At 62.1% G+C, this 48,338-nt stretch carries 45 protein-coding genes and 2 pseudogenes; 31 read left to right on the top strand and 16 right to left on the bottom strand.

Annotated elements, in window-relative coordinates; all coding sequences use genetic code 11:
* Positions 1-125 precede the first annotated feature (125 nt).
* The 6 genes from folD to DH10_RS21495 all read right to left on the bottom strand — a co-directional run bounded on the left by folD (position 126) and on the right by DH10_RS21495 (position 8,560).
* Entirely contained in the window at positions 126-1,025 is a 900-nt protein-coding gene (folD, locus tag DH10_RS21520) for a bifunctional methylenetetrahydrofolate dehydrogenase/methenyltetrahydrofolate cyclohydrolase FolD (protein WP_192254393.1), read from the bottom strand.
* Positions 1,026-1,326: 301 nt separating this feature from the next.
* Complete coding sequence (locus DH10_RS21515; RefSeq protein WP_192254395.1) at positions 1,327-3,036, bottom strand: trimethylamine N-oxide permease; 1,710 nt, start codon at positions 3,034-3,036, stop codon at positions 1,327-1,329.
* Between the two features lie 127 nt (positions 3,037-3,163).
* The gene (locus DH10_RS21510; protein WP_192254397.1) at positions 3,164-3,586 is read right to left on the bottom strand and encodes a group II truncated hemoglobin; all 423 of its coding nucleotides are present in this window, start codon (positions 3,584-3,586) and stop codon (positions 3,164-3,166) included.
* Positions 3,587-3,591: 5 nt separating this feature from the next.
* Complete coding sequence (locus DH10_RS21505; protein ID WP_192254399.1) at positions 3,592-5,964, bottom strand: trimethylamine N-oxide demethylase; 2,373 nt, start codon at positions 5,962-5,964, stop codon at positions 3,592-3,594.
* 42 nt (positions 5,965-6,006) lie between these two features.
* Positions 6,007-7,074, bottom strand: coding sequence for a GlxA family transcriptional regulator (locus DH10_RS21500; RefSeq protein WP_192254401.1), 1,068 nt, complete (start codon positions 7,072-7,074; stop codon positions 6,007-6,009).
* Between the two features lie 142 nt (positions 7,075-7,216).
* Positions 7,217-8,560 (bottom strand): NAD(P)-binding domain-containing protein, encoded by a 1,344-nt coding sequence (locus DH10_RS21495; protein WP_192254676.1) that lies wholly within the window; start codon positions 8,558-8,560, stop codon positions 7,217-7,219.
* Positions 8,561-8,723: 163 nt separating this feature from the next.
* Here DH10_RS21495 and DH10_RS21490 point away from each other — a divergent pair, with 163 nt between their 5' ends.
* Positions 8,724-10,019, top strand: a complete 1,296-nt coding sequence (locus DH10_RS21490) for an ABC transporter substrate-binding protein (RefSeq protein WP_192254403.1) — start codon at positions 8,724-8,726, stop codon at positions 10,017-10,019.
* A gap of 7 nt (positions 10,020-10,026) precedes the next feature.
* Here DH10_RS21490 and DH10_RS21485 read toward each other — a convergent pair whose 3' ends face one another.
* Complete coding sequence (locus tag DH10_RS21485; RefSeq protein ID WP_210327834.1) at positions 10,027-10,893, bottom strand: FadR/GntR family transcriptional regulator; 867 nt, start codon at positions 10,891-10,893, stop codon at positions 10,027-10,029.
* Positions 10,894-11,052: 159 nt separating this feature from the next.
* Here DH10_RS21485 and DH10_RS21480 point away from each other — a divergent pair, with 159 nt between their 5' ends.
* The 6 genes and pseudogenes from DH10_RS21480 (at position 11,053) to DH10_RS21455 (ending at position 16,282) form a co-directional block, all read left to right on the top strand.
* Positions 11,053-12,186: an aminomethyl transferase family protein gene (locus tag DH10_RS21480; RefSeq protein WP_192254680.1), complete on the top strand. Its 1,134-nt coding sequence runs from the start codon at positions 11,053-11,055 to the stop codon at positions 12,184-12,186.
* Positions 12,187-12,242: 56 nt separating this feature from the next.
* Positions 12,243-12,842, top strand: a complete 600-nt coding sequence (locus DH10_RS21475) for a dimethylamine monooxygenase subunit DmmA family protein (protein ID WP_192254405.1) — start codon at positions 12,243-12,245, stop codon at positions 12,840-12,842.
* Positions 12,839-13,804: a PDR/VanB family oxidoreductase gene (locus tag DH10_RS21470; protein WP_192254407.1), complete on the top strand. Its 966-nt coding sequence runs from the start codon at positions 12,839-12,841 to the stop codon at positions 13,802-13,804. The genes DH10_RS21475 and DH10_RS21470 overlap by 4 nt, the downstream gene beginning before the upstream one ends.
* Positions 13,805-13,820: 16 nt before the next feature.
* Positions 13,821-14,861 carry a heme-dependent oxidative N-demethylase family protein gene (locus DH10_RS21465; protein WP_192254409.1) on the top strand — a complete coding sequence of 347 codons (1,041 nt, stop codon included), beginning with the start codon at positions 13,821-13,823 and terminating at the stop codon, positions 14,859-14,861.
* Between the two features lie 291 nt (positions 14,862-15,152).
* Positions 15,153-15,350 (top strand): annotated as a pseudogene (locus tag DH10_RS21460) (NAD(P)-dependent oxidoreductase); the annotation flags it as partial.
* Positions 15,351-15,646: 296 nt separating this feature from the next.
* Positions 15,647-16,282: a response regulator transcription factor gene (locus tag DH10_RS21455; protein WP_192254411.1), complete on the top strand. Its 636-nt coding sequence runs from the start codon at positions 15,647-15,649 to the stop codon at positions 16,280-16,282.
* 176 nt (positions 16,283-16,458) lie between these two features.
* Here the strand turns inward: DH10_RS21455 and DH10_RS21450 are convergent, their stop codons facing one another.
* Positions 16,459-16,803 carry a BRA0787 family protein gene (locus tag DH10_RS21450; protein WP_192254413.1) on the bottom strand — a complete coding sequence of 115 codons (345 nt, stop codon included), beginning with the start codon at positions 16,801-16,803 and terminating at the stop codon, positions 16,459-16,461.
* Positions 16,804-17,270: 467 nt separating this feature from the next.
* Between DH10_RS21450 and DH10_RS21445 the strand changes: the two genes are divergently transcribed.
* The 8 genes from DH10_RS21445 (at position 17,271) to DH10_RS21410 (ending at position 25,223) form a co-directional block, all read left to right on the top strand.
* Positions 17,271-19,871: a phosphoenolpyruvate carboxylase gene (locus DH10_RS21445; RefSeq protein WP_246506389.1), complete on the top strand. Its 2,601-nt coding sequence runs from the start codon at positions 17,271-17,273 to the stop codon at positions 19,869-19,871.
* A 44-nt stretch (positions 19,872-19,915) separates the two neighbouring features.
* Positions 19,916-21,220, top strand: coding sequence for a serine hydroxymethyltransferase (glyA, locus tag DH10_RS21440; protein ID WP_192385297.1), 1,305 nt, complete (start codon positions 19,916-19,918; stop codon positions 21,218-21,220).
* Between the two features lie 659 nt (positions 21,221-21,879).
* The gene (locus DH10_RS21435) at positions 21,880-22,197 is read left to right on the top strand and encodes a hypothetical protein (protein ID WP_192254417.1); all 318 of its coding nucleotides are present in this window, start codon (positions 21,880-21,882) and stop codon (positions 22,195-22,197) included.
* Positions 22,198-22,208: 11 nt separating this feature from the next.
* Positions 22,209-22,592 carry a hypothetical protein gene (locus DH10_RS21430; RefSeq protein WP_192254419.1) on the top strand — a complete coding sequence of 128 codons (384 nt, stop codon included), beginning with the start codon at positions 22,209-22,211 and terminating at the stop codon, positions 22,590-22,592.
* A 10-nt stretch (positions 22,593-22,602) separates the two neighbouring features.
* Positions 22,603-22,770, top strand: coding sequence for a hypothetical protein (locus tag DH10_RS21425; RefSeq protein ID WP_168247624.1), 168 nt, complete (start codon positions 22,603-22,605; stop codon positions 22,768-22,770).
* Between the two features lie 10 nt (positions 22,771-22,780).
* Positions 22,781-24,178, top strand: coding sequence for an APC family permease (locus tag DH10_RS21420; protein WP_192385296.1), 1,398 nt, complete (start codon positions 22,781-22,783; stop codon positions 24,176-24,178).
* Positions 24,179-24,231: 53 nt separating this feature from the next.
* On the top strand, positions 24,232-24,930 hold the full coding sequence (locus tag DH10_RS21415; protein ID WP_192254423.1) for a hypothetical protein: 699 nt from the start codon (positions 24,232-24,234) through the stop codon (positions 24,928-24,930).
* Between the two features lie 8 nt (positions 24,931-24,938).
* Positions 24,939-25,223: a hypothetical protein gene (locus tag DH10_RS21410; protein ID WP_192254425.1), complete on the top strand. Its 285-nt coding sequence runs from the start codon at positions 24,939-24,941 to the stop codon at positions 25,221-25,223.
* A 346-nt stretch (positions 25,224-25,569) separates the two neighbouring features.
* Here the strand turns inward: DH10_RS21410 and DH10_RS21405 are convergent.
* Positions 25,570-26,067 (bottom strand): annotated as a pseudogene (locus DH10_RS21405) (NADPH-dependent F420 reductase); the annotation flags it as partial.
* Positions 26,068-26,085: 18 nt separating this feature from the next.
* On the opposite strand from DH10_RS21405, the gene DH10_RS21400 reads away from it, so the two are divergent.
* From DH10_RS21400 to DH10_RS21385, 4 genes are all read left to right on the top strand, one after another.
* A complete protein-coding gene (locus DH10_RS21400) occupies positions 26,086-26,250 on the top strand; it encodes a hypothetical protein (protein ID WP_246506390.1) in 165 nt (54 codons plus the stop codon).
* A gap of 225 nt (positions 26,251-26,475) precedes the next feature.
* The gene (locus DH10_RS21395; RefSeq protein WP_192254427.1) at positions 26,476-26,994 is read left to right on the top strand and encodes an MmgE/PrpD family protein; all 519 of its coding nucleotides are present in this window, start codon (positions 26,476-26,478) and stop codon (positions 26,992-26,994) included.
* The gene (locus DH10_RS21390; RefSeq protein ID WP_192254429.1) at positions 26,991-27,908 is read left to right on the top strand and encodes a dihydrodipicolinate synthase family protein; all 918 of its coding nucleotides are present in this window, start codon (positions 26,991-26,993) and stop codon (positions 27,906-27,908) included. The genes DH10_RS21395 and DH10_RS21390 overlap by 4 nt, the downstream gene beginning before the upstream one ends.
* Position 27,909: 1 nt before the next feature.
* The gene (locus DH10_RS21385) at positions 27,910-28,278 is read left to right on the top strand and encodes a hypothetical protein (RefSeq protein ID WP_192254431.1); all 369 of its coding nucleotides are present in this window, start codon (positions 27,910-27,912) and stop codon (positions 28,276-28,278) included.
* A gap of 44 nt (positions 28,279-28,322) precedes the next feature.
* On the opposite strand, the gene DH10_RS21380 is transcribed toward DH10_RS21385, so the two are convergent.
* On the bottom strand, positions 28,323-28,928 hold the full coding sequence (locus DH10_RS21380; protein ID WP_192254433.1) for an alpha-ketoglutarate-dependent dioxygenase AlkB: 606 nt from the start codon (positions 28,926-28,928) through the stop codon (positions 28,323-28,325).
* A 94-nt stretch (positions 28,929-29,022) separates the two neighbouring features.
* Here DH10_RS21380 and DH10_RS37960 point away from each other — a divergent pair, with 94 nt between their 5' ends.
* A complete protein-coding gene (locus DH10_RS37960) occupies positions 29,023-29,256 on the top strand; it encodes a KTSC domain-containing protein (RefSeq protein ID WP_343221596.1) in 234 nt (77 codons plus the stop codon).
* Between the two features lie 9 nt (positions 29,257-29,265).
* Here the strand turns inward: DH10_RS37960 and DH10_RS21370 are convergent, their stop codons facing one another.
* Together DH10_RS21370 and DH10_RS21365 are read right to left on the bottom strand one after the other, a co-directional pair.
* Entirely contained in the window at positions 29,266-29,625 is a 360-nt protein-coding gene (locus DH10_RS21370; protein WP_246506391.1) for a hypothetical protein, read from the bottom strand.
* Between the two features lie 90 nt (positions 29,626-29,715).
* Positions 29,716-30,774 (bottom strand): ATP-dependent DNA ligase, encoded by a 1,059-nt coding sequence (locus tag DH10_RS21365; protein WP_192254435.1) that lies wholly within the window; start codon positions 30,772-30,774, stop codon positions 29,716-29,718.
* A gap of 143 nt (positions 30,775-30,917) precedes the next feature.
* On the opposite strand from DH10_RS21365, the gene DH10_RS21360 reads away from it, so the two are divergent.
* Complete coding sequence (locus DH10_RS21360; protein ID WP_192254437.1) at positions 30,918-31,526, top strand: cysteine hydrolase family protein; 609 nt, start codon at positions 30,918-30,920, stop codon at positions 31,524-31,526.
* Positions 31,527-31,778: 252 nt separating this feature from the next.
* On the opposite strand, the gene DH10_RS21355 is transcribed toward DH10_RS21360, so the two are convergent.
* Complete coding sequence (locus DH10_RS21355) at positions 31,779-32,222, bottom strand: PPC domain-containing DNA-binding protein (RefSeq protein WP_192254439.1); 444 nt, start codon at positions 32,220-32,222, stop codon at positions 31,779-31,781.
* A 697-nt stretch (positions 32,223-32,919) separates the two neighbouring features.
* Here DH10_RS21355 and DH10_RS21350 point away from each other — a divergent pair.
* From DH10_RS21350 to DH10_RS21340, 3 genes are all read left to right on the top strand, one after another.
* Entirely contained in the window at positions 32,920-33,903 is a 984-nt protein-coding gene (locus DH10_RS21350) for an ABC transporter substrate-binding protein (RefSeq protein WP_192254441.1), read from the top strand.
* Between the two features lie 94 nt (positions 33,904-33,997).
* Complete coding sequence (locus DH10_RS21345; protein WP_192254443.1) at positions 33,998-34,801, top strand: ABC transporter permease; 804 nt, start codon at positions 33,998-34,000, stop codon at positions 34,799-34,801.
* Between the two features lie 122 nt (positions 34,802-34,923).
* Positions 34,924-35,682: an ABC transporter ATP-binding protein gene (locus DH10_RS21340; RefSeq protein ID WP_210325251.1), complete on the top strand. Its 759-nt coding sequence runs from the start codon at positions 34,924-34,926 to the stop codon at positions 35,680-35,682.
* A gap of 72 nt (positions 35,683-35,754) precedes the next feature.
* On the opposite strand, the gene DH10_RS21335 is transcribed toward DH10_RS21340, so the two are convergent.
* On the bottom strand, positions 35,755-37,374 hold the full coding sequence (locus DH10_RS21335; protein WP_192254684.1) for a GMC family oxidoreductase: 1,620 nt from the start codon (positions 37,372-37,374) through the stop codon (positions 35,755-35,757).
* 390 nt (positions 37,375-37,764) lie between these two features.
* Between DH10_RS21335 and DH10_RS21330 the strand changes: the two genes are divergently transcribed.
* Genes DH10_RS21330 through DH10_RS21310 form a run of 5 tightly spaced genes read left to right on the top strand, consistent with a single transcriptional unit; the run spans position 37,765 to position 42,676 of the window.
* Positions 37,765-39,039 carry a flavin-containing monooxygenase gene (locus DH10_RS21330; protein WP_192254447.1) on the top strand — a complete coding sequence of 425 codons (1,275 nt, stop codon included), beginning with the start codon at positions 37,765-37,767 and terminating at the stop codon, positions 39,037-39,039.
* Between the two features lie 44 nt (positions 39,040-39,083).
* Positions 39,084-39,500, top strand: coding sequence for a RidA family protein (locus DH10_RS21325; RefSeq protein ID WP_192254449.1), 417 nt, complete (start codon positions 39,084-39,086; stop codon positions 39,498-39,500).
* 5 nt (positions 39,501-39,505) lie between these two features.
* Entirely contained in the window at positions 39,506-40,180 is a 675-nt protein-coding gene (locus DH10_RS21320) for a DUF1028 domain-containing protein (protein ID WP_192254451.1), read from the top strand.
* 21 nt (positions 40,181-40,201) lie between these two features.
* Positions 40,202-41,692, top strand: coding sequence for an aldehyde dehydrogenase (locus DH10_RS21315; protein ID WP_192254453.1), 1,491 nt, complete (start codon positions 40,202-40,204; stop codon positions 41,690-41,692).
* 48 nt (positions 41,693-41,740) lie between these two features.
* Complete coding sequence (locus DH10_RS21310; RefSeq protein WP_192254455.1) at positions 41,741-42,676, top strand: LysR family transcriptional regulator; 936 nt, start codon at positions 41,741-41,743, stop codon at positions 42,674-42,676.
* A gap of 6 nt (positions 42,677-42,682) precedes the next feature.
* Here DH10_RS21310 and argE read toward each other — a convergent pair whose 3' ends face one another.
* Positions 42,683-43,840, bottom strand: a complete 1,158-nt coding sequence (argE, locus tag DH10_RS21305) for an acetylornithine deacetylase (RefSeq protein ID WP_192385295.1) — start codon at positions 43,838-43,840, stop codon at positions 42,683-42,685.
* Positions 43,841-44,147: 307 nt separating this feature from the next.
* Here argE and DH10_RS21300 point away from each other — a divergent pair, with 307 nt between their 5' ends.
* A complete protein-coding gene (locus DH10_RS21300; RefSeq protein WP_192254458.1) occupies positions 44,148-46,217 on the top strand; it encodes an oxidoreductase in 2,070 nt (689 codons plus the stop codon).
* Between the two features lie 107 nt (positions 46,218-46,324).
* Entirely contained in the window at positions 46,325-47,161 is an 837-nt protein-coding gene (gene fghA / locus DH10_RS21295; RefSeq protein WP_192254460.1) for an S-formylglutathione hydrolase, read from the top strand.
* Positions 47,162-47,195: 34 nt separating this feature from the next.
* Here the strand turns inward: fghA and DH10_RS21290 are convergent.
* A partial coding sequence (locus DH10_RS21290) for an aromatic amino acid lyase (RefSeq protein ID WP_192385294.1) occupies positions 47,196-48,338 on the bottom strand: 1,143 nt, incomplete at its 5' end.

The following is a 48,338-nucleotide window of genomic DNA, read 5'->3' as shown; positions in this document are numbered from 1 at the left end:
CGATCTTGGCGCCGATCTCCTGGATCGGTTTCTTCTTGGCTGCTCGAGCTATTTCAATATCGGTCTTGAATTCGGCCATGGGTATTGCCTCGAAGATTGGGTTGTCGGGAATGTATGCTGCGGTGCTAGAACTGAGGCCTCGGCAGGTTGCTGGCGAGATAGGCTGAGGTCAGCGTGTTGGCCATCAACAACGCGATCGTCATCGGGCCTACGCCGCCGGGTACGGGTGTTATCGCGCCGGCGTGGTCCGCCGCCTCTGCGTAGGCGACGTCGCCTACCAGGCGGTTCTTGCCATTGCCCTTCTCCGGCGCGGCGATGCGGTTGATGCCCACGTCGATCACAGTGGTGCCTGGCTTCACCCACTCACCCCTGATCATTTCCGGCCGGCCCACCGCCGCCACGAGGATGTCAGCGCCACGACAAAGCTCGGGCAGATTCTTCGTCCGGCTATGGGCAACGGTGACGGTGGCGTTCGCGGCAAGCAGAAGGTTGGCCATCGGCTTGCCAACGATGTTAGAGCGGCCGACGACGACTGCATTGAGACCGGAAAGATCCTTGCCATGCACGCGCTCGATCAGCAGCATCGAGCCGGCAGGCGTGCAGGGTACGAAAGCCGTTTCGAGCTCACCGGTGCCAAGCTTGCCGACATTGACAAAGTGGAAGCCGTCGACGTCCTTCTCCGGCGCAATCGCCTGGATGACCTTGCCCGCATCGATGTGATTTGGAAGTGGCAACTGCACCAGAATGCCATGGATCGTACGATCACGATTCAAGATATCGATAAGATCGATAAGGTAGGCTTCGCTGGTATCGGCGGGCAACGTATGTTGCAGCGAATTGAAACCGCATTCCTTCGCCGTACGCGACTTCGCGGCCACATAAACCTGGCTTGCCGGATCCTCCCCGACGATGATGACCGCAAGACCAGGCGTTACATTCTTGGAAGCAGCCAGGTCGCTGCTCGCGCTTGTGACCTTTGCGATCACATCGGCGGCAACCGCCTTGCCGTCGATCACTTCAGCCATTGCCTTTCTCCGCTCCTGAGAAGAATACGGCGTCGCTTTGCCGTCGAACTTCGAAAATCAAGTTGCAAAACCTTGCAATTATTTGGACTAAAAGTCAACTACCAGGAAAAAAAAATTCATATAAAGAAAAAGATTTGACCTCGTCTGGCTCAATCAGTTGGCGGGCAGCTACGCCAGGCCTTTCACGGATCCAAAAAGAAGCCACCGCCCGGCCTTGCAGGCGGTGACCAAGCAACCGCGGTTCAACGCGGCCGGGAGGAGGGAACGTTTCCCGGTTCAAAGATGGTCAGGCTGTCGCCGATCACAGTACGAAGATCCGGTTGGCGATCAGCACCACGATCACGCCAGCCACCAGCGTCGCGTAGGGCAAGAGTCCGGCCTTCTTGGCTCTGAGATCGGTGGATTTCATGCCGAGATCGTCCAGCATGTGATCGGGGAACTTGCCGCCGTCTTGAATGTAGTGCCGGAAGCAGAATACCGGGAGGATCAGTGCCGCGGTTATCAGGCCGGCCCACAGCGCCATCGGATTCCAAACCTTGGCACCGGCACCCATGAAGATGGCGTTGACATAGGCGAATATCGCCCCGATCCCCAGCAGCCAGGTCGGCGCCTTCCAGGGCCGCTCGATATGGCCGTTGTCGATCCGGTGGATCCAGCCGGCGTTGAGGTTGAGGAAGTTGAAGATGATATAGCCGCAGTTCGACACCGCGAGGATGAAGAAGAAGCTGGTCGCGTCGGCCGAGGCGATGGCCAGCACGATCAGGTTGAAGCAAAGGTCGGTCCACATCGCCCGGGTAGGCGCGCCGTGCTCGTTGACGTGGCTCAGATAGCGCGGCAGCCAGCCATCGACGGAGCCCTGGTAGAGCGTGCGTGAGGAGCCGGCCATTGCCGTCATGATGCAGAGCACCAGCGCCAGGATCATCAGCATCACCAGCAGGCTGTGGATCAGATTGCCGCCGCCGACCATGCCGGCCAACGCGTCGGCGACGCCCGAGCCATCCACGATTGGTGTTGCCAGCATGCCGTTGAGGCCAAGCACGCCCTGGAAGGTGAAGGGCACCAGAATGAACAAAAGCATGCAGAGCAGGCCAGAATAGAAGATCGCCTTGAAGGTGTCGGTGCCGGGGTTCTTAAACTCCGACGTGTAGCAGACGGCGGTCTCGAAGCCATAAGTCGACCATGCCGCGATGAACATGCCGCCGAGCGCCAGCGTCCATCCGGCGATGTTCCATGAGCCTGGGTCGGGCGCGTAGGCGGTGGCCAGCGGGACCAGAGGCGAGAAATTCGCCCAGTCGATCTGGCCGGTGAAGATCGGCACGACGCCGACGATCAGCATCGGGATGATGACGAGCAGGCCGATATACTTCTGCACGCTGGCGGTGCCCAGGATGCCGCGATGCTGGATGGCGAAGATGATCAGCATCAGCAACGCGCCGATGAAGAAGGTCGCGTTCAGTGAGAAACTGACAGGCCCAAGCGTGTGGCTGAAGAGCGACCAGTTGCGGATAGCAGGCGTTGCGGCGGCCGTCACCGCTGCGATAGCGTCGGCCGCACTCGTGCCGGCGTGCGTCCCGATGTAGGCGACCACCTGCGGAGAAGTCTCTGTGAAGACCGGAATCGGCGCCAGCGCATTGAGGATGTAGGCGGCGGCGATGGAACAGCCGAGCGACAGAACCGGCGACCAGGCGAACCAGTTGCACCACACCGACAATGGCGCGATGAACTTCGAATAACGCAGCCAGGCGGTTGCGCCATAGACCGAAGCGCCGCCAGATTTGTTGGGAAAAAGACCGGCGATTTCAGCGTATGTGAACGACTGCAGGAAACCCATGATCATGGACACGGTCCAGATCAGGAAGGCCAGCTTGCCAGTCGTTCCAGCAATGCCGCCGATCGAGAACAGAACGAGGGCGGGGACGCCGCTTGCCACCCAGAAGGCGCCTCGCCAGTCAATGCTTCTATGCAACTGCCCCGCGGTTCCCTCCGCGTAAGTGTCCGATAAAGCGCTCATGGCTTTTTCATCCCATTGTTTGAGGTTGAGTGTTCCTGCGATCCGGCTTCCCTTTGCCGGTTATTTTGTTTCCTACCAGGCTTGTTTTTTTCACTTCAATAAAGATTGTTAACGATCCTCGATGTCGTCAAGCGCTTCCTACCCCTTTCCCAAGATCGTTGACCAGCGTCAGTGCGACACGGCGGAATGCCTGGCGCATCTTGTCTACCTGCGGGCCTGAAAGCCGCATTTCGGCGATGGCACGATCCATGAGAGCCAGCCAGTCCTCGGCGTCGCCCGCCGAGATCGGCACATGCGCGTGCATGAGACGGACGTCCATGTGCCCGTGCTTTTCCAGATAGTGACGACGCCCGCCGAGAAAGCCGCACAGAAAGTTGAACTGTTCCTCGCGGGCATGGTCGACGCCGTGTCCGCGAAAATGCAGTCGCAGCAACGGCTCTCCGCGAGGATCGGCCTCGATCAGGTCGTAGAAGCAGTCGACCAGACCGCGCAAAACCGTTTCGCCGCCGATCTGCGCAAGAAGAGTTTCCTTGGCTACTATTGGTTCCATATGCGTCAGGACTGCGGACGGGTTTTCTTGGGATCATAGTGCGATAGCGGGACGATCGTGGCCGGCAGCCGCTTCTGGTGGCCGTCGAGCTTGCCGATCTCGACCTGCGTGCCGACATCGGCATGGGCCACGTCGATGCGCGCCAACGCAATATTCTTGCCGAGGATCGGCGAACGCGTTGACGATGTGACCTCGCCGATCTGCGCGCGCCCGAGATGGATGCAGTCGCCATGGCCGACCGCGACGGCTCCTTCGATGTCAAGCCCGACCATCTTGCGCGATGGATGCTCCTTGCGCCGGATCAGCGCGTCGCGCCCGATGAAATCGTCGGCCTTGGACTTGAGCGGCACGGTGAAGCCGATGCCCGCCTCGAACGGATCGGTCTGATCAGAGAAGTCATAGCCGGCGAAGATCAATCCGGCCTCGATACGAACCATGTCGAGGGCGGCCAGGCCCATGGGCGTCAATCCGTGTGCCGGCCCCTCGGCCCAGATCGCGTCGAAGACCTCGCCCGCGTGCTTGGGGTGGCACCAGACCTCGTAGCCCAACTCGCCCGTGTAGCCGGTACGCGACAGCACGACAGGTAGGCCCTGGTCATCACCGATGCGGCCAACGGTGAAACGGAACCAGCCGAGTTCGGCGATCGATGGCTGATGCGGCGGCGTCCAGATTACCTTCTTCAGTAGCTCGCGGCTCTCCGGCCCTTGCACGGCAATGTTGTGCAATTGGTCGGTGGAACTGCGGACCAAGACGTTGAGGCCGAGCTTTTCCGCCTGTTCGCGCAGCCATATGCCCGAATACTCGTCGCCGCCGACCCACCGGAAATTGTCCTGACCGAGACGGAACAACGTGCCGTCGTCAATCATTCCGCCATGCTCGTAGCACATGGCGGTATAAACGATCTGGCCGACCGCCAGCTTCTTCACGTCGCGCGTCAGCGTGTACTGGAGCAGCGCTTCCGAGTCCGGTCCCGTCACCTCGAACTTGCGCAGGGCGGAAAGGTCCATCAGCACCGACTTCTGCCGGCAAGCCCAGTACTCGTCGATCGGCCCGGCTTCTGCGTAGCTGTTGGCCAGCCAGTAGCCGCGATACTCCACGAAGTTGCGGGTCAGCTTGGACAGGCGGTCGTGAAACCCAGTTTCCTTGGTCATCTTTGGCTCCGAATCGGGAGTGGCGCGGATCGCCACGGCGCGTTGGAATTTCTCGGCTCCTGAATAGGTGCGCACATGGATGTCGGTCGGATTCCAGCCATTGGCCGCCGTCGTGTCGTCAGGGCAGGCGGAGTTGACGCAGACGAGGTCGGTCAGCGCCCGCAAGAGCACGTAGTCGCCCGGCCGCGACCACGGCTCGTCGGCATACATGACGCCATGCGCGTCGACCCCGGTATTGAAGAAGAAGTTGGCCGCCATCCAGCCGCCGCGCGGACCGACGCCGTATGAGCCGAGCGCCTTGTTGAAGTTTTCCGTGCAGTTGATGTGGCCGGGATAGCCGATGTCGTCATAATATTTCGCATAGCACGCCAGCGAGAAGGCGTCGTGGCGACCGCAAGTGTCCTGCACGACCTCGACCAGCGGCAAGAAGTCCTGATCATAGTACTTCGAATGCAGGCCGGGCAACGGATAGGCATGCCCCATCGCGCTGCGCGTGGCGGTGACGTCGAGCGCATGCTCCTTTCCATTGTCCAATTTGCGCGCCGAGAAGCACTGGAAATCGGTGCATTGGCGTCCGTCGACATCGATGATCTGAATGTAGTCCCCGGCTTTGACGAAATAGGCCTCTGCCGTCGACGAGTGCACGCGAAGATCGAGAACCGGATCGGCAAGCGGATCTGGCAAATCCCGGGAGGTCTCACGCAAGCGCACCGTCGCGCGCCGCACAAGGACGGTCAGCGGCGTCGCAGTCTTCTGGTCGTCCGGCGCCATGTCGGTTCCTGGCGCGGCGATGACGAGCCAGCCGCCGCGCTGGACGGTCAGCTCGACTTTGGTCTTCGGTGGCGTTGTCCCGTCGAAGAAGCGCACCCCGCCCGCCGCGGCGAGGTCGATACCACGGATCTCCAGCGCCTTGCGCAGCCGTTGCAGGCTGCCGTCCTGACTGGTCAGCAGCGCCTTCAAACCCGCAGCATCCGAGTTCGGACCATGGCCGACGATGCGGGCGTCAATGCTGCCCGACGCGTCGGCCACGACGACCTCGCAGCTTTGGCCGCCCTCATCATTCGTTACGGTGATGCTGTCGCCTGCCGCAATGTCGATCAACATCGCTCCGGCGCCGCCAACGATGTAGCGCTCGGTGCCGGCCGGCAAGGTCAATCCTGCGGGGCGGACGATGCGGCTCGCCTGCGGCGGTCCACCGCGGACGGGAGGGTAGATCGTGTTCAGCATCGTTACCTCCTCGCTGAGGCTGGGGCTCAGCTGCTTCGGCGGCTACGCCGTCATCGACAACCTGTGTTGGGGTACCTCGGTGCAGTTCAGTCCCAGCAGCGCCGGGTCCATCAGGTCGGCGTGCCCGTGCGCACGGGCGGCCAATCGGGTCTGATGCGGAGCGCATCCGTAGGCTTCGCGATAGACTTTGGAGAAGTGCGATGGCGAGATGAAACCGCAAGCCACCGCAACTTCCACGACCGGCAAGTTTGTGCTCACAAGAAGCAGCTGGGCACGCTCCAGACGCAGTTCCATGTAGTATCGGTTCGGTGAGCGCCCCAACTCTCTGTCGAAAAGCCTTTCGATCTGCCGGCGCGATATTCCGCTTAACGCCACAAGATCGTCGACCGGCATAGGATCATCCAAGCTTGCCTCCATCAGGCCGATGACCTTCATCACTGCCTTGTGGTTGAGCTTGACACGAGAATGGAGGGGCAGGCGCTGTCGCTCCCCGGCTGAACGCATACGGTATGCAATGGCTTTTTCGCAGACGCGGTTGACGATGACTGAACCATGGTCACGTTCAACCAAGTTCAGGAACATGTCGAAAGGTGCATCCCCGCCCGAGCAGGTATGCAGATCTCCATCATGTTCAAAGGCCGTCTGGGTAGACTCTATCCCCGGAAACTGCTCGCAAAATAGCGGAAGCTGCTCCCAGTGAACGGCGCACCGGCGCCCGTCGGCCAACCCAGCCCGCGCGACAACGAGGGTGCCACTGCCGATGCAAACGAGGGGGATGCGGCGCATGCGGCATTCCCTTAGCCAGGCATCGAGTTGCCTGTTTTGGCGCGGGATGGCGCTGCCGCCGCAAATCACCGCGGCCGACGTCAAATTTGATTTTTGGGTTCTCTCGCGTTCATCTCTCAACGTGGAGTCGATGCCGACCGTCATTCGGCAACTCGACATCACGGGTTGCCCGTCTTCAGATATGACTCGCCAGCTGTAGACGTTTTCCCCGATTGCTTCGTTGGCTAACCGCAGTACTTCCACCGCGCAAGAGAACGCCTGAAGCGAGAAGCCAGGCAAGAGGTAGAAACTAAACGACCTATGCGCGGTCTGTGCAGTCGGCATCCTGGCTCCTCCTCATTTTTGCCCTGCTCAGCGTACGGCTGAACAAGGCCAGTCTCGTCATCTGCCCGGAACTGTTCTGAACGCGGCAAGGGGGAGTGAACGGTCCGTAGGGCTCCCGGAAAAGTCGCTGGGCAACGCAAGCTCAGTTGCGCAGATAACTCTGCATCGTATCGTCCAGCGCATCTTTCCACGGCGTGTGATGCTGCGGCGCCATGGTACCGGTCATAACCGATTTGTAGCTGTTGTCGCGGAAGCCCATGATGTCCTTGATCTTGTGCTTCTTCCATTGGAAGAAAGCCTCGTCGGCGCCGTCCACGTCGAAGCTTGGATAGTCGGTCTCGGCGATCAGCTCCTTGATATAGCTGCCCTGGTAGCGGATCGCGTCATAGCTGTCGTCTCCTGCATCCTCGGCCGCCACCCGCTTTTCCACGTCGGCGATCAGCTCGTTCTTGGACGCAGGCAGCTTAATCCTGCCGAGGACAACATCGCGCGCCCACCAAGCCTGCGCATCGAACATGTTGAAGGTATACCACTGGTCCTGCATGCCGAGATAAAACAGCGCCGGATTGTGGACGTAGACGACGCCCTTGTAGAGGTCAGCCGTGGCCAACCTGTTCGCTGTGCGAAGCCGCAAGTCGTCGGACATGAACGGGAAATGGTGCTTGTAGCCGGTGCAGAGGATGATCGCGTTGACGGTCGCCGTCGAGCCATCCTTGAAGGTTGCGACGTTACCCTCGACCTTGGTCAGCAGAGGCACCTCTTTCCAGTTGGCCGGCCATTTGAAGCCCATGGCCTCCGTGCGGTGGCTGACCGTGACCGACTTGCAACCGTACTTCCAGCACTGAGAACCGATATCCTCGGCCGAGTAGCTGGTTCCGATGATCAGTATGTCCTGACCGACAAATTCTCGTGCGTCGCGGAAGTCGTGAGCATGGAGGATACGGCCATTGAATGTCTCGAATCCGGGGAATTCCGGAACGTTTGGGGTCGAGAAATGGCCCGACGCGACGATCACGTGGTCGAACTCTTCCGAGTAGGATCGGTCATTGGGAAGATCGTGCACACGCACGGTGAACTTGCGGGTCTCAGCGCTCCAGGTCACATGCCTGACAACGGTTGAAAAACGGATCCACGGGCGGACGCCGGCCTTCTTCACGCGACCTTCGATGTAATCAAACAACACGGCCCGGGGCGGATAGGAGGCAATCTGCTTGCCGAAGTGCTCCTCGAAGGAATAGTCCGCGAATTCGAGACCCTCCTTGGGGCCGTTGGACCATAGGTAGCGATACATCGAGCCATGCACCGGCTCGCCAAATTCGTCCAGGCCCGTGCGCCATGTGTAATTCCACAACCCTCCCCAGTTCCTTTGCTTTTCAAAGCAGACGATTTCGGGGATCTCCGCGCCTTTCTGCGCCGCGGACGCAAAGGCGCGCAGCTGAGCCAAGCCGGACGGACCGGCACCGATGACGGCAATCCGTTTCTTCATCATGATTCTCCCATTTGGTCTGAACCGGTTTGTGATAGATTGGTTCTTTTGGTTCAAACCAGTTATGATCGAAACGGCAAACATGTCAACTAATATTCATGGAAGGAAAATCAATTTGCGCCAGAATCGGCCTCGCTTTATGAACGGTCGGTAAGGAGCCGCCATGAACGCCACCAGCCTAGTGCAACGACTTGCAGTGAACGCCCAGGTCAAACGGCTGGGAGTCGGTGCACAACGTGTGGTCAAAGTAGGCTTTCTAGGGCCGCTCAGCGGGCCTGTCCGCTCTTGGGGGCTGCCGGGATTGAACGGCTGCCGCATCTGGGTGGACTGGATTAATCGCACGGGCGGAATGCTCATCGGAGGGACGCGGCACAACGTCCAACTATTGGCCGAGGACTGCGGCTATATTCCCGATCGGGCGGCGGAAGGGGCTCGGCGCCTCGTGCAGGATCACGGGGTAGGGCTGCTGATGATGCACGGAGGCGACACGTTCCGTCCGATCCAGGACTATCTCATGTCGCGCAAGATCCTGACCTCGACGCTGCTGCCGAGCGATCTTTCGCCCGACACACCGTACCTGATCGCGCCGAGCGAGATCCATCCCCTCTACAACGTCACGGCAGTCGAATGGCTTGCACGCAACCGCCCCGACCTGCGCCGCGTGGCGATGTGCAGCCAGACGGATGCGCTAGGCCTGCCTTCGCTGGCTACCTATCGGGCTGCCTTTGCAGCCGAGGGGATCGCGTCGGTGGGCGAGATCCGCTACGCGCCGGAGGCTACGAACGCCGACGAAATACTGCGCGCAATGCTGGCCGGCAGTCCCGACATTTTGTGTTGGTGCACGAGCTATGAGCCAATGGTTCACGCGCTGACTGAGGCTGCTTTCCGGTCGGGATTTCGGGGCCAGATCATTTCATGTACTGCCGACTATTATCGGCGGCTGGTCGACCGGACATCGATCGATTTCATGGAGGGCTTTTTGTTCCAGTTCCCGGACTTCGACGATCCAGAGCTCCGCGACAAGGCCTTCTTCTTCAATCGCCCGGCCGAGTTCTTCGCGGAGTACAATCGGCGTTTCCCGGACAGCTGGAGCGCGGTTTCCTGGGAATACGTTGCCACGCTCGACCTTTGGCATGCGGCGGTCGAGAAAGCTGGAACGGCAGCGCCTGTCTCCGTTCTCGCAGCGATGAAGCATGGCGGGCTCGGCGAACATGCGTTCGGAATGGCGAAATGGGCGGGCTCGGAACTGTTCGGGAATGACAACGCTCTGATCGGCGACTGGCCCGTCGTACGCATTACGAATGGCCACGCGCGTATCGTAGCCTTTGGGTCAGTCCCGACTTGGCTGCAGAGGCACGGCGCCCGGTTGCGCGACGAAATGCGCGCGCTTGGGCTGATGTGGGACCAGCGCCATTCCAGTGTGTCCGGAGAGCTGCGCATCGCCGCCGGATCGGACTGACCGAGGCTCAATCTTCTTGTAGAAGCAGCTTTTGCTCCTCAATCAGCAGCAGCTTGGTGAATTCGACCGCACTCTCGATATCCCGGGCGATGATCGCGTTGAGCAGCGTGTTGTAACGGCGCTGGTAGTCCTGTATTCGCCTGGGTGTCAGATGCCGCCGGTTGAGGGCGGCGCGGAAGCTCTGGCGGCGAGCCTGGATCAACAGATCGTAGCATGATGTCAGCAGCGGATTTCCCGCGCCGCGGGCTACCTGACGGTGGAATTCTTCCTCGAGCCGGGCGAATTCCGCCGCGTCGGTTTGAACCCCTTCCATGGCGGACAACGTCTCGCTCAGTCCTTCAATGGCACGCGGCGACATGTTGATGATGGCGAGCCTCATCATGTCGGGTTCGATTATTCCGCGCATCACCAAGAGGTCGAGCGGGCTCGTCTCGGCAGCAACACCTCCGGTTGCGTCATCCGGGGCTGCCTGACCCTTCACGAAGCTCCCGCTCCCGGCACGCCGGCGTATGAAGCCATGTTTCTCAAGTATGTCCAGCGCTTCGCGAACCGTGTTCCGGGCGACGCCAAGTTCACCGGCCAATGTTCGTTCCGAGGGCAGTCGTTCGTCGGTGGTGTATTGCTGAGAGGTTATTCGCGCCAGCAGCGTGTCCACCACGACACGAACCGTGGCAGTGATTGAATGATCCGCGATGAGTGCCAAGGCAGCCTCATGGTTCGATGACATCAACGATGTTCCTTTCGATATCCGAAAGTTCGCATCCATTTGCGATGGTTCTGGTTGGCCGCGCAAGCCGGAACCGATGACCGCGCCCTTTGGGCGTTCAGCTGATCCTGATCGCCAATTTGGCGTTTCGCGGTCTGTTTCGCGCACGTGCCTCGCTCTCGATTTCGGTTGGCCTTCGGCTCTTCCGTGCCGGGATTTCCGATCAGTCATTTTTGCTCTCAGGGAAAAAATTTTAACAGGAGTATTGATTTCGGGAACCAGTTCTCACAAACTGGTCCAATAATTGGTATAAAAAAGGGGAATGCAATGACCAATTCCTGGAGATTCTCCACGCTCGCCGATCGCCATCGTGCGCTCGGTTCGAAGCTTGAAGACTGGAGCGGTATGGGCACCGCCTGGCAGTATTCGGGCGACCCGGAGCGCGAATATCTGGCAATCCGCACCAAAGCCGGCCTAATGGACGTCTCCGGCTTGAAGAAGGTCCATTTGAACGGCCCCGCGGCGAGCCACATCATCGACCGCGCCACGACCCGCAATGCCGAGAAGATCATGCCCGGTCGTTCGGTATACGCGACCATGCTGAACGACGCCGGCAAGTTCATCGACGACTGCGTGATCTACCGGATGGGACCGAACAGCTGGATGGTCGTGCACGGCTCGGGCGGCGCCCACGAACAGCTCACCATGGCGGCTACCGGGCGCGACGTCGCCATCCGATTTGATGACAATCTCCACGACTTGTCGCTGCAGGGGCCGCTTGCCGTCGACTACCTGCAAAAGCACGTGGAAGGCATCCGGAACCTGAACTACTTCAGCCATATGCACACCTCGCTTTTCGGTCTGCCGGTGACGATCTCGCGCACTGGCTACACGGGCGAGCGCGGCTACGAGATTTTCTGCCGCGGCCAGGATGCTCCTGCGATCTGGGACCGGATCCTCGAAGAGGGCGCGGGTATGGGCATCATCCCCTGTCGGTTCACGACGCTCGATCTGCTGAGGGCCGAAAGCTATCTGCTGTTCTTCCCGTACGACAACTCGGAGAAGTATCCTTTTGAGAACGAGGGCCCCGGCGACACGCTGTGGGAGCTCGGACTTGACTTCACCGTCTCGCCTGGGAAGGTGGGCTTCCGCGGCGCCGAGGAGCACTATCGGCTGAAGGGCAAGGAGCGCTTCAAGATCTACGGCGTCAAGCTCGAGGGCACGACGCCGGCCGAGGAGGGCGCGCCTTTGCTCAAGGACGGCAAGAAAGTCGGCGTGGTGACGATCGGCATGTACTCCGGCCTCAACAAGCACAATATCGGCATTACCCGTATGCCGGTGGATTGCGCGGTCGACGGTGTTGAGATGACCGTTCAGAATTCGACCGGTGAAATCCGTTGCGTCGCCCATTCGATGCCATTCTTTGATGCGGAAAAGAAGCGTCGCACCGCCAAGGGATAGGTCGCTGTGGATTCAAGCCCGCAAATCAACCAAAACGGAGCCGAGGGTCAAAGTCAGTGTTAGAAGGCTCGATTCCAAGCCGCCCTGTCTATGGCGTGCTGGAGATACGGCCGGGGCGACTGCATTTGATGGTCGCCGACGCCGAAGGTGCGCAGGCGATCCTCGATTTGGCCGCCTCTGCGCCCTCCGATTTCTTCGCCGGGGCCCACATCATTTATCTCCCCAAGAAGTCTGGAGACAAGTTCGTCGCCAGGCTGGAGCGACTTGCCCCTGCCCAACTCTATGTTGGGCCGAGCTACGAGGCCGCGCTTCCACGGCTAAGGCGGGTCCTGGCAGGAGCGCACATGGGCCTGCAGGTCTATCTGGCGGGAACCGAAGGGCTAATGGGGCAGGCGATGTTCGAGGCTACGCAGGCCGGCATCCCGCATTCCGCGATCCAGACGGAGCACCGCGGCTCCACCGTGCGCCGCGTGCAGTGCGTGCATTGCAAGGGTATCACTGAAGATGTGACACACGATCCCTTCCGATGCGCCCATTGCGGGTTGCATCTGTTCGTGCGCGATCACTACTCGCGCCGCATTGCGGCCTTCCAGGGCGTGCGCATCGATGCGGAAGATCCCGGCAATATACCCGAATCCGTGGAGCGGTTCAGATGAGTGCAGGAGCCGCAAAAATACCTGTGACTGTGGCCGAGGTCACGCCAGTCAACGAGCTCGTCACCCGGTTCAGGTTCGTACGCCGTGACGGCGGTCCGATGCCAACTTTCTCGGGAGGTGCGCACACGGTCGTGGAGATGAACGACAAGGATCGCGTACGCCGTAATCCCTACTCGATCATGAGCGATCCCGCCGACCGGGAAGGCTATTCCATCTCGATCCGCCGCGACGACAATGGAAGAGGCGGTTCGTTGTTCATGCACCGGCAGGTGAGGCCGGGGATGGAAATGATCATCTCCAACCCAGTCAATCTTTTCGCGCTGGATTTGCGGGCGAGAAAGCACCTGTTGCTTGCCGGAGGCATCGGCATCACGCCGTTCCTCGCGCAGATCAAGCAACTCGCCGCCATGAATGGAAACTTCGAGCTGCACTACTCCGTGCGGACGGCATCCCTTGGCTCCTACGCGGGCGAGCTGGTGGCCAACTATCGCTCGCGCGTCCATCTCTACCATGACGACCGGAGCGAGCAGATTGACCTGCCGGCGCTGCTCGACGGGCAGCCGCTCGGCACCCATGTCTATGTCTGCGGGCCCAAAGGTATGATCGGCTGGGTGCGCAAGACCGCGACCGCGCTCGGATGGCCGCGAGAGGCGGTGCATCACGAAGAATTCCTTGCACCTGCCTCGGGCAAGCCCTTCGAGGTTATGCTGGCGCAGTCGAACAAGATGATCCAGGTCGGCGAACACCAAAGCCTGCTCGAAGCGATCGAAGCCGCCGGCGTGGAGGCGCCCTATCTGTGCCGCGGCGGAGCCTGCGGTCAGTGCGAGACCGACGTTTTGGAGTATGAGGGAACGTTCCTGCACAAGGACCATTGGCTGACGCCGACGCAATGCGCCAGCGGCACCAAGATCATGCCTTGCGTATCACGCTTCGAAGGCAAAACGTTGGTGTTGGATCGATAGCGAGGAGGACGCTGCGATGACTATCATCTTCAAGGAAGAAACCTTCCACGACGATTTCACCTTCCGCAACTCGCCGGAGGCGGTCAAGCGCTTCCCTTTCCCGTTCCCCGAGGACAGCTACATGTACTCAGTGAACCTGGAGCCGCACAAATCATACCGTCCAGGCAGCGTCTACGAGCGGACTTTCGACGTCGATGAGCACTACGTCTCGGAGATGCGCGACCGTGCCCGCGTCCTTGCCGAAGACCCGTTGCGCTGCCAGTCGCTGCCGCACATGACCTTGGCCGGCTGGGATCTGCTCGAGCTGATCATGACCTCGAAGGCAGAAGAGTATCCAGAGCTTTTCGAGCTGCGCCGCGACGGCGCCAAATGGCACTGGATCAACCGCCCGCTCGGCATCGAGCAGAAGTTCACCTTCCTCGATGAGACCACACTGCCCTATGGCCCGATGGAGTACATCACGCGGCAGACCCAGGGCGACTTTGCGGTACTTGACCAACGCGACGACAACCTGTGGATGGACGCCGGCATGGTGACGACACAGGCCGATTGGAGCCTTGATTTCGACATCGGCATGAACTTCTTCGAATGGCACGCCCCGGTGCCGAAAGCGCACGAGATGGGTATCTTCCAGCGCGCCTTGAAATTCCTCCTGAACGTGCAGCAGGGCTCGCCGGCGCGCCGTCTAAACTGGACGATGACCGTCAATCCCCTGCTCGATACAAGCCCCGAAAACTATCACAAATGGGGCGTGATGAAGAAAGACCTGACGCTGGAGAACATGGGGCAAATGATGCATTTGCGCGTCGAGCTTCAGACCTTCTTCCGTCTGCCTCGCTCGAATGCCCTGGTGTTTCCGATCCGCTGCTATCTCATCAAGCTAGACGAACTGGTGACGGTGCCGAAATGGGCCAGGCGCTTCCATCGTGTCATCCGCGACTTGCCGGCGGAACTGGCGACCTACAAGGGCTTCATCACCAATCGACCCAAGATCGTGGAATGGCTGTCGCGATATGACGACGGCGCTGCGACGTCGCCGGGCATTTGGCCGGACTGAGCAAGCCGTGTCCACTGGCGGCGCCAGCGGCATGGGAGTGATTGCCCGGTCGCGTGACGACCGCAGGCACCCAGGCTTCTGGTTGTCCCATGGCTGCTTAGAAATGGCCGGCCCTGTGGGGCGTCACGCTAGGCAGAGCCGGCTTCGGCCTCTCCGGGACGAAGACTTGCAGGACGTTGCTTCCGATCGGTGGCGTGCGCCGGCCTTCGCCATCACTTGAACGATGCGAGGCTACCGCTCAGCCAACTTTGTTCGCGCCGATGTCTGCGCGGCAACTTCCATCCATCGAGGCTGGCGGATTCCGACCTCGTCTCGCCGCATTGCCCAGGCGGAGCCGAAAACAAGCATCTGATTGACGGAGCAAGGCTCTCAATCACGAAGCCGACCGCCTTCCTCATCAATACGGCGCGCGGAGATGTGATCGACGAGACCGCCCTTATCCACGCGCTCGGCAAGGGGATGATTGCTGGAGCGGGGCTCGACGTCTACGCCGGAGCCGGCGCCGGCCGTAGCGCGTGCAAGGCATGCCTCGCGAAGGCCCCAATCTAACAGTGCGTCGACCTGACCGATTGTACTAGAAGGAAAATTAAATTCATGCTATGAATGGAGATCGTGGCGGATCTCGTCGATCTGGGATCAATGCCGAAAGGTGGTCGAAGCGGGAAAGTGGTCGGCCAGCGTAGGGGACTGCAAAGGGAGAAGGCGGAAAGTCAAAGGCCGGGAACGCGCATGAATGCCGCCGAGTCTAGGATCAGCGCCAATGTGTCGGGACTTAGGTGGAGTCAATGCCCGAAAAGAGCAGATTCAGGATCTTGATTGGAGAGCGCAATCCGCTCGTGGTCGCTGCCCTTGGGGATATGATCTCGCGAGATGACCGCTTCGATCTCGTTGGTAGCGTCCAGGCCGGGGAGGCTTTTCTCCGGGCGGCGTCAGCCTCAACTCCTCAGTTCGACCTCGCCGTGCTCGGGTGGAAATTGTCGGATATGGACGCCGGCGGTGTCATGACAGAGATGCAGCGGCGCAGCCTGCATGCGCGCCTCGTGATCTTTTCCAATGATCACGACATCGCTATCCTCAAGCAGTGCGTGCGCCTTGGCGTTCAGGGGTTCTGCTATCAGTTCGACGACCCGGCGATCCTTTTCGACACCCTGGTCGCGGTCGCCCATGGCCGGATTTGCGTTCCCTACCTGGACGTCTCGAAAATCAACGACACGCCGATGTCGCGGCTGACGACACGGGAACGCGAACTGCTTTCGGTGCTGGCCGACGGCTGGACCAATCTGCAGATCGCGACCCGCACCGGTATTTCCGAGAATACAGTCAAATACCACCTCAGGAACCTCTACGACAAACTTGACGTCCGCAACCGGGCGATGGCTGTGGCGCTCTACGCCGGCGAGAAAAACCGAGGGCGCGTTTGAACTCACCGTGAGAGTTTTGCCATGGCCTGCATCGCTGCTCTTGGCAATCCTCCGTGAGGGACAGTCGTCACGGCCTGGTGGCTCGGTCTCACAGCTGTCCGGGTGGCTTTGAAGCAATCCGTGACAGCTTGGCCCTCTCCAAGGAAAGTCCGGGTACTGCGGTTCGTCCGTTCATGTCAGGGATAAGCGGGAAGGGCGACAGGGACTACCCGCGCAGCGAATAGGGGCATCGCAAGCCTTGCTGCGTCAGCGTAAAGCATCCGTTCCGAGGCGCGAACCAGATCCCTGCCGATGATCGCTTCCAGAACACCTTGTGTTCTGAGCGGCATCAGATCGGTGCAGTCGCTCATTCTGACGAAAACGCTGCTGATCGGTATGGCAACGCCGTGGATCGGAACGAGTGGCTCTTCGTCTTTCTCGCCCCATTCCTCGAGCGCCTCGAGCGCTTCGTGAAAAGCGTTCTGGAGGGTGATCGGCGCATGCCCTTCAAAAAGATCTGGAAACACCTTGTGCATATCCATGTCCAAGTCCCTCCCGAGGTCCCCTATGAAACGCGCTGAGCTAGCGGGTTATGGAATATCAACCTCAGTCTAAATTATCTCGCTTCCTTTTTCCTATAAGGCAACATGTTTGCATAACAGTTAACTGGCGTCCAGCTCCAAAACGCGCTGGACCAATGTTGGCAAGATCGTGATTCATGCCTGGTTCGGCAGTCCCGGTTTGGCCTTGCCGATCATCACTCGGTTGGTGTCCCAACCCACCCGAACGAATGGTAAATCTACCCGTCCGGGCGTTTTCAAGGAGGCGGAAAGTCTATCTGCTTCCAGATGGAGAATCCCGGGATGTCCGCTTCGTTGGGCAAGTTCGGGACAACATTGGAAGAATGGGTGCCGCTTTGAACGACAGCAGACCACTCAGCTGTCATGAGGACGTCAGGGGCCTGCTTTTCAGGCTCCTGACGTCCGTCGTCAGCGAACGGGAACCCGGGATGGGGGATGTTCTGACCGGGCGCGCAAGCCTCGACACCCTCACCGACGCCCAGCGCATTCCGGCCCTGCAAGCGACAGGGATATGGTTCCAGCTTGTCGCGATCGCGAACGAATTACTGGCAATGCGTTCACGCCGCGAGCTTGAGCAGATGGGCGGCGCAGACGAGGTGATCGGTTCCTTCGCCAATGTCATAGGTGAAATAAAAGCCGCCGGTTACCCGGCCGAGGAGATCCAGACCGCCCTCGACACACTGAGTGTCGGTCCAACCATGACCGCCCACCCGACCGAGGCAAAGCGAGTCACGGTTCTCGAAATCCACCGGCGCATCTACCGCAAGCTCACGGAGCTCGAACAGCAGCGCTGGGCGCCGCGCGAGCATCAGCAATTGATCGACGATCTCAGGAGCGAGATCGAGTTGCTGTGGATGTCGGGTGAGTTGCGGCTTGAACGCCCCTCGGTTGAAAGTGAGATTGCCTGGGGACTGCATTTTTTCCGCGAGGTGATCTTCGAGGCGACTCCGAAGATCTATGATGCCGTCGAGGAAGCGCTCGCCTGTCACTACCCGAAATACGATCTCAAAGTGCCATCCTTCATGCGCTACGCGTCGTGGATCGGCGGGGACCGTGACGGCAATCCGAATGTGACTGCAAGCATTACCGCTTGTGCACTCAAGGAATCGCGCCAGGCGATTATCGGCTGGTACATCCAGCAGGTTCGCCGACTGGTCACGGTGCTTAGCGTCAGCGCCAATGTCGTCGACATCCCGGAAGACTTCAACAAGGCGCTGGCCCAGGCGCTGCATCGGAGCGGTGCGGCCCGGGAGATTGCGGCGCGCAATCCGGGAGAGCCGCTGCGGCAGTTCGCGGCTGCGATGCTGGATCGCTTGCGGGCCATGCTCGGTGAGACCGCGGCCAAGCCGTATGCCCGCTCGGAGTTGTTCAAGACCGACCTGCGCCACCTCGAAACGGTGCTTGCCAACCTGGGTGGCAATCTCGTCGCGCGGCGCTTCGTTCGCCCCTTGCGCCGGCAGGTCGAAACCTTCGGCTTCCGCACCGTCGCATTGGACATTCGCCAGAACTCGACGGTCGTCAATCGAGTGCTGGCCGAGCTTTTCAGACTTACTGACGGGGATCAGGCGCCCGCGCCCGATACGCCACAATGGAGCCTGCGCATTCGTAAAGCGCTCAGTACTGGCGAGCAGCTTGGGATCGACCGAGGCGCTCTCTCCGCGGAGGCGCGCGAGCTCCTTGACCTGTTCGACGTCATTCGCGGGGCCGCGTCTGGACTGAACGGCGGTGCTGTGGGCGCCTTCATCCTGAGTATGACACGCTCTTGCGATGACTTGCTTGCCGTCTACCTGCTCGGCCAGTTTTGCGGCATGGCCACCGCGCTCGACGGCAGCGGCACAATCGGACTGCGTGTCGTGCCACTTTTCGAGACCATTGCCGATCTGCGTGCCGCCCCCGACATTTTAGATCGGCTGCTGGCCGTCTCGATCGTGCGCCGCTCGTTGAGCGACTTCTCCAACCGGCAGGAAGTCATGCTGGGATATTCCGACTCGAACAAGGATGGCGGGTTCCTCGCTTCGAACTGGGAGTTGAACAAGACGCAAAGACGTATCCACGCCCTTGGCCAGAAGCGGAAGATCAAGATCAGCTTTTTCCATGGCCGTGGCGGTTCGGTCAGCCGGGGCGGTGCGCCAACGGGCCGTGCGATCGCCGCCCAGCCCGCCGGCACAGTCGGCGGAGCCATGCGCGTGACGGAGCAGGGCGAGGTGGTGTCGTCGAAATTCGCCAACCGTGGCACAGGGCGTTACCAGCTCGAAATCTTCGCCGCGAGCGTTTTCGCCCACAGCGTCAAGTCGGCCAACGAGCCCGAACTGAGGGACATTCCCGAGTTCAACGAGGCTCTGGAGGCGTTGACCGGCATGTCGCAGGCGTCCTATTCGAGCCTTATCAACGAGCCGGGTTTTATCGACTATTTCCATCAGGCGAGTCCTGTGGAGGAGCTGTCGCTGCTCAAGATCGGATCGCGTCCGGCACGCCGCTTCGGGGCCCGCGACATATCCGACCTGCGCGCCATTCCTTGGGTTTTCGCCTGGAGCCAAAACCGGCATCTGCTGACCAATTGGTATGGCATCGGCAGCGCGCTCAATTCCTTCCTCAATGTTCGCGGCAACGCCGGATTGGATCTGCTCAGACAGATGTTCGAGCGCTCGCGCTTCTTCCGTCTCATCGTCGACGAGGTCGACAAGGGAATTTACCAGACCGACATGGAAATCGGCCGGCTCTATGCCGGTCTGGTGCAAGATAGCGAGGTGGGTGAACGGATCTACCGCAAGATCGCCGCCGAATATCTGCTGACCCGAAAGATGATCGCCGAGGTCAATGGCGGCCTGAAAGTCTCGCAGCGCTTCCCCACCTTCAAGCAGCACTTCGATCGCATTAGGCCGCAGATGGACAGCATACACCGACTGCAGGTGCAGCTCTTGCGCGAGGTCCGCGCACAGGACGGCTCCACCGCAAAACCCAAGCGGGCGGTCAACGCGCTTTTGCTTTCGATCAACTGCATTTCAACCGGTCTTGGCTGGACTGGGTGATTGGCAATCTTGACGCAAGCGTCGCGTCGCAAGGGAGGAGCCTAATGAACATATCGACCAAGCTTGGTACCGATGCCGCAGATCGTTTCTTCCGCGCCGGCGTGGCCATTACAGATCATGCCGTCAGCGACGCCATGAAGCGCGAACTCACACGCCAGCGCGACGAGATCGAGCTGATCGCTTCCGAAAATATCGTCTCCAAGGCGGTGCTCGAGGCACAAGGTTCGGTGCTGACCAACAAATATGCAGAGGGCTATCCGGGCCGCCGGTACTATGGCGGCTGCCAATTCGTGGACGAGGTCGAAGATCTGGCGCGCGAGCGCGCCAAGACATTGTTTGGCTGCTCGTTCGCCAACGTCCAGCCGAACTCCGGCAGCCAGGCCAACCAATCGGTTTTCATGGCGCTGATGCAGCCGGGGGATACCTTTCTGGGTCTCAACCTCGCCGCCGGCGGACATCTCACCCACGGCGCGCCGGTCAACCAATCCGGCAAGTGGTTCAATGTCGTTTCCTACGGAGTTCGCCCCGATACTCATCGCATCGACCTCGATGAGGTGCGCGATCTGGCACGCAAGCACCGGCCCAAGGTGATCCTCGCCGGCGGTTCCGCCTATCCGCGCATTATCGATTTCAAGGCCTTTCGCGCGATAGCCGACGAGGTCGGCGCCAAGCTGTTCGTGGACATGGCGCATTTTGCCGGCCTGGTTGCTGGTGGCGTCCACCCCAACCCCCTTGAGCACGCCCACGTGGTGACTACAACCACCCATAAGACCCTGCGCGGCCCGCGTGGCGGCATGGTGCTGTCCAACGATGACGAGATCGGCAAGAAGATCAACTCGGCAGTGTTCCCCGGCCTCCAAGGGGGACCGCTAATGCACGTAATCGCCGCAAAAGCAGTCGCTTTCGGCGAGGCGCTGGCGCCCGAATTCAAGGTTTATGCGGCAAACGTTGTGGCCAATGCCAAGGTCCTTTCCGAGACCCTCGCCGAGGGGGGCGTTGATATCGTCTCGGGCGGTACCGACACGCATTTGATGTTGGTCGACTTGCGGCGCAAACGACTGACTGGCAAGTCTGTTGAGGCCGCACTCGGTCGCGCCCACATCACCTGCAACAAGAATGGCATCCCATTCGACCCGCAGGGCCCGATGGTGACGTCGGGCATCCGCCTAGGCAGCCCGGCCTGCACCACACGCGGCTTGCTCGTGGAAGAATTCCGTCAGGTCGGACGCCTGACGATGAGCGTGATCGATGGGTTGGCTGCCAATGACGAGGCCGGCAACGCAGCAATCGAGGCGGCGGTGCGCGAGGAGGTGCACGATTTGGTTAGCCAATTCCCGATCTACGACTGATCCCTGGAACGATTCAGCTTTGATAGAACTGGTAGTAAAGAAATTGCTGCAAAGTAATTCCAGGCGAAAGCCGCTCCCCTTTCCTAGCCGGGTGAAGCGGTATTTCTTTGCACAAGAAGTAATCCCGCAAGACGGTCCGGATTTAGCCTAGCCTAGTGAAGTTAAAGTGTTTGGTAGAATCGCTGATTCGCCCCAACTATTTATTTTGCGCAATTCCGGACGGAAGTCGTCAAACAATTTCATGGAATTGCCAAACGTTCGATCGCTCCTGATTGGCGGAACGCGTAGGAAAGACTGATTGTCAGGCGTGCAAGTTCGCCGGAGATGCCGGCTAGCGAGCGATCATCGATCGTGACGACGGCTTGAATTTCCACCCAGGCAACCCGTGTGGCAAGGCTTCCGGTGGTCGCGCTCCGCAATCCAAAGATGCGCTCGCCAGCCACCTGGTTTGAGGCGTTACGAACCCGTGGCGCGCGAAGGCAAATCCTTATCCAAGTTCAAATCTGTTTAGGAGCATCTCTGCCTTACCGACGCCATCCACTATCTGCATCGCGTCACTTGACAGGAAATTAACTTTGCCGGATATTCCTGTTGGGAAATTAATTTTCCCTACCGCAAAAGCGCAACGAAGCCGAAAATGGCCGTCTGGAGGAGAACAAATGGAAGCAACAATCAGTAGTCGAACTGGCGAACTCGACCTCAACCAGCGCATCGACAAAATGCACGCTCGCGATCGCGCAGGCCTGTTGGCCTTCGTTGTCGTGCTGTGGGGCACACTTCTGTTCGCGCTGTTCAGCGTCTGGCCTTACATCTCGATCCCCGCCATGCGCATTATCCTGTCGGTCGCATGCGCGTTGGTGTTGGCCTTCAACACGGCGGCCATAGTCGCCATGCTGCGCCACTACGCTGAAGACAAGCATTTCATCTACGGCCTTGACATCAAGCATCTCGACGAGATGCGCGGGCGCCGGGGCTAAGGAGCTAGCAAATGGCATATCAACCTCCCAAACAGGGCCTCGCCGGTCAGGTCTTCGACGTTATTACCCTGCTCGTCCTGACAGTGGGCGCCCTCTATTTGCCGCTTTACCTGGGCTTTGCCGGCGCCGCTAAAACGCCTAACCCGATCGCCAACCCGACCTGGGAAGCGCTCGGTCAGAACGCGACCGAGGCCAAGCAATGGGCGGCGATTGGAATTACCGACCCGGCTGCCGCGAACGACATCATCACCGCCCGCTTCGATTACAGTTTCAGCTGGGCCCCGCTGATCGTCATGGCGGTGCTGGTGATTGGCTATTTTGTCCTGGTTGTGCGGCTTTCCGACAGGGAATACCGCGAAGTGATCGAAGAACGCTTCGATCCAAAGCGGCGATAGGGAGGCGACCATGGATATCTGGAACATTCTCGAATACGTGGCCTGGGCCCTGTCAGCCATGTTCGGTGCGCTGATGCTCATCAACCTCATTCGCATAGACACCACCTACGATAACGAGCTGCTGACCTCATCACGCGAAGGCGAGATCGAGGTGACGGCCGAGCGCCACCAAATCTGAGGGGACGGACATGGCAAATGTGACTGCAACCGCACCCGCAACCGAGCGACTTCAGCTCCTGCGCGTGCTCGGCCCCGCCCATATCTGGGCTCTCGGCGTCGGCATCGTGCTCGTCGGCGAGTATATGGGCTGGAACTTCTCTGTCGGCAAAGGCGGCATGATCGCCGGGCTCGCCGCCTGCTGGGTGGCTGGTCTGCTCTACACCTGCGTGGCGATGATCGACTCCAAAGTGACGTCGACCATCGCCGCCGCTGGCGGCCAGTACGCTCAGGCCAAGCACATCGTCGGGCCGTTGATGGCCTTCAATGTCGGCCTGTTTCTTGTCATGGCCTACACCATGCTCGAGGCGGCCAACGCGATTACCGTCGGCTATCTGCTCGACACGGTCGCGGGGATGATGGGCCATACCGGCCTCAACCAGAAGCCGTTCATCATCCTTTCCATCATGTTCCTGGCGTGGCTCAATTTCCGCGGCGTTTTGGCTACACTGACCTTCAATCTGGTCATCACGGCCATTGCCTTCCTGGCGATCATTGCCCTGTTTGTCTCGGTGCAACTCGGCGCCTCTGCCGTGCCGATGGACTTTTCGGCGATCACGACGTCTCCGCTGCCCTATGGCTGGATCGGCATCGTCGCGGCCCTGCACTTCGGCTTGTGGTATTATCTCGGCATCGAGGGAACCTGCCAGGCCGCCGAAGAAGTGCGATCGCCAGCGCGTTCGCTGCCCTATGGCACCATGGCCGGCATCATGACGCTGCTGATCGCCGCGACCATGACCTGGTATGTCTGCTCTGGCCTCCTGCCTTGGGAATATCTCGGCCAAGCCGGAACACCGCTCTTCGACGCTGCGCGCGTCACGGGCAACACCGGATTGATGGTGCTTCTCTTCGTCGGCACGATGTTTTCGACTCTCGCTTCGGCTAACGGATGCATCAACGATGCCTCGCGAGCTTGGTTCTCGATGGGCCGCGACCGCTACCTGCCGAGTTGGTTCGGCGCAGTGCACCCGGTCTACCGCACGCCGTACCGGTCGATCGTATTTCTGGTACCCATCGCGCTCATTTTCGCGCTTGGTGCACCGCTCGATCAGGTCGTGACCTTCTCGATCCTCTCAGGCTTGCTCGGGTACACCTTCATGACGTTCAACATGGTCATGTTCCGGCGCAAATGGCCGCTCGACACGATCAAGCGTGGCTATGTGCATCCCCTTCACCCACTGCCGGTGATCGTCCTTTTGACGCTGTGCGCTGCTGCCTACTTCGCCGTGTTCCTGGGCTACGGCACGCAGCTTAGCGCGATGATGTGCTTCTACATCGTGGCATCGCTTTGGTTCCACTTCCGGCGCTACCGGTTCGTCCGCCGTGGTGACCAGTTCACCATGCCCTGGCCGAAGCCGCTCGGTTATTAAGTCAACCAGACGGGCGGCGCTGCTGTGCCGCCCGTCCTTGCAAGGCGATCTCAATGATCACCACACTTGCGTTTTCGGCCTTTGTCGTCGCCTCCTGCGCTTGGATAGGCAAGCGCGCGATCAGCGACCATCGTGCCTCCCTCGCGAAACGCAGGGGGCTTCTGGATGAGGCGGCGAGGCTCTTTCCCGACGCGCGGATGAGCTTCGCCCCCGACCATTTCCCCATTCTCGTCAGTCGCCTTGAGGACGGCAGGCAGGTCCGGATCGAACTCCTTGCCGATACGATGGTGACGCGTCGACTGCCGCAGCTCTGGCTCCGGGTGACACTCAGCGAAGTTAGCGAACGTGGCCGGCCAGCGATTGGCGCTCTCGCCCGCCCGACCGGTGCTGAATATTATTCGCTCGTCCATGACTTGCCTGAATGGATGGCGCCGCCGGAGATGGAAACTTCACTATTGATGCGGGGCGATGGTCACGCCTCTGCGTGGCAGGTTGAGCGCGCCGTAGCGATCTTCCAAAAACTCTTTTCCGATCCCGCCGTTAAGGAAGCCGTCATTTCGCCGCGCGGTACCCGGGTGATCCGTCAGGCCGCTCAGGGCGAGCGCGGAGCACATCTATTGCTGCGGCAGATCCGCTTTGCCGTCACGACGATTTCCGCCGATCTCGTCAGCAAGGCAGTCGCGGAGGCGGAGTCCCTGAGCGAGGCGCTGAGCGCGGGCGGCGCTATCACCGCTGTCCACGAAGCCGCCTGAGGTCGCCGATGGCCAAGCCAATCAATCCTTACCTGGTCCTCGCTATGGCGGCCCTCTGCCCTGGGGCCGGTCATTTTGCCGTACGCGACCCAAAGCGCGGGCTGGCGTTTGCTTTCTTCGTGCTTTTCTTTTCGGTGATCAGCTACATGACGACAACCCCGGACCAATCGTTCGTCGGGCGACATGCGTTCGGGTTGTTCGTGTGGGCACTATCGATCCCGGATGCCTATCGTCGCGCCCGGATCCTGGTGACGGCGGCAGCAAGCGGGAGGCATCAAAGCCGTCTCGCTTGAGCGAAGAGACTGCGAGATTCTTGCCGGCTCGTGCTCGCGCCGGCGGTCGCCGGGCAACCCCAAGCCGCAACGATGCTTCTTCTTGTCAGTATTTCTCGGCGGCGTGCTGCCGGGTGGGGCCGCCCAGCGATGCTTGTTGTGCATTGGCGACGGTACTTTTCGGCGACGCCTCCGAAGCGTTATTGCTCGGCCGAATAACCGAAATTCGTCCCGGCCGATACCGATAGGTCCTGAGACCTCAAAATATTTTTGCGGCGATTACCTTCACGTCGATGTCGTTGAGCGCATAGATGGCCGACGTTTTGGGATCGCACTTCTCGGGCCAAATCACGCGGTCGTAGATCGATTACTGCTCCTTCTTGAACAAATCCTGGAAGATGAGCTGGCCCCAAGTGCGGCCGCGTGCGTGCACCAGCGCGCCACCCTCGTTGAGCTTTCCCAGCTTGACGGGTGCGAACCCGAGTTGTTTGGCCAAGGCCGCCACGGGAGCGATCGCGTCCTCGTCGTCGCTCGACAGAAAGACGACCCGGTGGCCGCCCTCGACGACCGGATCGGCAGCCAGGGTGGCCGCAACCAGGTGATTGAAACCTTTCACGAACTTGGCGCTGGTGAACGAATTCGCAACGAAGGCGGAGGACGGGAGACCGTCCAGCTCCTCAACGGGAACTAACGCGTTCATCGCGTCGATGACTGTCTTGCCTTTCCAGCTCGGCAGGGCCTTCGCAACCTCGCGATGCTCCCCGAACGGGACCGCCAAGATGATTGTGTCGGCCTCGAGTGCATCCCGCAGCGACTTGGCGACGACCGTGGGTCCAATCGCCCGAGCCTGCGGCGCCAACGCCTCGAACTCGGCGCGACAGTGATGGTCTATCCACCGGGCTGGGTCACGCTTCCGGTTTCGATCTTCTCGCTGACCGATCGCGGCGACATCTTCGCGGGCGCGGCGCTCACCATGATCCTGCTGGTAGCGACCCTGGTCCTTTTGCTCGGACTGGAACGCATTACGCAGAGCGCGGCGGGATCGTAGGTCGGTGAAGTGCGGCTACAATCCGCTCGCGTCGCTGGCTTGAGCCGCCGCTCCGTGGCAAAGCGAAAAGTTAGACCGGCGCCGTCGGGCTCAGCAATCGCCTTGACCCCCGATTTTTTTGTGCGATGGCGCCAAACTAATCACGTGCCTGGCCCATGAGACCAAATTATTCGTAGTTATCTTGGACCGATCAGGAACGCGAAAGGTGGCGGCATGGACCGGCGGATGGCGGAAGGTGAGTCTGCTTCCACCGTATTTGCCCGTGTCGCCGACTTCGTGTTGCGCAGGTCGGCCAACGCGTTCCCGCGCGAAGTTCTGAAGTCGTCAGCGCTGCGGTTCCTCGACACGATGGGCATTGCCATCACCGGCGGGCCGATGCAGGCGGGACGCATCGCGCGCGCCGCCGCCGTCCTGCTCTACGGTTCCGGCGCGGACCGGCACGCGGCAAGGATGATCTTCGACGGTGGGCGCGTCAGCGTGGCAGGTGCCGCCTTCGCCGCGGCGACCCAGACCGACAATCTCGACGGTCACGACGGCTATCCGCCGACCAACGAGCACATCGGCGTGGCGGTCGTGCCGGCGCTTCTGGTCGCGCAGACGCGCGTCGAAGCCGTGCTGGTGCGGAGCGAGGGAGGCTTCGACGTCTTCTTCGACATCGCCTCGACCGCCTTCTTCATCAGAACAGTCGCCGCGGCAGCGACTCTTGCCGCCGGCGACGCGACGATCCGGGAGAACCATCGATGAACAGTGTGCAAGGCGTCATCGCGCCTATCCTGACGCCCTTCGAAAAAGACGGCAGCGTCGCCCGCGACCTGTGGGTGAGCCATGCGAAATGGGTGCTTGCCCAAGGGGCTCATTACCTTTCGCCTTTTGGAACGACCGGCGAGGCGTTGTCGCTGTCGCCGCGCGAGCGCATGCAGGCGCTGCAGTGGCTGGCCGAGGCCGGCATCCCGGCGGACAAGATGATGCCCGGCACGGGCGTCACCGCGCTGCCGGACACAATTGAGCTCAGCAGGCATGCCCTGGAGCTCGGCTGCGTCGGCGTCATGGTGCTGCCGTCATTTTTCTACACGGCGGCGGGCGATAACGGGCAGGCGCGCTACTATTCGGAGCTGATCGAGAAAGTCGCCAGCCCGAAGCTCAAGCTGATCCTCTATCACATTCCGCAGAACTCCGGCGTGCCGGTGTCGCCGGCGCTGACGGCGCGGCTCAATACGGCCTTCCCGGAGACGGTCGTCGCCTACAAGGACAGCGCCGGAAGCTGGGACAACACCGCCGCCGTGATCGCAGCCGCGCCCAACGTCTCCGTCTTTCCGAGTTCCGAGGGCCAGCTCACGCAAGGCCTGGCCGCAGGCGCGGCCGGCTGCATTTCCGCCTCCGTCAACCTCAATGCCAAGGCGATCCGGGCGGTGTATGACGGCGCGCGCGCAGGCCGCGACGTGTCCACCGCCGATGCCGCCATCAAGGCGTTTCGCAAGGCGGTGCAGGACGCCGGGCTGATCGGCGGCATGAAGGCGGCACTTGCCGTGCGTTCCGGCGATCATCGCTGGCTCAATCTGCGCGCGCCGCATGAGAACACCACCACGCAGGCAGGCAAGGCCTTGCTTGAGGCGCTGGGTCCTCTCGCCGATCACATCCCCGGTCCGAGGCGAGGCTGAAATGTCCGCGCGGCCAACAATCATCGTAACCACCGATGCGCCGGACGGGCCGATGGCCGTGCTGGCGGAAACCCATCCCGACCTCACGGTGCTCGGCTGCGACAGCTATAAGGCGCTTCCCGGGATGATCTCGGACACCGGCGCCGAGGTGGTGTTCACCATCAAGTTCGACCGGGGATTGCGCTATCCGCGCGCGGCGCTGGTCGAGAGTCCGACCGTGCGCTGGGTCTCGGTCGGCGGGCTTTACGCCGCCGGGCTTGCCATGTCCAATCCGATCGGCACGCGCGCCGAGTGCGCCGGAACGACCCTCGGCCCCAACATGACCTGGGGCTTCATCGCCGCCGAGACGGTCCTCCACCAGAACCGGTGAGACCGCGGGGGCGTATCGGAAATCGGCTCCGGGCACGTCGCCACCTACAGCTTTGGCCGCAACGTCCGAAATGTGACGGAGTAGCGGTGTTCCGCGAGCGGCGGAATGCTATGCTCCCATTCGTTGCGCGCCGGACCGGCCATGAGATAGACGGATCTTGGCTCGACCTCGATCGTCTCCCGGTCCCATGTCGCGCCGTTCCTGCGGCGTAGCCGGAAGCTGCAGGACGCCAGCAGGGAGACACCCGCGACGAGCTCGAAATGGGGCTTGTCGCGATGCCAGCCGATGCCGGCGCCTGGCCGGTATTCGTTGATCAGCACCTGCGTGAACTCGGACGTGGGCCGGCCGGCGAAGCCGGCGACCTTGTCGCGAAGCGGCAGCAGGAAGTCGGGTATGGCCGGTGCTTCCACGACCTCGCGGCGGTCGTAGTCGTAACGCAGTCCGAAGCCGACAACCTGCCTGTTGGCAAGATGGCCATGAAAGTCGAAGGGCTTGAACGGCAGGCCTTTGATGTGGCGGACCAACTCGCTTTCTTCATCGCGCGTGATCAGCCCCGGCCGGTAGTGTAATCCTTGCGGTAAGCTGTTTGGGGCGCCGAAAAGATCGCCCTGACGGACCTGAGCCGCGGTCCTGGATTTCGCTGATGGCATAAGCCCTCAGATAGGCAATTCGGCTGGCCTCGCAAGACCTTGTCCTGCCAACGCACGGTACGGCGGAACCTCACGACAGCTGCAGGAATTACGCATGGCAAACAGGACGTCCGTCATGCCCTCCACTGCCATCCGGAACAGCATTACGATCCGGCGACGAAGATCCTTTCGGTATGGTTCGTCCCGAGAGGCGACCGCTATGACTATGAGGAGGTTGACTGAAACCTACGCTGCGTTCGCGGCCGCTCCCTCCAAGGGTCGGTTTTTCAACGAATTCGTACGCGACCGATACAGCTTCCGCTTGGTGAAGCGCGGACCGCGGCATTGAACGCACCGATTACAGGACGGGTGTTCCTTCGCAACCGGCGCCGATCGGACCATTCCACCCTTCATCGGCTCGGCAAGCGCGTGGTCCGCTAGACCTCGTCGAACCGGCTGCCCTCCTTGGAAGGATCCTTCGACAAACCTCCTCCTCCTCGTCGTCGGGCAAGGCCTCGTCGCTGTTCTGGCTGGGGTTGTCATCGTCCTCTTCGGAGGGCGTTTCTTCCGTCTCCCCGGCGTCGGGAACGCCTTCTTCCACGACCACGCTGTCCGGAAGCACCTTGTCGCCCTCAAAGGACTCCCAGTCCTGCTGCTCGATGGCTGGGGCCTCGGCCTCGTCTTGCTGTTTGGATCGCTGCTTGTTGCGGGGGTCCATGTCGCTCTCCAATATTGTGAACCGGCGTCCGGTTCGCTCCATTGAAGAACCGCTGGAGTGACCGGTTGTTCCGCTGGCGCGGCACGCGGCTCAACGTTCGATCTGCTCGAATGTGCATTGACGCGGAGCCTTGTCGGGCCGCCAGCGCACCAATCTTGTTCCGTGCCGGAAGCGGCCAGCGGTGACGTGGTCGAAGCGAACCTCTACGACCAGTTCCGGCTGTACCGGCTCCCATTTTCCGCTGCGCTCGGTGCTCCAGCGGCTCGGGCCGCCCGGCGCTTTGCCGGTGAAGCCGGGCCCGCCGCGCAAACTCTCGAGCTTCTTGGTGAGCCCCGCCCGCTCCTCATTGCCGATGGTCGATGTGAAGCCGACATGGTCGAGTTGGCCCTGCTCGTTATATAGCCCGAGCAGCAACGACCCGACCTGAGGCTTGCCATTCAGGTAGCGGAATCCACCGACCACGCAATCGGCTGTGCGCAGCCGCTTGATCTTGATCATCGCGCGCTCGCCCGGCCGGTAGGATCCGCCCAGCGCCTTGGCGACAACCCCGTCGGTCGAGCCATGACCTGCGCCTTGCAGCCATTGTCTGGCGGTGGCGAGGCTCGTGGTGGAGGGCGAGAGCCGCAAGGAAGCCGTATCGGCCTTCGCCACGAAATTCTCGACTGCTGCTCGCCGCTCTTGCAGGGCCTTTTCGAGGAGCAACTTGCCACCCGGCGCGACGAGCATGTCGAACAGGATCAATTGCGCCGGCGTCGTCACGCTCAGTTTTTGGATCCGGCTCTCGGCCGGGTGAAGTCGCATCTGCAGCGCGTCGAAGGAGGCGCGGCCCTCGATCTCGATTACGATCTCTCCGTCGACAACGAAATCTTTCGCATCGAGACCGCGCAGCATGGCCGTAAGCTCGGGGAAATAACGGCCGAGCGGCTTCCCGGATTTCGCCCTGAGGTCAACGGTGTCATGGCCCTTGAAGGCGAGACAGCGAAACCCATCCCATTTCGGCTCGTATTCCCAGGCACCGCGATCCTCGGGCAGCTCTTCGGCGGCGCGCGCCTCCATCGGCTGCGTGTCCAGGGGCAGGGGAAACTCCTTGTTCGACGCAGTTTGGACGGAAATCTGGGAAGTCTCCATCCCACTTAAACTTTCGACCATAGCTGTGGTTTCCGGCCAACAGGAACGAGTTGCACGGCGGGGCGTTGCTTCACCACAAATCAGGAACGAAATGTTGAGCTTCGACCATCCAGTCCGGCCACTTTGCGCCATCGCATCAACATGAACTCCCGTCAGGAATCCTGATGTCGGTTTCCGGCTTGAGTTATGGTCCTCTCGGCGATCGTTGCGCGCATGTCTGCGTGGACATGCAGAGATTATTCGCCGAACCTTCGGAATGGGCAACGCCCTGGATTACCCGTGTCCTTCCCAGGATCGTGAACCTCGTCGAGAGGAAAGCCGAGCAGACGATTTTCACGCGCTTCTTGCCGGCCGAAAGGCCTGGAAGGGGGGTCGGTACCTGGAGACGCTACTATGAGCGCTGGGCCTCGATGACGATCGAGAATGCCGGTCCGGAGATGATCGAATTGCTGCCGCCGCTGTCGTCGTTCTGTCCGCCGGCGCAGGTAATCGACAAGCATGTCTATTCGCCCTGGCCGGAAGGCAGACTGCAGACAACCCTTGCCGCTCGCCGGATCGATACGCTCGTCGTCACCGGCGGAGAGACCGATGTCTGTGTGCTTGCCACCGTGTTGGGAGCGATCGACATCGGCTATCGCGTCGTGCTGGTCACCGACGCGCTTTGCAGTTCCTCAGACGCCACGCATGACGCGCTGATGACCGTCTATCATCAGCGCTTCGCGCAACAGGTCGAGACCGTCGAGATGGAGACGGTTCTCTCGGCCTGGACCTGAACGTTATGCGACGATCCCTCACGGGCACCGATTTCGCCGCCAGCATGTGCGCGTTACGGGCGCGATGCCAGAGCGATATCAAAGAGTTGAGCTCGGGATAATAGCCGGCGCAATTGCCGGTTGGAATGGAGTATGGCGTAACCCGCAGACCTCTCGCTTCGAGGTGCCGGACGTGCAGAAGACCACGAAATTCGGATCGAGGCGCGTCAGCGCCTGGCAGAACTCGAAAGGGCGCAGCTGGGTCGTCAGTGCTCAGGCATCCAGGTCGATCAAGGCGATGCCGAGCCTAGGGCGCTTGGTGCGGCGCAGATGGCCAGGTGACTCCACAACCGTGATTTCGAGTGTGGGCTGTACAGTGCCTTCCAGCAGATGTCCGCCGCGTGTCCTTCCGTCGCTCAGGCCGAGCACCGCATGAATGTGCAGACTTTGCTTGCCATTGTCGTCGACGGCGATGTCCCCGATAGCGCTCAGCACTTCGCACTGCTCGTCGACAGGTATCTTGCGGTAGGATTTCGACTTGATGTCGAACCAGCCGACTGTCGCCTTCTCGAATGCGCCGATTGCCGTCAACGAAGCGCCGCTGATCCCTTTCTGCCCGGCAAAATTCGTCAACGCGGCGACCGCTTCCTCGCCTGGGTCCAGCACGACCACGAAGGTTCTTTGTCCGGAAGTTTCTGAGACCAGCTTCGATTTCATGTCGTTCGCACCGGTCATTGCCTTGGGTGCAACTCGCAACCTGCCACGCATGTTCCCTCAGGAGCGTGCTATTCGCCGGCCGGGACGGCTTGGGCGACCGCAACAGAAGCGCCAGCGGCACCAGCAACGCCGTGGCGATCGCCGAGTAGCGGAAGACGTCGACATAGGCGAGCAGCGTCGCCTGGCGGCCGATGAGCTGCGCCACCCAGCTGATTGCTTGCGCCTTGGCCTCGACGGCAGGGGAGCCTTGGGCGGTGAAACAGGCTCGGCATGGACCCGGTCCAGTTCCGCCGGATCAATGAGCCGAAGGTGGAACCGATCGGCAAGAAGCCCTTTTCTAGCCGCAGCAACGGACAGCTCGCTGCTACCTGCCCCTGGTCTAAGCCGCCAATCCGATTGCCGAGTCGCCGTTGCAATGCGGGGAGCCCCGATCGCGGGCAAGGCGAGGGCGGCGACCTTGAGTGCTTGAGAGGTTTCCCTGCCTCGCTTGCCAGCCTCTGCTTCGGTTTCGACGAAGCAAAGGACAGAAAAAGACTTCTTTTTGCGATCCGGCCCGGATGCTCTCTTGCTGAGCCTAGAACACGCTAGGCCCGCCTGGGAGGCGACGCATAACAAGAGAGCGGCTGCCGAAACACAGCTTGGCATACGCCACTTGAATGAGGCCGGTGCCGGCAACTGCCATAGGGGAACCACGACAATGAAGACATACCGAAATCGCCTGATGACCGCGGTCGGCGCGGGCCTGCTTAGCCTGGGGCTTTCCGCTCCCGCTGACGCCGGCGCCATTCGTCTCGGCATGACCACCTGGGTGGGCTACGGGCCGCTGTTTCTTGCCCGAGACCTCGGCTACTTCAAGGAAGCCGGCGTCGATGTGGACCTGAAGATCATCGAGGAATCAGCGCTTTACATGGCGGCAGTCGCTGGCGGCGACCTCGACGGCGCCGCCTCGACGGTCGACGAACTGATGAAATATCGCTCGGACGAGCTTTGCTTCAAATACGTCCTGGCGATCGACGACAGCCACGGCGGCGACGGCGTCGTCACGCAGGCCGACGCCAAATCGCTGAAGGATCTGAAGGGCCAGCAGGTGGCCTTGAACGAGGGCTCGATTTCGGAGTTCTGGTTCAACGTGCTCCTGAAGAAGGAGGGCATGACCGAGGACGACGTCACCATCACCAACATGACCGCCGATGACGCGGCGACCGCCTTCATCGCCGGTCAGGTTCCCGCCGCCGTGACCTGGGAGCCGCACCTCACCGAGGTCCGCAAGGGCGGAAAGGGAAAGGTGCTGATCGATTCCACGACGACCCCCGGCCTGATCGTCGATGTGATCGCCCTCAAATGCGATCTGATTGAAAAGCATCCCGAGGACGTGAAGGCCCTGGTCAAGGGCTATTACAAGGCGGTCGAGTACATCAAGGCCAACCCGGAAAAGGCTTATGAGATCATGGCCAAGGGCATTGGCGGCTATCTCGAAAAGCCCGAGGATTTCGCCGCCGGCGCCAAGGGCGTGCGCTATTACGACCATGCCCGCAACCTGGAATTCTTCGGCACTCCGGAAAAGAGCGAGGCGTCCGATCTGGTGAACTTCGCGCAGGACATCTGGGGCAAGGCCGGCAAGCTCAAGATGACGATCGACGCGAAAACCATCCTCGACACCGATTTCATCAAGGACGAGTGAGCCTTCGAGACCGCCGGGGTCGGCCCGCCCGGGCCGACCCCGTTTCTCGAAAGACCAGAGTTTCGCGCTTCAGAAGATCAACGGAGGCCATCTTATGGCACAGAGGCGGACGGCGTGGACACGCCTGACGACCCCATTCGCCAACATTCCCGCCGGCACCGCAACAACGCTGGCGCTGGCGATGTGGGTGGTCGTGATCGGCGGCTGGGCTTTACTGTCCTATGGCCGCGTCGTGCCGAACATGTTCCTGCCGACGCCCGGAACGGTGCTGCAGACGACCTATCGCATGTCTCTGGACGGCAGCCTTTTCTACCATACCTTGACCAGCGCCAAGGTGGTGCTTCTGGGCTTCATCGTATCCTCGCTGATCGCGGTGCCGCTGGGGCTGTGGATGGGCACTTACCGGGCTGTCCAGGCGCCGCTGGAGCCGCTGGTCAATTTCATCCGCTATCTGCCGGTGACCTCCTTCGTGCCCCTGTTCATCCTTTGGATCGGCATCGGCATCGAGCAGCGCATAGCGGTCATCTTCTTCGGCACCTTCTTCCAGCAGCTCGTGATGATTTCCGATTGCGCGCGCAGCGTATCCAGGGACCTGGTCAACGCCTCCTACACTCTGGGCACCAAGCGCAGCGAAGCGGTGTGGCACGTGATTTTCCCGGCCGCTCTTCCCGCGATCCTCGATACGCTACGCGTCACCATGGGCTGGGCCTGGACCTATCTGGTGGTGGCGGAACTCGTCGCAGCATCAAGCGGGCTTGGCTACATCAGCCTGAAGGCGATGCGCGGCTTCCAGGTCGATGTGATCTTCATGGCGATCGCCGCGATCGGGCTTCTGGGCCTCATCACCGACACGGCATTCCGCATCATCCGGGCAAGGGTCGCGCCATGGGCACCTTGATTTTGAAGGCATCCTCGCAAACCGCAGTCGGATCAAGGGTAGCAATGACCGAATCCATCAAGGCGAACAACCTGGCCGGCGCGGCCTATGCAAGCGGCGATCCGCGTTCGGCCGGCACCACGATGGCCATCGAAGACGTGACATTGCGTTACGGCGACGCCAACGGCGTGCTGGCGCTGGACGATGTGTCGCTGAAGGTGGCCAGGAACGAATTCTGCGTCATCGTCGGCCCTTCGGGATGCGGCAAATCCAGCCTGCTCTACCTCGCCGCCGGCCTCAACGACGCGACCTCTGGCAGCATCAAGGTCGATGGCCGGGAAGTGATCGAACCCGGCCCCGACAGGGGCATGGTGTTCCAGAGCTACACCTTGTTTCCCTGGCTGACGGTGCGCGCCAACATCGAGTATGGACCGAAGCGCAAGGGTCTGCCCGCGGAGCGGCGCAGGCAGATCGTCAACCAGTATCTCAACGAGGTCGGCCTCACGCCCTTTGCCGACCATTACCCCGCCCAGCTCTCGGGCGGCATGAAGCAGCGCGTGGCGATCGCGCGCGCCCTCGCCAACGACCCGGCCGTCCTGTTGATGGACGAGCCTTTCGGCGCCCTCGACAGTCAGACGCGCGGCACCATGCAGAAGCTGCTCTTGCGCGTCTGGGAGCGGCAGCAGAAGACGGTGCTCTTCGTCACCCACGACATCGACGAGGCGCTCGTCCTGGGCGATCGCGTCCTGGTGATGACGGCCAGGCCCGGCAAGATCAAGGCCGAGATCGAGGTGGACATTCCCCGCCCGCGCTCGATGGACGTGATCCTCGAGCCTGATTTCATCGCGCTCAAGCGCCGCATCCTCGGCCTTTTGCACGACGAGATCGACGAGGATCACTAAGAACAGATAGTCGGGGCAATTCAGCGATACCAAATGCTGAACTGCCTCAATCTCGAAAGGCGGGAGCGATCTTTACTTGTCGCCATAGCGCGCCGAGCCAAGGATCATCTCCGAAGCCTTCTGCCCGATCATCATGCTGGGCGCGTTCGTGTTGCCGCCGATCAGCTTCGGCATGACCGAGGCATCCGCGACCCGGAGCCCCTCCACGCCGCGCACCTTCAGCGTCGCCGGATCGACGACCGCCATTGCGTCCGTTCCCATCTTGCAGGTTCCGACCGGATGATAGACCGTCAGCGCTTCGGCGCGCAGATAGGCGAGGATCTCGTCGTCGCTGCGGACACCCTTGCCCGGCAGCATCTCCTTGCCTCGAACCTCGTCGAACTCGGATGCGGCAAGGATCTTGCGTGCGATCTTGATACCTTCGACAAGCACCATTGCATCGTCTTCATTTGCAAAGAAGCGATGGTCGATGAGGACGTCGCGGCGGGAACTGTCCCGTGACAGCATGATCTCCCCCACGCTCTTCGGTCGGAGCACGCAGGTGTGAACGGCGTAGCCATGGCCATATTCGATCAGCTTGCCGCGATGGCTGCGATAGCCCGGCACGAAGTGGAACTGAATGTCGGGAAGGCCGTTCGCGTGCCTGGTCTTCGCAAAACCGCCGGCCTCGACATAGTTGGTGGTGAGCATGCCCTTGCGGCGCGCGAAATACTGGAAGGGGGCGGCGGCGATACGAGGCAGGTTGGCAAGCGACAGGCCGAGCGTCCTGGTGCTCCTGGAGCGCACGGTGATCATGCCGTCGACATGGTCTTGCAGGTTCTTGCCGACGCCCGGCAAGTCGAAAACCGGCGTGATGCCGATCTGCTTGAGCTCGGCTGCCGGTCCGATGCCGGAGGCCATCAGGATCTTGGGCGAGTTGATGGCGCCGGCCGAAAGCACGATTTCGCGGTTTGCGGCGAGCAGCTTTTGCTGGCGCTCATGCCGCACGCGCATTCCCGCCGCACGTCCTTCGGCAATGACAAGGTCGATCACCTCGCATTCGCTGAGCAGCGTCAGGTTCTTGCGATCGAGCACGGGACGCATGAAGGCGCTGAAGCTGCTGAAGCGCTGGCCCCGGTTCTGCGTGACGTTGTAGATCCCGACGCCGAACTGGCTTTCGGCGTTGAAGTCCGTATTGGCGGGCAGGCCGGCGCTTGTCCCGGCCCTGACGAACATGGCGGAGAGCACGTTCGGATCGCGCGGATTGTCGACCAGCAGCTCGCCGTCGGTGCCGTGGTAGCGCGGGTCCTGGCCGATCAGATTGCGCTCCAGCTTTCTGAACACGGGCAGCACGTCGCTGTAGGCCCAGCCGGCGCAGCCGAGCCCGGCCCACTCGTCGTAGTCTTCGGCGGCGCCGCGAATATAGACCATCGAGTTGATCGAGCTCGATCCGCCCAGCGCCTTGCCGCGGTTGACCGGAATGCTGCGGTTGTTGAGATGGGGCTGCGGCACGCCGACAAAGCAATAGTCGTAGTTCGGGTTGCCATAGAGCGACAGGATGCCTGCCGGCACCTTGACCCGCAGGCTGTTGTCGCTGCCGCCAGCCTCGATCAGGCACACTCTGACCGACGGATCGGCGCTTAGCCGATTGGCCACCACGCAGCCGGCCGAACCAGCGCCGACGACGATGTAGTCATAGCTTTCTGGCTTCATGCCCAGCCCCTCGAGAATGCCGGCGCTCGAGGCAGGGCGGAACGGGTCGCCGTGCAAGCGCATCCCTGTTCCGGAACCAGTTCCGTGCCGACATGTGTCCGCTTCACCGCCGCCTCATGCGGCGGCCCCGATCCGATCGCTGGAACTCTAGGTGCTTCTATCGGTGCGAGAAATTCGGAAATGGTTACGCGTGACTTCGGAGATTCGTTATGGGCGCCCACCGGCACGTGCTGCTACTTGTGAGCGCCAGTAGAGAGGCGGTCGGATGGCGCAACGGCTTGTCCGGGACACGGCGAAATGGGTCGCTCCTGGCTGCATCCACCACCTGCCCGGGATCGGTTGTCATGCCGCGCGGCGAAAGCCGCCGGATGGTCAGAAAAGGGACTGAGCATGTCGGTTGAGACGATAGACACGCTTGTCGTTGGCGGCGGCCAGGCGGGGGTGGCTATGAGCGAGCACCTCGCCAAATGCGGGGTGCCCCATCTCGTTCTCGAACGCGACCGGATTGCCGAGCGCTGGCGCTCGCAACGGTGGGATTCCCTGGTTGCCAATGGCCCGGCCTGGCATGACCGGTTCCCGGGCATGGAGTTTCCTGTTACGGGTCGCGACGGCTTTCCCTCCAAGGAGGAGGTCGCCGACTATTTCGTCGCCTACGCAAAGCAGATCAATGCACCGATCCGCTGCGGCGTGGAGGTCAAGCTCGTACAAAGAAATGTCGGCCGGCCCGGATTCCGCGTCGAGACGTCGGCCGGCGTGATCGAAGCCAACAGCGTCGTCGCCGCGACCGGACCTTTCCAGGTGCCCGTCATTCCGCCCGTCGTTCCCGCGGATGCGGGCATCCTGCAAATCCATTCCAGCGCCTACCGAAACCCTGAGCAGCTGCCAAAAGGCGCTGTGCTGGTGGTCGGAGCGGGGTCCTCGGGCGTGCAGATTGCCGACGAGCTCCAGCGCGCCGGCAAGCGCGTCTACCTCTCGGTCGGCCCGCACGACCGCCCGCCGCGGGCCTATCGCGGGCGCGACTTCTGCTGGTGGCTGGGAGTCCTCGGCAAATGGGACGCCGAAACCCCAGGACCCGGCACGGAGCATGTCACGATCGCGGTGAGCGGCGCGCGCGGCGGCGAGACGATCGATTTCCGCCGGCTGGCCGCGCAGGGGCTTACCTTGGTCGGCATGACCAAGTCGTATCAGGACGGTGTGATGATCTTCGCGCCTGATCTTGCCAAAAACATTGCCCGCGGCGACGCCAGCCTGACGGCACTGCTGGACGAAGCCGATGCCTATGTCGCGCGCAACGGTCTCGACCTCCCGGAAGAGCTCGCCGCTCGCCGGATCGACCCGGATCCGGAGTGCGTGACCAACCCGATCCGCGAGCTCGATCTGGCCGAGGCCGGGATAGCGGCGATCATCTGGGCGACGGGCTTTGCCGTCGATTACAGCTGGTTGAAGGTCGACGCCTTCGACGAAAAGGGCCGGCCAAGGCACCACCGCGGCGTCTCGACGGAGCCCGGGATCTATTTCCTGGGGCTGCCTTGGCAGTCGCGAAGAGGGTCGAGCTTCATCTGGGGCGTATGGCATGACGCCAAACACGTGGCCGACCGCATTTCGACGCAGCGCAAATATATCGCCTACCATGCCGCCGCGAAGCGCGAGCCCGTGGACGCCTGATCAAAGCTGACGACAGCGGCGAGCCCGACCTGATGGAGACCAAGATGGCGCATACGCGAATTCGCACCTTCAACACCAAGGATACCTATCCCGAGCAGAAGCTCGACAATGATCTCTGCCAGGCGGTCGTCACGCGCGGCGGCCGCACCGTCTATCTGCGCGGGCAATGCCCGCAGGATCTCGACACCGCCAGGAACATCGACAGTCACGATCCGGTCGAGCAGACCCACAAGGTCATGCAGAACATCAGGCAGCTCATCGAGGAATGCGGCGGCACGATGGAGCATCTGGTGAAGGTGGTGGTCTACTTGACCGACGTCCGCCATCGCGAAGCCGTCTACCGGACGATGGGCGAATACATCAAGGGCGTCCATCCGGTTTCGACCGGCGTGGTCGTGTCGGCCTTGGCGCGGCCGGAGTGGCTGGTCGAGATCGACGGCACGGCCGTCATTCCGGACTGAGCGCCATGACCTTCTCCATCGTCGCGCGCTGCAGGCGCACGGGCATGTTCGGCGTGGCGGTGTCCTCGTCGTCTCCTGCCGTTGCGGCCCGTTGCGCCTATGCGCAGGCCGGCGTCGGCGCTGTCGCCAGCCAGAACGTCACCGACCCGACGCTTGGGTCCCGGGCATTGGAGCTGATGGCGCGCGGCGCTTCCGCTGCCGAAGCCGTCGCGATCCTGAAGCGCACGGCCGCCTTCAGCGAATACCGGCAGGTCCTGGCAGTCGATGCGGCCGGCGGCAGCGCAATTCATTCGGGGCCGAAAGCGCTCGGCATCTGGGCCGAGGCGCGCGGCGAGGACGTTGCCTGCGGCGGCAACCTGTTGGCAAACGACGGCATCCCGCGTGCGATGGTTGATGCCTTCCTCGCCTCGGAGGGCGATCTCGGCGACCGGCTGATCGTCACGATGCGGGCCGCGCTCGAGGCCGGCGGGGAGGCGGGACCTGTCCGCTCCGCCGGCATGAGGCTGGTGCGCGATGTCTCCTGGCCCGTCGCCGACCTGCGTTGCGACTGGACCGAGGACTGTCCGATCGAGCAACTGGCGAGGCTGTGGGAGATCTACAAGCCCCAGCTCGATGCCTACGTCATCCGCGCCCTCAACCCGTCCGATGCGCCGAGCTACGGCGTTCCCGGTGACGAGTAGTCCCGACAATCCGGAGCCAGCATGAGCGAACTCAGCCATAAGGAATGGGTCGGCAAGGCGTCCGCGATCCGTTTTCGCGACAAGGCGTTCATCGACGGCAAGCCGGTGCCCGCGCGCTCCGGCCGGACGTTCGCCAGCATCAATCCGGCCACGGGAGCGACGCTCGCCGAGGTCGCCTCCTGCGGGGAAGAGGACATCGACCTTGCCGTTGCCGTCGCGCGACGCAGCTTCGAAGCCGGCGTCTGGTCGCGAACGAGCCCGGCGCACCGCAAGGCGGTCCTGTTGCGGCTGGCGGAGTTGCTGCGCGAGAACCTGCAGGAGCTCGCGCTCTTGGAATCGCTGGACATGGGCAAGCTGGTCAAGGATGCCGCCACCATCGACGTGCCGGGTTCGGCGGCGATCTTCCAATGGTACGGCGAAGCGATCGACAAGGTCTATGACGAGGTGGCGCCGACGGGCCAGGGCGACCTCGCGCTGGTGCGGCGCGAGCCGCTCGGGGTGGTGGGCGCCGTCGTGCCGTGGAATTTCCCGCTCGATATGGCGACCTGGAAATGCGCGCCGGCGCTGGCGGCGGGCAATTCGGTGGTGCTGAAACCGGCCGAGCAGTCGCCTTTCTCTGCGCTCAGGCTGGCGGAGCTCGCGATGAAGGCGGGCCTGCCCGCCGGCGTGCTCAATGTCGTGCCCGGTCTCGGCGAGACGGCCGGCCAGGCGCTTGGCCGCCATATGGATGTCGATTGCCTTGCCTTCACCGGCTCGACCGCCGTCGGCAAGATGTTCCTACAGTATTCCGGCCAGTCGAACATGAAGCAGGTCTGGCTGGAGACCGGCGGCAAGAGCCCCAACCTGGTGTTCGCGGATTGCGCCGATCTGGACGCGGCGGCCGACATGGCGGCCTTCGGCATCTTCTTCAACCAGGGCCAGGTATGCTCTGCCAATTCCCGGCTTCTGGTGGAGCGCTGTATCAGGGATGCGCTGGTCGAGAAGCTGGCTGAGCGGGCGGCGGCGACCCAGCCCGGCGACCCCCTCGACCCGGCATCCAGGATGGGCGCGATGGTGGACGCGCGCCACGCCGCGACCGTCATGCGTTTCATCGATGCCGGCAAGAAGTCGGCCCGGCTGGTAACCGGCGGCGGTCGGGTCGCCGTCGATGGGCGAGGCAGCTTCGTGCAGCCCACGATCTTCGACAATGTCGCGCCCGACGACGCGCTTGCCCGCGACGAGATATTCGGTCCGGTGTTGTCGGTCATCGCCTTCGACACCGAAGACGAGGCGCTTCGGATTGCCAACGACAGCGTCTACGGCCTGGCTGCATCGCTGTGGACCGACAGCCTGTCGCGGGCGCATCGCATCGCGGAGAAACTGCGCGTGGGCACGGTTTCGGTGAACACCGTCGATGCGCTGAGTCCGATGACGCCCTTCGGCGGCTTCAAGCAGTCCGGCTTCGGACGCGACCTGTCGCTGCATGCGCTCGACAAATACACCGCGCTGAAGACCACCTGGATCAAGTACTGAGGAGCGACCGCGACTTGATCACCGGGTGCAAACCGGCAACATAGAACCATGCCGCTCCGCTTCACGCTCAGACAACTCGAATACTTCGTCGCCGTCGGCGAAGCCGGTTCGATCGCCAAGGCGGCCGAGCAGGTGAACGTCTCGCCGCCGTCGATCTCGGCGTCGATCGCCCAGCTCGAAGCGGAGTTCGGCGTCCAGCTTTTCGTTCGCAAGCACTCGCATGCGCTTGCGCTGACCGCGGGCGGGCGCCTCTTCCTCAAGGAAGCCGCGCGGCTGCTCAACGATGCGGACGCGCTGCACGACATTGCCGGCGATATCGCGGAAAAGGTGCGCGGACCGCTGGCGATCGGCTGCCTGCTCACTTTCGCGCAGATCGTGCTGCCGGCGTTGCGCCGGAAATTCGAGGATGCCTATCCGGATGTGCGCGTCAGGCAGTTCGAGCGCAACCAGGGGCAATTGTTCGAGATGCTGCAGCGTGGCGAGATAGACGCCGCGCTGACCTACGATCTCGAGCTGTCGCAGGACATGACCTTCGAGCCGCTGATGCAGTTGCCGGCCTATGTGATGCTGCCGGCCGCGCATCGCCTGGCGACAAGAGCCGGCATCACGCCCGAGGAACTGGTCGATGAGCCGATGGTGCTGCTCGATCTGCCTTACAGCCGCGAATATTTCCTGTCGGCTTTTCAGCCCAGGGGACTGCGTCCCAAAATCGCCGAGCGCACCGGCGACATCGCCGTGATGCGTTCGATGGTCGCCAATGGCTTCGGCTACGGCATCGCCAATATGCGGCCGCTCAACACCATGTCGCCGGACGGCAAGCTGCTGGTCTTCGTGCCCCTGCTGGGCGATCTCAGGCCGTTGACCATGGGAATTGCGCTGCCGAACGCCGAGCACCGCACACTCACGGTGCAGGCCTTCATCGACCACTGTCGCCGCTTTGTCGTCGAGCAAGGCGTCTTCGGCACCGAACGCATCGTCAAATGAGCGATATCACGGCCAGCCGTCGGCGAGCCGCGACAGCAGCCTCTCCAGCATCTCGTCGCAACGCCGCAACTGTTCGATGCTGACAAATTCGTCCGGCTTGTGCCCCTGCGCCATGGAGCCGGGACCGCAGACGACGGCCGGCGTGCCGAGATCGCGGCTGAACAATCCGCCTTCCGTGCCGAACGCGACTTTCATGGTGTCGTTGGCGCCGGTCAGCGATTTGACGAAAGCGACTGCTTCCGAAGCGGCCGGCGTGTCGAGGCCCGGATAGGTGTTGGTGATGTCGATGTCGATTGCGGCCTCGGCCGCGATCGAAGCGGCGTCGGCGGCAATGCGGGCAGCGGCGGCGCGAAGCCTGTCGAGGATCCCGGCGGCATCGTCGGCGGCGACGTTGCGGATCTCGAAATCGATCTCGCAAAGGTTGGGCACGATGTTGAGCGCGACGCCGGCGTTGATCTTGCCTACATGGACCGTCGTGTAGGGAATGTCGTAGTCGCCGTCGCGAGCGCCTTCGCGGGCCAGCCGGTCCTGCTCATCGCGTAAGGCGCGCACGAAATCGCAGCCGAGATGGATGGCATTGAGCGCCAGCGGAGCGAGCGCCGAATGGCCTTCGCGTCCCCTGCAGACGGCGCGTGCCGCGAGCTTGCCCTTGTGTCCCGTCGCCACCTGCATGTTGGTCGGCTCGCCGATGATGCACAGCAGCGGGCGTTGCGGCGCAGTGCCCAGCATTTCGATCAGGTCGCGCACGCCGAGACAGCCGACCTCTTCGTCGTAGGAGAGCGCCAGATGCAAGGGCGTCTGAAGCGCCATCTTCGAGGCCTTGAGGCAGGTCGCGAGCGCACAGGCCACAAAACCCTTCATGTCCGCCGCGCCGCGCCCATAGAGCTTGCCGTCGCGCTCGGTCATCGCGAATGGCGGCAGCGTCCAGTTCTGGCCGTCGACCGGAACGACGTCGGTATGGCCGGACAGCATGATGCCGGGCCTGTCGGCCGGTCCGATGGTGGCAAAGAGATTGGCCTTATGGCCGTCCGCGCTGTGGAGGATCTCGCAGGCAATGCCGTTCGCGCCGAGCAGGTCCGCAGTATAGCCGATGAGATCGAGGTTCGAGTCGCGGCTCACCGTCGGGAAGGCGATCAGCCGTTCGAGTATCCTGATGCTGTCCATTTCCCTTGCCTCGTTGCCGTTACCGGCTCTGTAACATCGTGCGGCGGCGGTCCTGAAGTCGCATTTGGCTCAGCCCCGGTTCATCGCAGGCTAATCCACGCAAGCGCGATTAGGCGCGTCCTAATCCGCACAGAAGAAATCCGTAGTTTTCCCGCGCCGGCGCCAACTTATGAGTAGTCCCTAGATCGGGATTTCGTTGAATCGTCATCCTGATCTAACTCTTTGTTGGAGCATGATTCCGAAAACCGGTTCCCACTTTTCGGAATCATGCTCAAGGGCAGCGCCAAGCCGGCAGGAAGGAAGCTACATGCGCGACCCACGCTACGACATTCTGTTCGAACCGATGAAGATCGGTCCGGTGACCGCCAAGAACCGCTTCTATCAGGTTCCCCATTGCAATGGCGGCGGCTATCGCGATCCATCGGCCGCTGCCGAGATGCGCCGCATAAAATCCGAAGGCGGATGGGGCGTCATCTTCACCGAGCAGACGGAGATGCACCACACCTCCGAAATCACGCCCTTCATCGAGCTCAGGCTATGGGACGACGCCGACATTCCGGCCTTGGCCAAGATGGCGAGAGCCATGCACGAGCACGGGGCGCTCGCCGGCATACAGCTTGCCTATTCCGGCATCAACGGTCCCAACCTTTACACCAAGGAAGTCCCGCGCGGGCCGTCGGCCCTGCCGATCCGCACCTTCACCAACGATCCGGTGCAGGCGCGCGCCATGGACAAGCAGGATATTAGCGACCTACGCCGCTGGCATCGCAACGCCTTCAAACGCGCCAAGCAGGCGGGTTTCGATCTGGTGTGCCTCTATGGCGCGCATGGCTTCGGCATCATCCAGCATTTCCTGTCGACCGCCACCAACCAGCGCAGCGACGAATATGGCGGCTCGCTGGAAAACCGCTCGCGGTTGATGCGCGAATTGATCGAGGAAGGGCGTGACGCGATCGGCGACACGTGCGGCCTGACGCTCAGGCTGTCGCTGGACGAGATGATCGGCGAGCTTGGCTTCGCCAATTCCGAGGTTCGCGACATGATCGAGATGCATGCCGACCTGCCCGATCTTTGGGACCTCGCCCACGGCGCCTGGGAGGATTGCTCGGGGCCATCGCGCTTCAAGGACGAGGCGGCGCAGGAAAGCCTGGTCTCCGGCATCAAGAAGCTGACCTCAAGGCCGGTCGTCGGCGTCGGCCGCTTCACCTCGCCCGACGTGATGGTCAGGATGATCAGGTCGGGCACGCTCGACTTCATCGGCTGCGCCCGCCCGTCGATCGCCGATCCCTTCCTGCCGAGGAAGGTCGAGGAGGGGCGCATCGAGGACATCCGCGAATGCATCGGCTGCAACATCTGCATCACCGGCGACATGACCATGTCGATCTCGCGCTGCACGCAGAACCCGACCTTCATGGAGGAGTGGCGCAAGGGCTGGCATCCCGAGCGCATCCAGCCCAAGGGCAACAGCGACAGTGTGCTGATCGTCGGCGCCGGGCCCGCCGGACTGGAGGCCGCCCGCGCGCTCGGCCTGCGCGGCTATCAGGTGGCGATCGCGGAAGCGGGCACCGAGCTCGGCGGACGCGTGGCGCGCGAAAGCCTGCTTCCGGGCCTGTCGGCCTGGGGCCGGGTGCGCGACTACCGCCGGTACCAGCTCAGCCAGATGTCAAATGTCGACATCTATTTCGAAAGCCGGCTGACGGCGGACGACATCCTGTCCTTCGGCTTCCAAAACGTCGCGATTGCGACCGGATCGACCTGGCGGCGGGACGGCGTCGCGCGCGCCCATGTCGTGCCGATGCCGATCAATCCCGCCATGCCGGTCTACACGCCGGACGATCTGATGGACGGCCAGGTGCCGGGCGGCAATGTCGTGCTGTTCGACGACGATCACTATTACATGGGCGGCGTGCTCGCCGAGCTGATGGCGCGCCAGGGTGCAAAGGTGACCTTGGTGACCCCGTCGGCCTATGTCTCGGACTGGACCCGCAACACGCTGGAGCAGGGGGCCATCCACCGCCGCCTGGCGGAGCTGGGAATAGATATCGTCCTCAACAGGATCGTCACGAATATCGCTTCAGGCGGCGTCGTCACGGCCTGCGTCTATACCGGCGCGCGCCATGAGCTGACGGCCGACGCGGTCGTCCTGGTCACGTCGCGCAATCAGGACGACGCCGTTTGGCGCGAGCTCAAGACCCGGGAAAACGAGTGGGCCGGCAACGGCATCCGTTCGGTCAAGGTCATCGGCGATGCCGAAGCACCGGGGCCGATCGCCTGGGCAACCTATGCCGGCCACCGCTTCGCCCGCGAGCTGGACGAACGCGACATCGGCGACGCGTTGCCTTTCCGGCGGGAAGTTACGGCGCTGGCGGTCGATTGACGTGGAACTCGATCGCCCCTTCTGCGCGTTTTGCGAGGCGCAAGGTTGCGAGCGCGAGGTTCGGCGGCTATGCCGGGCCCGAGATAGCTGACAGGAAGGCGGAGCCGATGAAAGTTCTTTCCACGTCCAAATCGCATGGCGGCGTCCAGGGCGTCTACTCGCATGCCTCCGAGGTCTGCGCCTGTGACATGACCTTTGCCGTCTTCGCGCCGCCCCAGGCCGCGGAAGGCCATGTGCCGGTGCTCTGGTATCTGTCCGGCCTGACCTGCACCCACGCCAATGTCATGGACAAAGGGGAGTACCGCCGCATGGCTTCCGAGCTAGGGCTCGTCATCGTCTGCCCCGACACGAGCCCGCGCGGCCCTGATGTGCCTGACGAAAAGGACAATTGGCAGTTCGGCTGCGGCGCCAGCTTCTACGTCGACGCCACGCAAGAGCCTTATGTCAGGAACTACCGCATGTACTCCTACCTCACCGAGGAACTGCCGGCGCTGGTCGCCGCCAATTTTCCGGTCGACATGTCACGCCAGTCGATCTTCGGTCATTCGATGGGCGGGCATGGCGCGCTGACGATCGCGCTGAGGAACCCGGACAGGTTCAAGAGCTGCTCGGCCTTCGCGCCGATCGTGCAGCCGACGACGGCGGGCTGGTCGCGGCCGGCGCTCGAGAAATATCTGGGATCAGACGAGAAGAGCTGGCGCGCCTATGACGCCACGCTGCTGATCGAGGACGGCCATCGTTACGGCGAACTGCTCGTCGACCAGGGCACCGCCGACGGATTCCTCCAGGATGGTCTGCGCCCATGGCTGCTCGAGGATGCCTGCGGGAAGGCAGGCATCGCGCTGACGCTGCGGATGCAGGAAGGCTACGATCATTCCTACAATTTCATCTCGACCTTCATGGACGACCATTTGAAGTGGCATGCAGCGCGGCTGGCGAAGTAGGGGAAGCGAGGCGGGGACGGGCGGCAAGTTCGGATCAGAGACGCGGCCCTGCCACCATCCGCGCGACCCGCGCCATGTCCGCGCTCATTTCGCGATCGTCGTCGAGCGGGGCGACCAGCGCGCGCACGGCGGCATAGCTGCGTTGCGGCCCTTCGCCCATGCTGTCGACCACACCGCGCAATTCCACGCCTGTCGCCGCAAAGATCAGTTCCATGGCGACGAGAAAGCGCAGCCGCTCGATGATCCCGGCGGTCTTTGCCACCACCCGCGGCGCCATCGACGACTGGTCCTCGATGCCGTCCGAGACGGCCAGCGGGCTGAGCGACATCGGATTGGCGAGGTGCCGGATCTCGGCCTCCAGTGCCGCCACCGGCTTCTGCAGTTCCGCGTAGCCCTGGCGGCTGCCGCCCCTGGCCGACAGGAAGCGCGGCAGTTCCGCCACTGTCGGCGACATCAGCTTCATCGAGCGGTTGGCGGTGGCGACCGCGCAATGCGCGAGCGCCTGGCCGAGCTGTTCCCACGCCAGCGTGAAGGCCGTGAGGTCGAAATTGCCGTTTGAGACGACGCGTTCGGCGGCCGGCAGGATCACCGGGTTGTCGCCCGAATGGCCAAGCTCGATCTCCGTCGCCAGCCTGGCCTGCTCGAACGCATTGAGCAGGCCGCCCCACACCTGCGGCACGCAGCGGAAGCTCAGTGGGTCCTGCAGGCGCCGCGCGGCGTTCTCGTACCAAAGCCCGCTTCCGGCTAGCTCCGCCCTGAGCCGCGCGCCGATCTCGCACTGGCCGAATGCCGGCCGCGCCGCCAAGGCGTCCTCGTCAATGGCCTTGAGGGAGGAGCGGAACGCCTCATAGTTGAGAGCCACGGCCGCCAGCGACCAGTCGGTGAGGCAAGCGACGTCTTCGAGGGCAAGGCACGCCGTTCCGGTCGAAAGGCTGTTTGCGACGATGATGGCGTGGCCGTCCTTTTCGCGCAGGTCGAGCGGCTCGAGCCCGGCAAGGGCGAGCGCCTCGGCCGCCGGCATGACCCTGCCCTGGAACTCGGCCTCGCCGTCGCCGCGCAGCGCCCTTGCCATGTGGCCGAGCGGCGCGAGGTCGGCTGCCCCGATCGAACCCCAGCTAGGGATCACCGGATGGACGCCGGCATTCAGCGCCGCCAACAGGCCGAGAACCACAGGCTC

Origin of the sequence: Mesorhizobium silamurunense (assembly GCF_014843825.1) — a bacterium.
Lineage (GTDB): Bacteria > Pseudomonadota > Alphaproteobacteria > Rhizobiales > Rhizobiaceae > Mesorhizobium > Mesorhizobium silamurunense.
The sequence above is the reverse complement of the archived record's forward strand: the minus strand, read 5'-3'. Positions and strand labels throughout refer to the sequence as shown.

Coding starts and splice junctions, on each gene's coding strand:
- folD (WP_192254393.1), bottom strand. CDS start 1,025: ATGGCTGAAGTGATCGACGGCAAGGCGGTTGCCGCCGATGTGATCGCA.
- DH10_RS21515 (WP_192254395.1), bottom strand. CDS start 3,036: ATGAGCGCTTTATCGGACACTTACGCGGAGGGAACCGCGGGGCAGTTG.
- DH10_RS21510 (WP_192254397.1), bottom strand. CDS start 3,586: ATGGAACCAATAGTAGCCAAGGAAACTCTTCTTGCGCAGATCGGCGGC.
- DH10_RS21505 (WP_192254399.1), bottom strand. CDS start 5,964: ATGCTGAACACGATCTACCCTCCCGTCCGCGGTGGACCGCCGCAGGCG.
- DH10_RS21500 (WP_192254401.1), bottom strand. CDS start 7,074: ATGCCGACTGCACAGACCGCGCATAGGTCGTTTAGTTTCTACCTCTTG.
- DH10_RS21495 (WP_192254676.1), bottom strand. CDS start 8,560: ATGAAGAAACGGATTGCCGTCATCGGTGCCGGTCCGTCCGGCTTGGCT.
- DH10_RS21490 (WP_192254403.1), top strand. CDS start 8,724: ATGAACGCCACCAGCCTAGTGCAACGACTTGCAGTGAACGCCCAGGTC.
- DH10_RS21480 (WP_192254680.1), top strand. CDS start 11,053: ATGACCAATTCCTGGAGATTCTCCACGCTCGCCGATCGCCATCGTGCG.
- DH10_RS21470 (WP_192254407.1), top strand. CDS start 12,839: ATGAGTGCAGGAGCCGCAAAAATACCTGTGACTGTGGCCGAGGTCACG.
- DH10_RS21465 (WP_192254409.1), top strand. CDS start 13,821: ATGACTATCATCTTCAAGGAAGAAACCTTCCACGACGATTTCACCTTC.
- DH10_RS21455 (WP_192254411.1), top strand. CDS start 15,647: ATGCCCGAAAAGAGCAGATTCAGGATCTTGATTGGAGAGCGCAATCCG.
- DH10_RS21450 (WP_192254413.1), bottom strand. CDS start 16,803: ATGGATATGCACAAGGTGTTTCCAGATCTTTTTGAAGGGCATGCGCCG.
- DH10_RS21445 (WP_246506389.1), top strand. CDS start 17,271: ATGGGGGATGTTCTGACCGGGCGCGCAAGCCTCGACACCCTCACCGAC.
- glyA (WP_192385297.1), top strand. CDS start 19,916: ATGAACATATCGACCAAGCTTGGTACCGATGCCGCAGATCGTTTCTTC.
- DH10_RS21435 (WP_192254417.1), top strand. CDS start 21,880: ATGGAAGCAACAATCAGTAGTCGAACTGGCGAACTCGACCTCAACCAG.
- DH10_RS21430 (WP_192254419.1), top strand. CDS start 22,209: ATGGCATATCAACCTCCCAAACAGGGCCTCGCCGGTCAGGTCTTCGAC.
- DH10_RS21425 (WP_168247624.1), top strand. CDS start 22,603: ATGGATATCTGGAACATTCTCGAATACGTGGCCTGGGCCCTGTCAGCC.
- DH10_RS21420 (WP_192385296.1), top strand. CDS start 22,781: ATGGCAAATGTGACTGCAACCGCACCCGCAACCGAGCGACTTCAGCTC.
- DH10_RS21415 (WP_192254423.1), top strand. CDS start 24,232: ATGATCACCACACTTGCGTTTTCGGCCTTTGTCGTCGCCTCCTGCGCT.
- DH10_RS21410 (WP_192254425.1), top strand. CDS start 24,939: ATGGCCAAGCCAATCAATCCTTACCTGGTCCTCGCTATGGCGGCCCTC.
- DH10_RS21400 (WP_246506390.1), top strand. CDS start 26,086: ATGGTCTATCCACCGGGCTGGGTCACGCTTCCGGTTTCGATCTTCTCG.
- DH10_RS21395 (WP_192254427.1), top strand. CDS start 26,476: ATGGCGGAAGGTGAGTCTGCTTCCACCGTATTTGCCCGTGTCGCCGAC.
- DH10_RS21390 (WP_192254429.1), top strand. CDS start 26,991: ATGAACAGTGTGCAAGGCGTCATCGCGCCTATCCTGACGCCCTTCGAA.
- DH10_RS21385 (WP_192254431.1), top strand. CDS start 27,910: ATGTCCGCGCGGCCAACAATCATCGTAACCACCGATGCGCCGGACGGG.
- DH10_RS21380 (WP_192254433.1), bottom strand. CDS start 28,928: ATGCCATCAGCGAAATCCAGGACCGCGGCTCAGGTCCGTCAGGGCGAT.
- DH10_RS37960 (WP_343221596.1), top strand. CDS start 29,023: ATGGCAAACAGGACGTCCGTCATGCCCTCCACTGCCATCCGGAACAGC.
- DH10_RS21370 (WP_246506391.1), bottom strand. CDS start 29,625: ATGGACCCCCGCAACAAGCAGCGATCCAAACAGCAAGACGAGGCCGAG.
- DH10_RS21365 (WP_192254435.1), bottom strand. CDS start 30,774: ATGGTCGAAAGTTTAAGTGGGATGGAGACTTCCCAGATTTCCGTCCAA.
- DH10_RS21360 (WP_192254437.1), top strand. CDS start 30,918: ATGTCGGTTTCCGGCTTGAGTTATGGTCCTCTCGGCGATCGTTGCGCG.
- DH10_RS21355 (WP_192254439.1), bottom strand. CDS start 32,222: ATGAAATCGAAGCTGGTCTCAGAAACTTCCGGACAAAGAACCTTCGTG.
- DH10_RS21350 (WP_192254441.1), top strand. CDS start 32,920: ATGAAGACATACCGAAATCGCCTGATGACCGCGGTCGGCGCGGGCCTG.
- DH10_RS21345 (WP_192254443.1), top strand. CDS start 33,998: ATGGCACAGAGGCGGACGGCGTGGACACGCCTGACGACCCCATTCGCC.
- DH10_RS21340 (WP_210325251.1), top strand. CDS start 34,924: ATGGCCATCGAAGACGTGACATTGCGTTACGGCGACGCCAACGGCGTG.
- DH10_RS21335 (WP_192254684.1), bottom strand. CDS start 37,374: ATGAAGCCAGAAAGCTATGACTACATCGTCGTCGGCGCTGGTTCGGCC.
- DH10_RS21330 (WP_192254447.1), top strand. CDS start 37,765: ATGTCGGTTGAGACGATAGACACGCTTGTCGTTGGCGGCGGCCAGGCG.
- DH10_RS21325 (WP_192254449.1), top strand. CDS start 39,084: ATGGCGCATACGCGAATTCGCACCTTCAACACCAAGGATACCTATCCC.
- DH10_RS21320 (WP_192254451.1), top strand. CDS start 39,506: ATGACCTTCTCCATCGTCGCGCGCTGCAGGCGCACGGGCATGTTCGGC.
- DH10_RS21315 (WP_192254453.1), top strand. CDS start 40,202: ATGAGCGAACTCAGCCATAAGGAATGGGTCGGCAAGGCGTCCGCGATC.
- DH10_RS21310 (WP_192254455.1), top strand. CDS start 41,741: ATGCCGCTCCGCTTCACGCTCAGACAACTCGAATACTTCGTCGCCGTC.
- argE (WP_192385295.1), bottom strand. CDS start 43,840: ATGGACAGCATCAGGATACTCGAACGGCTGATCGCCTTCCCGACGGTG.
- DH10_RS21300 (WP_192254458.1), top strand. CDS start 44,148: ATGCGCGACCCACGCTACGACATTCTGTTCGAACCGATGAAGATCGGT.
- fghA (WP_192254460.1), top strand. CDS start 46,325: ATGAAAGTTCTTTCCACGTCCAAATCGCATGGCGGCGTCCAGGGCGTC.